Here is a 55,681-nt window from a genome sequence, read left to right on the forward strand (position 1 = left end):
GCTCTCGCACGCGCCGCTCCAGCACGTCGCCCTGGTCACCGGTCTCAAGCACTACCTCGGCCCGTTCGAGGCGTACGGGCAGGGCGCGATGCCCGACACCCCGTTCCACGAGGAGGAGGCGCGGCTCGACGCCCCGAACTTCTACTACGCGCAGGAGGACGAGCTCTTCGCCGCCGCCGAGCGCGACTCGTTCACCTGGTCGGTCCACCGCTCGCACACCGTGATCGGCCACGCCGTCGGCAACGCGATGAACATGGGACTCACCCTCGCCGTCGCCGCGTCGATCCACCGTGCGCAGGGCACGCCCTTCGTGTTCCCCGGCTCGCTCACGCAGTGGAACGGCCTCACCGACATGACCGACTCGACGGTCCTCGCCGAGCAGATGCTCTGGGCGGCGACCACGGAGGCGGGCCGCGACCAGGCCTTCAACGTCGTCAACGGCGACGTGTTCCGCTGGCGCTGGATGTGGTCGCGGATCGCCGAGCACTTCGGAGTCGAGCCCGTCGGGCCCGGCGAGGAGCCGCAGCCGCTGGAGCAGCAGATGAGCGGCGCCGGCGAGACCTGGCAGCGGCTCGTCCGCGAGCACGACCTCGTCGAGCCCGACCTCGAGCGCGTCGCCTCGTGGTGGCACACCGACGCCGACCTCGGCCGGAAGATCGAGGTCGTCACCGACATCAGCAAGTCGCGCCTCGCCGGCTTCACGCTGCACCACCGCACGGTCGACTCGTTCACGGCGCTCTTCGACCGCTACCGGGCGGAGCGACTGATCCCGTAGCCCCGGCCGGTCGCCCGCCCGACGCCCGCCGGACACCCGGGCGACACCCTGCGTCTCCCCGCTCTCCCTAGCGTCACGGCATGGCGGAGGCGGTGAGCACCAGGTGATCGAGCGGGTGGACCCGTTCCTCGGCACCGAGGCGACCCTCCTGCCCGAGCCGATCGGGCTCGCGGCGACCTGGTGGTCGCCCAAGCCGCAGATCGGCAACACGCATCCGGGCGCGACGTACCCGCTCGGCATGGTCTCGGCGTGCTCCTACTCCGGCGCCTACCCCACCGGCTACGGCCGCTACGACCTGGCGCTCGAGGGAGTGCCGCCGACGGTCCACGACGGGCTCGTCGCCTCCGGGTTCACGCACTTCCAGCAGTCGGGCACCGGCGCGATCCGCAAGTACTACAACTACCTGCGGGTCACGCCGATGCTCGAGCCGCTCGACGAGCTCGGCCGCAGCTGGGAGCTCGAGGACGAGGTCGCCGAGCCGGGCTACTACGCCGCGACGCTCTCCTCCGGCATCCGCGCCGAGCTGACCGTCGGCCCCGCCTCGGTCGTGCACCGCTACACGTTCCCCGAGCACCGCAGCGCCCGCGTGGTCGTCGACCTCTCGCTCGGCGGGCTCGCGATCCCCTCCGGCGCGACGGTCCCCCTCCGCTCGCACCTGCACTCGATCTCGCCCGGCGTCGCCGCGGGCGAGGTCGTGATGGAGGGCGCGCCGCTCGCCGTGCACCTCGAGTGCGACGCGCAGCGCTGGCGGCAGATGCTCTGGTACGACCGCCGGCTGATGCCCGGCGGCACGCGGCTCGACTTCGACCACATCCGCCCCACGACCCTCCGCCCGTTCGGGCTGATGTGGGCGGGCCCCAGCGCGGCCGGCCAGACCGTCGAGCTGCGGATGGGGTTCTCCCTCCGCGGGACCGACCGCGCCCGCGAGAACCTGCACCGCGACGTGCCGCCCGCAGGCACCGGCTTCGACCAGCGCCGCGACCGCACCCGCAAGACGTGGCGCAAGCGCCTCCGCTCGATCGCCGTCGACACTCCCTCGAGCGAGCGCGAGACCGTGTTCGCGACGGCGCTCTACCACTCGCTGATCAAGCCGTGCCTGGCCCCCGATGAGAGCCCGTTCTGGCCGAGCGACGGCCCGTTCGTCTTCGACATCAGCACGATGTGGGACATCTACCGCACCCAGCTCCCGCTGCTCACGGCGCTCGTGCCCGAGCGCGCGGTCGAGATCGGAGCGGCGCTGCTGACCATCTGCGAGGAGGAGGGCAACTTCCCGATCGGCTACCGGATGGCCAAGGGCAGCGATCGCTTCTCGCGCCAGGGCAGCGCGCTCGCGCACACCTTCCTCGCCGATCTCTGCCGCCTCGGCCTCCCCGGCATCGACTGGGAGGCGGCGCTCGTGCACCTCAGCGAGGACCTCAAGCGCACCTACGGCGAGGAGTTCCTCGCCGCGGGCGAGGCGCATCCGATCAGCCACACCCTCGACCTCGCGCACGGCTACTGGTGCACCGCGGTCGTCGCACGCCACGTCGGCGACCGCCTGCTCGCCGAGCAGCTCGAGGAGAAGGCGGCGCAGTGGGTGAACGCCTACGACCTGCGCTCGGGGCTGCTGAAGGACTCGACCTACTACGAGGGCACCCGGTACAACTACTCCTTCCGGCTGCTGCACGACATGGCCGGCCGCATCGCCCTGAGCGGAGGCGACGACGCGTTCGTCGCCCAGCTCGACGAGTTCTTCGGCTACGGCGCCGAGCCGGTCGTGCAGCCGGGCCTGCGCCCGGACCGGGCCGAGATGCTCGCCGGGTCGGCCCTCGGCCGCTTCGAGGGTCTGAACAACGAGCCCGACATGGAGGCGCCCTGGGCGTACCACTACGCGGGCCGCCCCGACCGCACGGCCGAGATCGTGCACGGAGTCGTCCATCAGCGCTTCGGCACCGGCCGCGGCGGGCTGCCGGGCAACGACGACTCCGGGGGTCTCAGCTCCTGGTACGTCTGGGCGAGCCTCGGGCTCTTCCCGGTCGCGGGCCAGGGTCTGCTGCTGGTCAACGCCCCGGCCTTCGCGCGGGCGTCGATCGCGGTCGGCAGCGGCGACTTCGAGATCCGCACCACCGGATTCGTCGAGCCCGTGCCCGGCGGACCCGTGCAGTACGTCCAGTCGGCCGAGCTGAACGGCGAGCCCCTGGAGGCGAGCGTCATCAGCGCCGCCGTGCTGCACCGCGGCGGCGAGCTGACGCTCCACCTCGGGGCGGAGCCCGTCGGCTGGGGGAGCGCCCCCGGCCACCGGCCGCCGTCGTTCCCCTCGCGCTGAGCCTCGCCGTCCTCCGACCGCGATCATCGACCGCACCGACCATCGACCGCACCGACCACCGACCGCACCGACCATCGACCGCACCGACCACCGACCGCCCTGAAGGAGACCCATGGACCAGAGCACGCACGACCACACCGTGCAGAACCGACTCGTCATCGTGGTCCGCGCCGATCCGGTGATCTGCGGGCACTCGGTCGAGGCCCGCAACCTCGCCGAGACGGCGCGCGAGCGCGGCTTCGACGAGGTGCGCATCGTGACCTGGCCGATCGACCGGCTGCAGGCGGCCGGACTCCCCCTCAAGCCGCTCGACGCGGTCCTCCCGTACAGCGACGGCATCATCGTCGAGCGCCCCGAGCCGGTCGGCGACTACAAGGTGCCGGACGGGCGATTCCTCGCCGGCATGGTCGGCCGCCTGGTCGAGCTGTTCACCGACGGCGTCCCCACGGTCTGCCTCTCGCTCTACCTCAGCCCGCACACGATCGCGGTGTCGGATGCGCTGCGCGCCGCCTGGAGCACGGGCCTGCCGGTCGACGTCACCACGGTCGCCGAGGCGGTCGGCTCCGACGTCACCAACGTCGTCCGCCGCGCGGTGGAGGAGGGTCGTCTCGGCGCCGCCGCGCACATCTTCGCGTCGTACCTCTCGCAGGACCACTGCGTCGCCGTCTCGGAGTACACCCGCGATCTGATCGTGGAGGAGGCGGAGCGGATCGACGCCGCGCACGGCACGCGCTTCGCCGAGCAGTGCCGCGCCCGCATCGAGATCTCGTACCCGGCGATCGACTCCGACGCCTACACGCACCTCGACCCCGCCGTGATCGACGAGGTCGTCCGCGCCCGCGGCCTCTGCACCGACGGCTACGTCCTCTTCCTCTCGCGCCTCACCGAGGCGAAGGGCGTCGAGGATCTCATCCAGGGCTTCGAGCGGAGCGGCGTGCACGCCGACCACGAGCTCGTCATCGCGGGGCGCGGACCCCAGGAGGCGGAGCTGCGCCGGATCGCGGCCGCGTCGCCGCTCGCGCACCGCATCCGGTTCCTCGACGACGTCGGCGACGCCGAGAAGCCGTACCTGATGGCCGGCTGCTCCGCGTTCGTCCTCCCGAGCAAGCCGCGACCCGAGTTCGTCGAGACCTTCGGCATCGCCCTCGCCGAGAAGATGCTCGCGGGAGGCGGTCCCGTCATCACCACGCTGACCGGAGGGATCGGGGAGGCGGTCGGCGAGCACGCGTTCATCACGCCCGTCGACGATCCCGGCACGATCGCCGCGCTGCTCGACCACGTGATCCTCGACCTCTCGGCCGAGGAGCGCGCGCACCGAGCGCTCGCGGCGCGCGACTACGCGCTGCAGTTCGATCGCCGCACCGTCTTCGACCGTCTCTTCGCGCGCGTCCCGCGTCCGGTGCGCGCGGAGCACGCGCTCTAGACGGAGTCGTCAGGCGAGCGGCGCGTCCGGCACCGCCTGGGCCAGCAGCCACAGGCGGTGCCGGACGAAGCGGAGGGTGAAGCTGCGGCGCTCGCCTCCGCCGACCCGCTCCGCGAGGACGCGGATGCCGAGGACCGCGACGACCCGCCAGTGCTCGAAGCCGTCGGAGACGACGGCGGTGAAGACGTCGCCGGGGCGGACGTCGTGCTCGGCCTCGCTGCCGGCCGCCTCGCGGGGCTCGGGGTCGGTCTGCGGTTCGCTGGACATCTCGATGGTCATCGCGCCGACTCCTGACGGTGGCGGACCTCGCGGTGGTGCTCCGGGTGGGGGTCGTGCCCGACCGCCGGATGCGCGAGGGGGGAGGTCGGCATCCGGCGGTCGGTCATGGGTGCGACTCGAGGGGGACGAGCCCGCCGAAACGTCCCTGCGTCGCCCTCGAAGTGTAGGGCTGCCGGATCGGGGCTGGCGCAAAATGTCAAGCTCTTGCGAGCGGTCTCTCATGTGTCCGGTTGCCGTGAATCCACCCGCCGGACGCAGAGAAGCCCGTCTCCGGTGGGAGACGGGCTTCGGGAGGGGCCGGCTGCTCGATCGGGAGCCGCCCGGCTCCGGAGTGTCAGGCGGCGTCGGCCCGTCGCATCGGCACGGCGGAGGCGCTCGCCGGCTCCGCGACGATCCGCAGGCCCGCGCCGCTGTTCGCGCGCTCCATGAGCGCCTCGACCCACTCGGGGTTGATCGTGGGCTGGCGGCTGCCCTTGAACTCGAACTGGATCGGGATGGTCGGGTGCATCCACACGCCGCGGCGGCCGGTACCGGCGTGGGGGCTCGCGTCGAGGGTGAGCAGGAAGCGCTCGTCGCGGCGGAACTTGTTGATGATGACGATCTGGAGGTGGGCGAGCGCCCGGTCCTCGACCTCGATGGCGGCGGGAGGCGTTCCGTACAGGATGTTGCCCATGGTCTTCTCCGATCAGACGAGTGGGTGGTGCGGGACCACCTTATCGCTAGACAGACTTTCTACTAGTCAAGCTAGCTAGCTCGGATCGGGGATTGACGACGAGGTCGTCGCGCCGCTAGCGCGCAGGAGTGCGCACCCCGGCCGGAACGTCGGTGCCGAAGCGGTTCAGGCGCGGCGGCGCTGGAACTCGAGGTCGATGAGGTCGAGCTCGGAGTCGTCCACGACGCTCTCCGACGAGTCGACTCCGGCGGCCTGCGCCGGCTTCTCGACGATCTCGCGCATCGTCTCGAGGAAGCGGATCACGGTCGCGGCCTCGGCGCCGGTGAGCTGCTCGGCCGCATCGAGCATCCGGCGGTGCATCTCGTCCAGCGTCTCGCGCACCTCGCGGTGCGAGGTCGGCGTCGCGACGATCCGGATCGCGCGGCGGTCGCTCGGGTGCGGCTGGCGCTCGACGTGACCGCTCTTGACCAGGCGGTCGATCAGGACCGTGGTGGAGGCGGAGGAGATGCCGAGGTACGCGGCGAGGTCCTTCGGGCTGACGTGCTGCCCCGACTGCTGCCGGCGCATCAGGAACTGGACGGCGAGCAGGTCGTTCTCGCCCATGCCCATCGATCCGCGGGTGCGGCGGCGCATCGCGGACTCGGCCGTGCGGAAAGCGCGCATCGCGGCCAGGACCTCGACGGCACCGGGCTCGCGAGACGCCCCGGGGTACCAGAAGGACCCGGATCGATTCGTCGCGGCCTCGTCCATGCGGATCAGTCTAGACAGACACGTAGCAAGAACGTCTAGTTATGTATAACCCCACCTCGATGCTTGCCTCGGGGCTGTCGACAGGGTACAAAGCAATTAGCTAGTTAGACAAGCTAGCGATTCGCTCCCTGTCGAGAAGAGGTCCGACATGCTCGCCGCCGCAGACGTCGTCGACCACCTGCTCGGTGCGACCCTCGCCGACCGCTACCTCCTGCTCGAGCGCATCGGGGAGGGCGGCAGTGCCGTCGTCTACCGCGCCCGCGACCTCCGGCTCGCCCGCCCCGTGGCCGTCAAGGTCCACCGCACTCCTGCCGAGACCCCGAACGAGCGCGCCCGCCGCGAGCGCGAGACGCGCCTCCTGGTCGACTCCCGCCACCCCTCGATCGTCGGCGTGCTCGACCAGGGTGAGGTGGGGGAGTCCTCGTTCCTCGTCCTCGAGTACTTCGCCGCCGCCGATCCGGCCGCCGCGTGGTTCACCTCGGCCGACGAGCGGGCCGTCGCCGAGGTCGGCGCCCAGATCGCCGACGCGCTGGCGCACCTGCACCTGCGGGGAGTGGTGCACCGCGATGTGAAGCCTGAGAACGTGCTCGTCCGCTCCCGCCCCGTCTCCCTCGGCACCGTGCTGCACGAGGCGAAGCTCAGCGACTTCGGCATCGCGCGCTCGCTCGACGATGCGCGGTTGACCCGCTCCGACATCCTCGTGGGCACGGCGGCCTACCTCAGCCCCGAGAGCCTCGGCTCCGGAGAGGTCGGGCCGGCGTCCGACGTCTACTCCCTCGGTCTCGTGCTCCTCGAGGCGCTCTCGGGGGTCCGCGCCTACAGCGGTACGACGCTCGAGATCTCGCTGCAGCGGATGCACCACGCGCCCGTGATGCCGGCGTCGGTCCCGCAGCGCTGGCGGTCGCTCCTCGCGGCGATGACCGCTCTGGATCCGGCCGAGCGCCCCTCCGCCCACGAGGTGGCCCGCCGACTGTGGGCCGAGGTGCACGGCGTTCCCGCCCTCCAGGCGGAGCCGGCGCGGATGCGGCTGCACGGCGCTCTCGCGACGACCGCGGCGCTGGCCGTCGGGGCGCTGTCGGCGCTCGCCCTGGTGGGCTGGCCGGCCTGAGCCGCTCTCGCTGTCCCTCCGCTCGCGGCGGCGCCTCGCAGGAGTCGTCGAGGCGGGCTCGGTACTCTCACGGGCGTCCCTCGACCGACCCCGACGGTCCGCTCGCACCGGGCCTCGAACGGAGCCGATCCCATGAGCCCGCGCCGACTCTTCCGCATCCTGTCGATCGTCGAGGCGGTGACCTGGACGCTCCTGATCGCGGGCATGCTGCTCAAGTACGTCGCGCGGGTCGGCGACTGGCCGGTGAGCGTCGCGGGGCCGGTCCACGGATTCGCGTTCCTGGCGTACGGAGCCGCCGCCCTCGTGCTCGCCGTGAATCAGCGCTGGTCGGTCGGCGCGACGCTCCTCGCGGTGGCCAGTGCCGTCGTCCCGTACGCGACGGTCCCGCTCGAGCGCGGCTTCGAGCGCCGCGGACTGCTCGAGGGCCCGTGGCGGCGCGAGGCGGGATCCGATCCGCGCGATCGGGGTCTCCTGAGCAGGCTGCTGCGCTGGGCCCTCGGCCGGCCCGTCCTCGCGGGCGCTCTCGTGCTCGCCGCGGTGGCCGTGGTGTTCGCCGCGCTGCTGGTCGTCGGCCCGCCCGGGGGCGGCGAGGCCTGAGCTACAGCGCCCGTACGCGGTTGTTGCGGGCGGCGTGCTCGAGCTCGACGAGCCCGAGATGCTCGAGGAGCGGAGGCAGGTAGACGCCGAAGCGCCCGCGGTAGCCGCGGCGCAGGCCGTACCAGCCGCCGACCGGATTCGCCTCGTCGCGTCCGAACGCCTCGACGCTCCCGGCGGGTGCCTGCTTGCTCTCGTCCGCGCCGCCGAGCGGGATCCAGTCGCCCTGCTCGAGCAGCCACGCGTGCAGATCGGTCACCGCGCGCAGCTGATAGGTCAGCGTCGTCGAGCCGACCGTGCAGACCAGTGTCTCGCCGTCGCGATGCATCGTGTACGCGGAGGTGCCGGGTGCGGTGGTGAGCGCGATCGGGGCCTCGGCGCCGCCGATGATCGCCGTGATGTCGGACATGCCCGTGAGCGTACGCACATGCGCCGTCGCGTGGCGGGGGCGGCCGTACCCGGTCAGAAGGGCGGCGGTGCTTCGTCGAATCGCGGGCGGGACGGTGGCAGGGGTGGGCCTCCGGGAAGAACGGGTGGCCGGGTGGTGATGCGGCGACCTGTGGGGGTGGTCCAGTCGGTGGTGCCGTCGGGGTGGAGGCGGTAGGTCCAGCGGTCGCCGTGGCGGACGTGGTGGTGGGCGGTGCAGAGGCTCAGGAGGTTCGCGAGGGCGGTGTCGCCGCCGTTGCGCCATTCGATCGTGTGGTCGGCCTCGCTGGTGGAGGCCGGGCGGGTGCAGCCGGGGAAGCGGCAGGTCTGGTCGCGCAGCTGGAGGTGCAGGCGCATGCGGTGCGGTGGGACGCGGTGGGTGCGGCCGACGGAGGTGATCGTTCCGGTGTCCGGGTCGGTGAGGATCCGGGTGAAGGAGGCGCCGACGCCGACGAGTTCGCGGGCGGTGTCGGCGGGGATGAGTCCGTATCCGTCGAGCTGCGCGGGGGCGTCGTCGGCTCCGGAGGCGGTGCTCGCGGCGAGCGTGAGGCGCACCTCGGCGCGCACTCCGGGGATGAACGTGGGCGGGGCTGTCGGGCCGTCGTCGGCGGGGGTGGTGCCGGCGATGTCGCCGTCGCAGAGCAGGTCCGCGAACGCGTCGGCTCGCAGCTGGGCGAGCGTGCGCTCGTCGCCGGAGTGTTCGTTGCCGTTGCTGTCGCTGTCGCCGTCGCGGAGGGTGCGGGCAATGCGGTCGATGCGGTTGTACGCGCCCATCGCCACAGGTGCGGGCAGCAGCGCGCACAGCGTCGCCATGCCGTCGATCTCCGGCGAGACCCACACGCCCCGGTCTCGCCGGGCACGCACGTGCCGCACGGCGAGGGGCTCGTCGTGCAGTTCGTCCCTCATCCGGGCGACGGCCCGGCGCAGCTGGGTGAGGTTCTTCGTCAGCGCCACGTCCACGGCGCGCTCGTCCAGCGCTCCTCGGGCCGTGACGGGCAGGGTGGCGGCGGCGTCGCAGATCGCCTCGATCGCCTCCCACAGCAGTCGACCCTCCGAGAGGGCAGCGCGGGTGAGGGGCAGGTCCTCGAACAGCAGCTGCGCCAGCTCGAGGTTGCGTGTCACCATCCGCTCGGTCATGCCCTGCCGGGTCGCGAGGTCGGCGCGGATGGACCGCTCCACGAGGTCGTGCGACTCGCTCCGCGACAGCCGGCCGCCACGGGCGAACGCCTCCGGGATCTCCCACGCCACCCGACGCGCGAGGTGCAGGGCCGTGGCGCGGGTGAACTGCAGCTGCGCCGCGGAGAACCCGGCCCGCGCGGCGAGCTCGGCCAGCTCGTCGACCGCGCCGAGCCGCGCCGCGACTGCCGCTGAGGTCTCACCCGTTCCATCCATACGAGTATTGAATCAGCGACCACCGACACTGCCGTGTCACCGCCTCCTGCCCGCCGATCGAGTAGCTCGCGGAGCGGGCGGGCGGGAGGCTCGCTGACGGGAGGCTCGACGGTCTCACCTCCTGCGCCGCCTCCTGCCTGCTGATCGAGTAGCCCGCGGAGCGGGCGTATCGAGATCCCGCGTCGCCGGACCTGCTGACGCCGGTGGGTCTCGATACGCCCCGTCGGGGCTACTCGACCAGCGGGCGGGCGGGCGGGCGGGCGGGCGTGAGGCTCGCTGACGGCGGGCTCGACGGTGTCACCACCTCCTGCACCGCCTCCCGCCTGCTGATCGAGTAGCCCGCGGAGCGGGCGTATCGAGATCCCGCGTCGCCGGACCTGCTGACGCCGGTGGGTCTCGATACGCCCCTGCGGGGCTACTCGACCAGCGGGCGGACGGGCGGGAGGCTCGCTGACGGCGGGCTCGACGGTGTCACCACCTCCTGCGCCGCCTCCTGCCTGCTGATCGAGTAGCCCGCGGAGCGGGCGTATCGAGATCGACCGTCGTCAGGACGCGAGGCCTCCACCTCCGGAAGCCCTCCCGCGCTACCTCGTCTCGACGTCGATCAGCACCTCGGCCGCGCGGCGGGCGTGCAGCGCCGACTCGGGGGTGCCGGCGATCGCGGCGGTGGTCTGCGCGCCCTCGGCGAGGATCGCGAGCTGGGCGGCGAGCTCGGCGCCTCCGCCCGCCTCCTCGGCGAGGGTGGCGAGGAACTGCTGGAACGACTCCTTGTGCTCGCGGGCGAGCCGGGCGACGGCGGGGTTCGAGGAGCCGAGCTCGCCGAAGGCGTTGATGAAGCCGCAGCCGCGGAAGGAGTCCTCCGAGAACCAGTCGAAGAGGAAGTCGTAGATGGCGAGGAGCTTCTCGCGGGCGCCCGTGGCCGAGTCGACGCGGGCGACGACGCCCTCGGTCCAGTGCTCGTGGCGGCCGTGCAGCACTGCGACGACCACCGCCTCCTTGCTCGGGAACTCGGTGTAGAGGCGCTTGAGCGAGACGCCGGCGGCGCTGCGCAGCTCGTCCATCCCGACCGACTGGATGCCGCGCTCGTAGTAGAGCCGATCGGCGGCGGCGAGGATCGCCTCGCGGGGCGAGCTCTCGAGGGTGGAGGACATGCCCCCATGGTAGGCGCTCCGGGAACGGGCGTTCTCGGCGAGTGGCGGGCGGCCCGACTCGATGTCGGAGGCCGCTGCTAGCGTCGGCGGCACCAGCGGAGAGGCGGAGCAGATGGTCCTGGCGATGCAGGCGGACGATTTCGGAGGGCCCTCGGCGCTCCATCCGGTCGAGGTCGATCCCGGCGAGCCGGGCCCGGGCAGGGTGCGGCTGCGGGTGCGCGCGGCGGGCGTGAATCCGTCCGACGCGAAGCTGCTCTCCGGAGTCTTCGGTCGAGGACGCACGCCGGTGCGGCCCGGCAGCGAGGTCTCGGGCGTGGTCACGGCCGTGGGCGCCGACGCGATCGGTCCGCTCGGGCCGCTCGCCGTCGGCGACGAGGTCGTCGGCTTCCGGGTCTCGGGCGGCTTCGCCGAGGAGGTCGTGGTGCCCGCGACCTCTGTGCTGCCCAAGCCGGCGGGGCTCGGCTGGGAGGCGGCGGCGGGGCTCCTGCTCACCGGCACGACGGCCGTGCACCTGCTCGAGGCGACCCGCGTCGCCGCGGGCGACACGGTGCTCGTGCACGGGGCGAGCGGATCCGTCGGGTCGCTCGTGGTGCAGCTGGCCCGAGCTCGCGGGGCGCGCGTGATCGGCACGGCGAGCGAGCGCGGCGCGGCGGTCGTGCAGCGCTTCGGCGGTGAGCCGGTCGGCTACGGGGAGGGCCTCGAGGAGCGCGTCCGAGACCTCGCTCCCGGCGGCATCGACGTCGCCCTCGACACGGTCGGCACCGAGGAGGCGCTCGACGCGTCGGTCGCGCTCGTCGCCGACCGCTCGCGCATCGCCACGATCGCCGGCTTCGAGCACGCCGCGCGCCTCGGCGGCATCCTCCTGCTCGGCGGCGGCGACGGAGCCGATCCCGGCACCGCGATCCGCCAGGCCGCGCGGGCACCGCTGCTCGAGAGCGCCGGCCGCGGCGAGCTCGTCGTCGCCCTCGGCCGCTCCTTCCCCCTGAGCGAGGCGGCGGAGGCCCTCGCACTCGTCGCCTCCGGACGAGCCGGCGGCAAGGTGGTGCTTCTCCCCTGATCACCCCTGCGCAGACCGTCCTCGACCTGGAGGCGAACGGCCCGTTCGACCGCGCGGGCGCCGCGAACCTCCTCCGCGCGCACTCGCTGCCGGGCGTCGACCGGGTCGCGAGCGACGGCGGCCGGCTCGAGCGCCTCCTCACCGTCGACGGCGCCCCGCACCCGATCGCGCTCGAGCTCACCGAGACGGGCGTCCGCCTCGAGACCGCCGCGGCGGTCGCACCGGCGGCGGCCCGGCTGGTGCGCGACTGGTTCGATCTCGACTCCGACCTCGCCGCGATCGGACGCGTGCTCTCCCGCGACCCGGTCCTGGCCCCGGTGATCGCCGCCCGGCCGGGACTGCGCGCGACGCAGTACCCCGAGGCGTTCGAGGCCGCGGTGATGGCCGTGCTCGGCCAGCAGGTCTCCGTCGCGGCCGCCCGCACCTTCGGCGCTCGCGCGGCGGCTGCGTTCGGGTCCGCGGGCGTCGACGGGCTCGGCACGTTCCCGGGTCCGGAGGCGCTCCTCGCGCCCGATCCGGAAGTGCTGCGCTCGGCGATCGGGATCACGAACGCGCGGGCGAGGACCGTCCGCGCCGTCGCCACGGCGTTCGCCGGCGGCCTCGTGCTCGAGCGCGGCGGCGACCTCGCCGAGCAGCGCCGCCTCCTGCTCGCGATCCCCGGGATCGGGCCGTGGACCGCCGACTACCTGCGGCTGCGGCTCCTGGGCGATCCCGACGCGTTCCCGGCCGGCGATCTCGTGCTGCGCCGAGCGCTCGGCGGCGTCACGACCGCGGGCGCCGAGACGGCGTCGCAGGCGTGGCGGCCGCACCGGGCGCACGCCGCCTTCTGGCTGTGGGCGTCGACCGGGGCGGTCTAGGGCGTGTAGAACAAGAGATCGCCGTCGCGAGCCCTAGCTCAGGTACTCGACGTCGTCGTACAGCAGCGTCGCGTCCTCGACCTCGGGATCCTCGACCGGGATCTCCTCGTGCTCGAGGATCACCGCGACACCGGGCGACACCAGGACGCAGATCTCGTGATCGCCGGCGACCGGGAAGGTCACCAGATCGCCGTGCGCGCGCACCGCCTCGACCAGCTGCTTCTCGAGCACCTCGGTGTCGAAGTCGATCGGGAGCAGGAACCGGCGGCCGTCGATGCTGATCGTCGTGCGCTTCACGGTCGGCTGCGGCTCGGGCGTCTCGCCGCGTCCTCCGCGCCCCGGGGTGACCGCCTTGACGCGCAGAGAGGACGCGTGCATGCGGATGACGGCGTTCACCGCTCGCTCGGACGGGACTCGTGATGGCGGCGACCGCTCGTGCGGCGGTCCTCCTTCATCTCGGACTCGAAGAGGTGGCGGCGCCCCTCGGCGAGGGCGTCGCGGGCGGCCTGCTCGTGCACGCTGAAGGCGCGGTAGTAGTTGTCGTCGTAGTCCTCAACGATCTGGAACGTCCAGCGCCCCTCGATGACGTTGCGGCCGACGAGGTCGGTCTCGAGAGAGTCGGCGATCGCGTCGTGGCCCGCGGCGCGGAGGGCGTCGACCGCCTCGCCGAGGGCGAGGTCCGCGGCACCGGTCAGCCGGTGGAAGCCGTACAGGAGCCCGCGGGCGTGCTCGACGGTCTCGAGCGCCTCCGACAGCTTGCCCAGTGCCGCCACCGTGGCGCTGTCGAGACCGTCCGGACGCAGGTGCGCGGAATCGGGTCTGTCCGGTGAGCGAGTCATCTCCGTGAGCTTAGGCCGACCTCATTTCTCTGTGACCCCCTTGCGCCGGGGGCCCGAAGGGGTCGTCTGTCGCGCGAGAAGACCCTCAGGTGCCGATCGCCCGGCGCGCTGGCAGGCGGACGAGCCGCACGTCGCCGAGCGCTCCCGCGTCGGCCGTCGCGGTCAGATAGGTGCAGGCGGGCTGGCGCCGGCGGTCGGTCGGCGAGCCCGGGTTCAGCAGTCGCATGCCGCGGGGCGACACCGAGTCCCACGGGATGTGGCTGTGGCCGAAGACCAGGAGATCCGTGTCGGGGTGCGCCGCATCGGCCCGCGCCTCGCGGCCCGCGGCGGCGCCCGTCTCGTGCACGACGCCGACGCGGAGCCCGCCGACGACCGCGTGCGCCACCTCCGGCAGCCGCGCGCGGAGCCCCGCGGGATCGTTGTTGCCCCACACCGCCAGGAGGCGCCGCGAGCGCGCCTCGAGAGCGTCGAGGGTCGCCTCGTCGACCCAGTCGCCCGCGTGCACGACGAGATCCGCCTCGTCGACGGCATGCCAGACCTCCTCCGGGAGCGCCTTCGCCCGCTTGGGGAGGTGCGTGTCGGCGAGCAGGAGCAGTCGCACCGGCCCCGCGAGCTCGAGCATCAGTGCGCGGGGCCGGGGGTCGGCTCCACGCCGCCGTCGGCTCCGGGCTCCTCCGCGGTCGCCGAGCCGCGGAGGCGCTCGTCGAGCGCGTCGAGAGCGGGCGCGAACCAGAGGTGGTCGCCCCGGTTCGACTCGACGACGAAGTCGTACAGCGCGCTCGAGGCCGACACCTGCTCGCTGATGTCGCCGAGGATCACGAGGCGCTTGCGGTAGTTCACGAGCTTCTGCACGAACTCGCCGGCGATGCCGGAGCGGAGCCGGAAGAACTCGGGATCGAGTCGGCCGACCGGCACGACGATCGTCTCGACGTCGCCGCCATAGGTCTCGGCCACGAGCGCGAGCGCGTCCTCGGAGGTGGACAGCGCGGCGCCCTCGTCGTCGACGAGGAGGAGGGGGACGCCCTGGCGGGTCTCGGTTCGCATCCCCTCAGCCAACCACGTCGCTCCGGCTCGCGCTCGGTCGGTCAGCGGCCCGCGCGGAACGAGCGCAGGCGGAGGCTGTTCAGCACGACGAACACGCTCGAGAACGCCATCGCGGCACCGGCGACCAGCGGGCCGAGCAGTCCGGCCATCGCCAGGGGGATCGCGGCGACGTTGTAGGCGAAGGCCCAGAAGAGGTTGCCGCGGATGACGCCCAGCGTCCGGCGGCCGAGCCGCAGTGCGTCGGGCACGCGGGAGAGCTCGTCGCCCACGAGGGTGATGTCGCTCGCCTCGATCGCCGCGTCCGAGCCGGCGCCCATCGCGATCCCGACGTCGGCCGCGGCGAGGGCCGCCGCGTCGTTGACGCCGTCGCCGACGAGGGCGACGCTGCGCCCCTCGGCCCGCAGCCGCTCGATCACGGCGAGCTTGCCCTCGGGCAGGACCTCGGCGATCACCTCGTCGATGCCGACCATCGCCGCGACCGAGGCGGCGGCACGGGCGTTGTCGCCGGTCAGGACGAGCACGCGCAGGCCGCGCTCCCGCAGCGACGCCACCGCACGGGCGGCGTCGGCGCGAGGCTGGTCGCGGAGCACGACGATGCCGCGCAGCTCGCCCTCCCAGCCGACTCCGACGACGGTGCCGCCCGACCCGGCCGCGCGCGCCGCCTCCTCCGCCAGGGCGTCGGAGGAGTAGCCCCACTGCTCCTCGAGCCAGCCCGGCCGGCCGGCGACGACCAGCCGCTCGCCGACCCGGGCGCGCACGCCGAAGCCGGCGCTCGAGCGGAAGCCGGTCGCCTCCGGGATGTCGAGCCCCCTGGCCTCCGCGCCCCGCACGATCGCGGCGGCGAGCGGATGCTCCGACCCGCGCTCGACAGCGGCGAGCATCCGCAGCGCCTCGTCGTCGGCGGTCGAGACCAGCTCGAAGTCGCCCGTGGTGAGGGTGCCCGTCTTGTCGAAGACGACGGTGTCGATGCGGCGGCTGCTCTCGAGGACCTCGGGCCCCCGGATCAGGATGCCCAGCTGCGAGCCCCGTCCCGTGCCGACCAGCACCGCCGTCGGAGTCGCGAGGCCGAGCGCGCACGGGCACGCCACCACCAGCACGGCCACGGCGGGGGAGACGGCCGCCGCGAGATCGGCGCCCGAGAGGAGCCAGCCCACGAGCGTCGCGAGCGCGAGCACCACCACGACGGGGACGAAGACGGACGAGACGCGGTCGGCGAGGCGCTGCACGCGGGCCTTGCCGGCCTGGGCCTCGGAGACGAGGCGGCCCATCCGGGCGAGCGTGGTCTCGGATCCGACGCGGTCGACGCGCACGGTGAGGACGCCGTGGGCGTTGAGCACGCCGCCGGTGACGGAGGAGCCGGGCCCCACCTCGACCGGCACGCTCTCGCCCGTGAGCAGGCTCGCGTCGACCGCGCTCGACCCGTCGATCACGGTGCCGTCGGCCGCGACGATCTCACCGGGCCGCACCAGGAGGCGGTCGCCGACAGCGAGGTCGGCGGCGGGCACGCGCTCCTCGACGCCGTCGGCCGTGAGACGCGCCGCGTCCTTCGCGCCGAGGCGGAGGAGCGCCCGCAGCGCCGCGCCCGCGTCGCGCTTGGACCGGGCCTCGAGGTAGCGGCCGGCCAGCACGAGCACCGGAACCGCCGCCGCGACCTCGAGGTAGATCTCGTCGTGACCCGAGCGAGAGCCCAGCAGCTCGAACGGCATGCTCATGCCCGGCCGGCCCGCGTCGCCGAGGAAGAGGGCGTACACCGACCAGAGGAACGCGGCGCTGACGCCGAGGCTGATCAGGGTGTCCATCGTGGTCGAGCCGTGCCGGGCGGCCCGCCAGGCGTTCCGGTGGAACGGCCAGGCGCCCCAGACCGCGACCGGCGCGGCGAGGGTGAGGACGAGCCACTGCCAGTTCTCGAACTGCAGCGGAGGGATCATCGAGAGCAGCACGACCGGGGCGGCGAGCAGGGCCGAGATCAGGAGCCGGGTGCGGAGGGCACCGCGCTCGCGGTCCTCCGGCTGGTCCTCACCGGCGGGAGCCGTCGCACCGGACCCGGCCGCTCCGGGCACCGTCGCTCCGGGCTCCGTCGCTCCGGGCACCGTCGCCGTGTAGCCCGCGGCCTCGACCGCGGCGATGGCGTCGGCCGCGGTCGTGCCCTCGGGCAGGGTGAGCGTCGCGCGCTCGAGGGCCAGGTTGACGCTGGACGTCACTCCGGGGAGCGCGTCGAGCCTCCGCTCGACCCGCGCCACGCAGGAGGCGCAGGTCATGCCGCCGATCTCGAGCTCGAGCGTCGTGCCCGCCATCAGGCCAGGGGCGCGAGCCGGTAGCCGGCGTCGGCGATCGCGCCGGCGATCTCCTCGCGGCCCAGCGGGCGGGCGGAGCCGACGGTGACGCGCGAGACGCCGTCGGGCGCGAGCGAGATGTCGACGCTCTCGACCTCGGGGTAGGCGGCGAGCTCCTCCGTGACGCTCCGGACGCAGTGCTCGCAGGTCATGCCCGCGACGCCGAAGCTGACGGAGGAGGCGCTCGCGGCGGTGGCCGCCCCGTGGGAGGCGCCGTGGCCGCCGCACGCGCAGTCGCCGCCCGAGCCGCAGCCGCCGGCGGAGTCCTTGGCGGTGAGTCCGAGATCGAGGCGAGCGATGCTCATGTGCTTCTCCTTGCGTGCGTTCCGGTGGGGCTGATACCCCCGGGGGGTACTCCCATCCTAGGTCGGAGCGGCTCTCCCGGCAAGGCGGGAGGCGGAGGGACGAGAATCGGAGGCGATCGTGCGATCGACAGGAGGACAGGTCATGACACAGGCCTCGCCGCCGCCGCCGTGGGGTGCGCCGACGGCGCCCACCGGTCCGCGGGTCCCGCTCCCGCCCCGCGCGCGGTTCGAGCCGACCGCGCTCCTGACCTCGCCGGTGACCGCCCGGCGGCTGCGCACGGCGGTCGGCGCGCAGCTGCGCCAGGCCGCTCCCGAGCGGCAGCGCCGTCTCACCGAGCTCGCCGAGATCGGCGAGGGAGTCGTGGTGCTGCGCGCCCGCGAGTTCGACCGCGCCCTCGACCGCCTCGCCTCGCCCGCCGCCTCCGCCACGAGCCGGGGAGCCGTGGTCGTCACCCTCGGCGAGGGCGGGCCGGCGCTCGCCGCCGAGCGCGCCGACTCCCTCCCGATCGCGCTCTGGAGCGACGTCTCCGCCGTCGAGGTCGGCACCGTCGCCCACGGGCCGCACCGCGTCCGGGCCGCCGTGCTCTCGGTGCTCGTCCCGCACGCGGCTCCCGCCGAGGGCTTCCGCGGGCTGGCGCGCGCCTCGCTCGCTGCGCGCCGCCGCCGCACCGTGCTCGTGCCGCTCGTCATCGCCTCCCCGGGACCGCTCGGCTGGAACGTCGCCGACGACCGTGCCTTCCTGTTCGCGCTCGACCGGCTGAGAACCGCGCTCGAGGGAGCCGCGCAGTGAGGGCGCGGCTGCCCTTCGTGCTCGCCGCACTCGGTGCCCTGGGGCTCGGGCTCGCCCTGCGCTTCCTGCTGACCGGCCTGCTCGCCGACATCGCCGGCAGCGTCCTCTACGTCGTGCTCGTCGCGGTGCTGGTCTGCGTCGTGCTGCCGCGGGCACCGGCCGTCACCGCCGCAGGCATCGCGCTGGCGTGGTCGATCGCGATGGAGCAGCTGCAGGCGATCGGGGCCGCGGCGCGCCTCGTCGAGCTGTGGCCGCCGCTGCGCCTGGTCGTCGGCAGCACCTTCTCGTGGCTCGACATCGCGGCCTACGTGCTCGGCGCGGTCGTGGCGGCGGCGGTGCTCATCGCCGTGGCGCCGCGCGGCGAGGCGGCGGAGCCTCCGGTCGCCGGGCGCTAGGAGCACCGGAACGCCCGCGTCGCGCCCGTAGTGTGGCTCCATGGACGAGGCACCCGGTTCGAAGACCCGCGCCGACGCGGCAGGCGGCGACACCGGAGGCGTGCCGACGCTGCGCCGCGAGGCCCTCCGCCGCCCGCGCGACCGACGGCGCGACCGCCGCGTCCCCGAGCCCGTCGACCGCTTCTCGACCGGCGAGGAGTTCCCCGAGTACCGGGTCGACCTCGAGCGCATCCGCTTCTCGCCGTACTTCGCCCGGCTCTCGGCCGTCACGCAGGTCATCTCGCCGAGCGGCGTCGGCCAGGTCGTCCACAACCGCCTCACCCACTCGATCAAGGTCACCGCGGTCGCCCGCGCGATCGCGATGCAGCTCACCACCACCGACCGCGCTCAGCGCGAGCTCGTCGAGCGGCTCGGGGGCTGCGACCCGGTGGTCGTGCAGGCCGCGGCCAGCGCGCACGATCTGGGGCACCCGCCGTTCGGCCACCTCGGCGAACAGGCGCTCGACCGCCTCGCCCGCGAGAAGCTCGGGCTCGAGGAGGGCTTCGAGGGCAACGCGCAGTCGTTCCGCATCCTCTCGGAACTCGACGTCTGCGAGACGGTGGAGGCGGGCCTCAACCTCACCGCCGCGTCCCGTGCCGCGGTGCTCAAGTACCCGTGGGGCCGCGTCGTCTGCCGCCCGGGCATCGACTCCACCGACCCGACCGAGCTGCCCCGCGGCTCGACCGCCAGCCGCTGGGAGACCGCGCCGCCGAAGTTCTCGGCCTACACCCTCGACCTCGACGACCTGCTCGACGCCCGCGCCGGCTTCGAGGCGATCGCGCCGTGGCAGCAGACGCTCGAGTGCTCGGTGATGGACGTCGCCGACGACATCGCCTACTCGCTGCACGACCTCGACGACTTCTACCGGGCGGGGGTGCTCCAGCAGGCGGCCGTCGCGGTCGAGTTCCGGGCCTTCCTCCGCGAGCAGAACGCACTCGCGGCACTCGACGGCGGCGAGCTGTGGGCCAGGGCGCCGGGGCACTCCCTCGAGATGCTGCGGCGGAGGCTGGTGGCCCGCGACCCGTGGATCGCCGGCGACGAGCTGTTCCGCGCCTCCGTCGAGCGCGTGTCGACCGAGCTCGTCGAGGGGCTGCTCGCCGTGCCGTTCGACGGTTCGACCCGCACGGAGCGGGCGATCGAGTCGTTCGTCTCGTCGTGGATCGGGCGGCTCCAGCGCTCGGTGCTGGTCCTCGCCGACCCGAACGTGCGCTCCGGGCACGTGTCGCTCCTCCCGGACGCGTGGCACGACGTCGCGGTGCTGAAGTTCGTGCACACGCGCTTCGTGATCGACCGCCCCGACTTCGCGACCTACCAGCGCGGGCAGTCGCAGGTGCTCGAGACCCTCGTCACGCACCTCGACGACTGGCTCGCCGACCCGCGCGACAACGCCCGCGCGCCGCAGAAGCTGCTCGATCTGATCGAGCTCGCGACCGACGGCTACTTCCGCCTCCGCGCCGACCGGCCGGAGTGGCTGCCCGCGGGGGAGCGCGGCCGTCCGCGCGCCGACCCGCAGTCACTCGAGCGCCTCGGCCGCGCCCGCGGGATCGTCGACTACGTCGCCACCCTCACCGACGAGCAGGCGATGGCGCTCGCCGCGCGCCTCCGCGGCGACCGCGAGCCCTGGGCGATGGGGACCTGACGGCTCCGGGTCAGCGCGGCAGGTGCTCCTCGACCAGCGCCGCGAACTCCGGAGTCGCCGGCGACTCGCGGGGGCGCACCCGCGCCACGACCCGCCCGTCGCGCACCAGGAACTTCTCGAAGTTCCACTGCACGTCCCCGGCCTCGCCCGCCGCATCGGCGGCCTCGGTCAGCACGGAGTAGAGGGGGTGGCGCCCGGCACCGTTCACCTCGGTCTTCGCCAGCACCGGGAAGTCGACGCCGTACGTGGCCGAGCAGAACGCCTGGATCTCCTCGTTCGTCCCCGGCTCCTGCCCCTTGAACTGGTTGCAGGGGAAGCCCACGATCGAGAGCCCCTCGTAGCGCGTCGAGAGCTCCTGCAGCTCGCCGTACTGGGGGGTCAGTCCGCAGCGGCTCGCGACGTTCACGATCAGGAGGAGGTCGTCGCGGTACTCGCTCAGGGTCGTCAGGGTTCCGTCCGCCGTCTCGACGGGCACGTCGTAGATGTCCACCGTCCGAGCCTAGGCGTCGGGCAGGGGGTGGTTGACAGGGCGGGAGGCGTGTGGCCGCGGCTGAGCGGCCCCGCGAACTCGGGGGCCGGGGGGTCGACGGAGGCGTCCTGCCCGCATCCAGCATCCGTTCAGGGAGCATTGGGTGAACGACAGCGTAAAATCACCGGGGCACTTGCCAGGATCGACAACTCGACAGGGAGTTCCGTTGGACGGAAACGCAACGACCACGCACCGCAACGTCGCACTGCTGTCCGTCGCGACCACGATGGCCCCGCGCGTGACCACGTCGGACGAGATCGATGCGCGTCTCGCGCCCGCGCTCAAGCGCCTGCGCCTGCCCACCGGGCTCCTCCAGCGCGTCGCCGGAGTGTACGAGCGGCGCAACTGGGACTCCGAGCAGGACTTCGACGGCGCCGCGATCGAGGCGGGCAAGCGCGCCCTCGCCGAGGCCGGCATCCGCCCCGACCAGATCGGGCTGATCATCAACACCTCGGTCACCCGCAAGCACCTCGAGCCGTCCGTCGCCGTCCGCCTGCACCACGGCCTCGGCCTGCCCTCCTCGGCCATCAACTTCGACATCGCGAACGCGTGCCTCGGCTTCGTCAACGGCATGACGCTCGCCGCCCAGCTGATCGACGCCGGCCAGATCCAGTACGCGATGATCATCGACGGCGAGGACGCCGACGAGATCCAGGTCAACACGATCGAGCGCCTGAGCCGCGAGGGCATGAGTCGCACGAACTTCATGAGCGAGTTCGCCAGCCTGACCCTCGGCTCCGGTGCGGCCGCGGCGATCCTCGGCCCGGCGGACGCGCACCCGCAGGGGCACCGTCTCCTGGGCGGCATCACCCGCGCGGCCACGCAGTTCAACGAGCTCTGCGTCGGCAGCGTCGACGGCATGTTCACCGACGCGAAGGCGCTGCTCAAGGGCGGCATGGAGCTCGTCGTCTCCGCCTGGAAGGAGGCGAAGCGCGACTGGAACTGGAGCAAGATGGACCGCTACATCACGCACCAGGTCTCCTCCGTGCACACGAACGGCCTCGTCAAGGCGGTCGGCCTCGACAAGACCCGCGTCCCCACGACCTTCGGCACCCTCGGCAACGTCGGGCCCGCATCCATCCCGATCACGCTCGCGCAGGAGGCGGCGACCCTCAAGCAGGGCGACCGCGTGCTGCTGATGGGCGTCGGATCCGGCATCAACACCGCGATGCTCGAGATCGCCTGGTGAGCACCGGCGCGCACCCGGCGTCGAGGATCCGCGCCGCACTCGGCTCGAGCTCCCCGGCCCAGGTGCCGCCCGCCGGGCTCGACGGGCTCGACCCCGCGTGGTCGCGTCTCGTGGACGCGCCCGACGCCCACGGCACGAGCCGGCGCTGGCACCTGCTCGACACGGGCGAGGCGCTCGGCATCGAGCCCGTCGGCACGATCCTCTGCGTGCACGGCAACCCCACCTGGTCCTACCTCTGGCGCGATCTCGCCCGCGCGTCGCTCGACGCCGCCCGCCGCGGCGAGCAGGCCTGGCGCGTCGTCGCGGTCGACCAGCTCGAGATGGGCTTCTCGGAGCGCACCGGAGCGCTGCACACGCTCGCCGACCGCGTCCGCGAGCTCTCGAACCTCACCGAGGTCCTCGGGCTCACCGACGTCGTCACCCTCGGCCACGACTGGGGCGGAGTCGTCTCGCTCGGCTGGGCCGTCGACCACCCCGCCGAGCTGCGCGGCGCCGCGGTCCTCAACACCGCCGTGCACCAGAGCGCCGACGCGCCGATCCCCGCGCCGCTCCGGCTCGCCCTCGCCTCCGGGGTGCTCGGCGCCTCGACCGTCGGCACCCCGGCCTTCCTCGAGACCACGCTCGCGCTCGGGCACCCCGCGCTGCCGGCCGCGGTGAAGGACGGCTACCGCGCCCCCTACCTCGGCGCCTCCCGGCGCGGCGGGATCGGCGGCTTCGTCGCCGACATCCCCGTCGACTCCGCGCACCCGAGCCACCACGAGCTCGTCCGCATCGCCGAGGGCGTGCGCGAGCTGGTCGTCCCCGCGCTGATGCTGTGGGGCCCGCTCGACCCGATCTTCTCGGACCGCTACCTCGACGACCTCGCCGACCGCCTCCCGCACGCGCAGATCCACCGCTTCGAGGGCACCGGCCACCTGCTGGCCGAGGACGTCGACTACGCCTCCGCCGTGCTCACCTGGCTCGGCGACGCGACCTCCGAGCGCGGCGCGGCCCCCGACGTCCGCCGGCCGACCGTGCCGGTCGAGTCGCTGTGGCGGCACCTCGACGCCAACTCCGACGACGACGGCGTCGCCCTGGTCGAGATGGCGCCCCCCGGAGGCGGCGGGCCGCGGACCGTGTCGTGGCGCCTGCTCTCGCGGCGGGTCCGCGAGCTCGCCGCCGGCCTGCGCGCCTCGGGCGTGCAGCGCGGCGACCGCGTCTCGCTGCTCGTGCCGCCCGGAGCCGACCTCACCGCACTGCTCTACGCGTGCCTGCGCATCGGCGCGGTCGTGGTCGTGGCCGACGCGGGCCTGGGACTGCGCGGACTCACCCGCGCGGTCCGCGGCACGTGGCCCGACCTCGTCGTCGGCGCGCTGCCGGGGCTGACCGTCGCCCGAGCCCTCGGCTGGCCCGGCGGCCGCATCTCGACGCAGACCCTGCCGCGCGCCTCCGCCAGAGCTCTCGGGGTCGACACCTCGCTCGGCCAGCTGATCGAGCTGGGCCGCGCCGAGCTCGCCGCGAACGCCTGGGCTCTGGGCGAGCCGCCCGCCCCCGACGCCGTCGCCGCGATCCTCTTCACCTCGGGCTCGACCGGCCCCGCCAAGGGAGTCGTCTACACGCACCGCCAGCTCGCCGGCGTCCGCGACACCCTGGCTCGCCAGTACGGGGTCGGCGAGGGGACGGGCCTCGTCGCCGGCTTCGCGCCGTTCGCGCTGCTCGGGCCCGCCCTCGGAGCGCGCTCCGTGACTCCCGACATGGACGTCACCGCCCCCCGCACACTGACCGCGAAGGCCGTGGCCGCGGCGGCGGCGCAGGTGGAGGCGACCGTCCTCTTCCTCTCGCCCGCGGCACTCGCGAACGTGGTCGCCACCTCCGACGCCCTCGACGCCGACGACCACCGCGCGCTCGCCGGCGTCCGAACCTTCCTCTCGGCCGGCGCTCCCGTCCCCGAGGCGCTGCTCGCCGAGGCCCAGGCGCTGATGCCGCACTCGTCGGCCCACACGCCGTACGGCATGACCGAGGCGCTGCTCCTGACCGACGCGTCGCTCGAGGACATCCGCGAGGCGGCGCTCGACGACGACCCGCGCGGAGGCGTCTGCGTCGGCACCCCCGCGGCCGGCGTCCGCCTGCGCCTCGCGCCGCTCGACGCCGACGGGATCCCCGCCGTGCAGCCGGTCGAGGTCGTCGGGGTCACGGGCGAGATCGTGGTCTCGGCCGGCCACGTCGAGGACCACTACGAGCGGCTCTGGCTCACCGACCGCGCCGCCCGCGTCGGCGCGGTGCCGGGGGAGCGCTGGCACCGCACGGGCGACGTCGGGCGGCTCGACTCCGAGGGCCGGCTGTGGGTCGAGGGGCGGCTGCCGCACGTGATCGTGACTCCGGAGGGGGTCGTCACGCCCGTCGGCCCGGAGCAGCGGATCGAGGCGCGGGTCGCGAGCGTCGCTCGAGCGGCGATCGTCGGCGTCGGACCCCGCGGAGTGTCGCAGCTCGTCGCGGTCGTCGAGACCCGTCGCGCCGTCCACCGCACCGCGCTCGCCCCCGCCGGTCTCGCCGCCGAGATCCGCGCCGCGGTCGGAGCCCCGGTCGCCGCGGTCCTCGTCGTGCCGGCGCTGCCGACCGACATCCGGCACAACTCCAAGATCGACCGCGCAGCGCTCTCCCGCTGGGCCGAGGGGATCCTCGCGGGCGAACGGATGGTCGCGCCGTGAAGGTCCTGGTCACCGGTGCGAGCGGCCTGCTCGGCGGTGCGGTCGCCGCCGGTCTCGTCGCCGAGGGCCACGAGGTCCGCACCTTCCAGCGGCGCGCCTCGGGAGTGTCCGGCGCGACCGATGCCCGCGGCTCGCTGACCGACCCGCGCGCGGTGGAGGAGGCGGTCGCCGGCTCCGACGCCGTGGTCCACCTCGCCGCCAAGGTCTCGCTCGCGGGCGACCCCGGCGACTTCGACCGCGTGAACGTCGACGGCACCCGACGGCTGCTGGCGGCCGCGTCGCGCGCCGGCGTCACGCGCTTCGTGCAGGTCTCGTCGCCGTCGGTCGCGCACGCCGGATCCTCCCTCGCCGGCGCGGACGCCGAGCCGGCCGATCCTGATCGCGCCCGCGGCGACTACGCGAGGACGAAGGCGCGGGCCGAGCTGCTCGCGCTCGCCGCCGACGCCCCCGGTTTCGCAGTGACCGCGGTGCGCCCGCACCTGGTCTGGGGCCCCGGAGACACGCAGCTCATCGCACGGATCGTCGAGCGGGCCCGCGCAGGCCGCCTCCCGCTGCTCGGCGACGGGCAGGCGCTGATCGACTCGACCTACCTCGACAACGCGGCGTCGGCGATCGTCGCCGCACTCGGCCGGGCCGAGGACGTGCACGGGCGGGCCTACGTCGTGACGAACGGCGAGCCGCGGCCGGTGGCCGAGCTGCTCGCCGGGATCTGCCGCGCCGCGGGAGTGGAGCCGCCGCGCTGGTCGGTGCCCGCCTCCGTCGCCCGCGCCGCCGGCTCGGTCGTCGAGCGCGTCTGGGCCGTGCGCCCGGGCGAGGACGAGCCGCCGATGACGCGGTTCCTCGCCGAGCAGCTCTCGACCGCGCACTGGTTCGATCAGCGCCGCACCCGCGCCGACCTGCAGTGGAGCCCCTCGGTCACGCTCGACGAGGGCCTGGCGCGCCTCGCCGCCTCGTACCGCGGCTGACCGAAGCGCAACATCAGCTGAGACGGGGGTCCCTCGCCCGACAGGGGAGGCCACCCCTTCTCAGCTGATGTCGTGCGGTGTGATCACGCCGACCGTGCTCAGTCGGCGAGGATCAGGTACAGCGCGCGGCGCGTCTCGTCGAGCTTCGCGGAGGCGGCGGCCCGCTGCTCCGGGGTCGCCCCGCGGAACTGGTGCACGGCCGCCATCAGCTTGCCGACGTTCTCCATGAACGCGCGGTCGGCGTCGCTGGCTCCGGGAGTCGCCTCCCAGGCGGCGGCGAGCTCGTCGGCGTGCTCGCGGACGTAGGTGCCGCCGGCGTCGGTCAGCTGGTACTCGGTGCCGCGGCCCTCGCCGACGGCCGTGATCAGGCCCTCGTCGACGAGCTGCTGGAGGGTGGGGTAGACCGAGCCGGGGCTGGGGCGCCACGAGCCGTTGGTCTTCTCGGCGATGGCCTTGATCAGGCCGTAGCCGTTCGAGGAGGTCTCGGCGAGGAGGGAGAGGAGGGCGGCGCGGACGTCGCCGCGGCGGGCGCGTCCTCCGCCGCGGCCGAAGCCGGGGCCGCCGAAGCCGGGACCGCCGCCGAAGCCCGGACCGAAGCCGAAGCCCGGGCCGAAGCCGCGTCCGTGGCCGCCGGGGCCGCGGCGCTCGCGCTGGCCGGGGTGGTCGTGACCGTGGCCGTCGTGTCCTCGGCGGGGGGAGCGGGCGTCCTGGGTGGAGAAGAAGTCGTGGGAGTTCATGGGGTTCTCGTTCCTGTCGTTGGAGGATCCCTTTCGATCGGATCCGGTCGCCCGTCTCGAGCGAATGCTCTCGATCTGTCGGCGATGCACTAACGATATATCGGTAATGTTCACCGAGTCAAGAGGAAACCGAAGATCGCTACGCTGACCCCGCCACCGACCCGAGAGGCCCGCATGCCCCCGCTCACTCCCGACGCGCTCGCCACCGTCCTCGACGAGACGCTCCTCACCGGCGACGTCCTCACCGACCGCGTCAGCAACCTCGGCAACCTGCGCCGTCTCGCGGCGCGCGAGCCGGCGCACCTCTACGGGGTCGACGTCGACGAGCACTGGGACGTCGGAAGCCTCCTCGCGCTGATGGGGGAGCGGGTCGGCATCAGCACCGACCCCGCCTTCGAGAGCGGCCAGGACCGCATCGACGCCCGGCTCGCCGTCGCCGGCCTGGACGCCTACCGCCTCCGGTTCGCCGCGGCGGTCCGCGACGGCGGCCTCCTCCTCTTCGCGACGGCCCACCCGGCGACGCTGATGGACGTCTACCGCCGGTTCGCGGCCGCGGCGGAGGAGGCGGGCGCCCGCGTCCTCGACGTCAACGCGCTGCCCTTCGCGAGCCCCGACGGCACGCGCATCGCGGTGGCCGACGAGCACCTCCGGCTGTGGTCGACCGGAGGCGTCACCTGCGCCTACCGCGGCGGCAGCCTCGTGCACACCCACGCCCCCGAGCCGATGAACGCGCTCCTCGACGAGCTCGAGGCCCTCGGACTCCGCCCCGACCTCGTGATCGCCGACCACGGCTGGGCCGGAGCCGCGGGCCGCCGCGGCTACCCGACGATCGCGATCGCCGACTGCAACGACCCCGCCGTCTTCGTCGCCGAGGCGCAGGGCTCGATCGAGGTCGTCGTCCCGCTCGACGACGGACTCGCCGTGCACCTCTACGACCCCGTGATCGACTACGTCCTGGACGCGCTCGCTGTCCACTCCGAGCGGGGGAGCGGTTCCGGCTCGTAGAATCGCATACGGCTCGTCAGGATCCGCGGATCCGGCGAGCCGTACGCGTTCCCGCGAGCCCGAGGTCCTCCCTCGCCACCCCCTCCCAGACGGAGCATCCGTGACTCAGCCCCAGGACGGCCTCCTCCCGCGCTTCGCCGTCGGCGTCGACATCGGCGGGACCTCGATCAAGGCCTCCCTGGTCGACGTCACGACCGGCGAGCGCGCCGCCCGCCGCTTCGCCGTGGCGAACCCGCTCGGCAAGGAGCCCGAGGACTTCGCGGCCGCCATCGCCGGCATCGTCCGCGACGTGTCGCCCATCGCGGGCACGCCCGTCGGGGTCGGGTTCCCCGGCATCGTCCGCGGCGGCGTCGTGCGCCAGACCACGCACGTCTCGCAGCGCTGGGTCGACCTCGACGCGCAGGCGCTGCTCTCGGAGGCGACCGGGGTCGACGTCGTCGTCGTCAACGACGCCGATGCGGCCGGAGTCGCCGAGCGCGAGTTCGGTGCCATGCGCGGCCGCGACGGCCTGTGCCTCCTGACGACCCTCGGCACCGGCATCGGCACCGCGATCGTCTACGACGGAGTCGTCCTCCCCAACTCCGAGCTCGGCCACGTGCACATCGACGGCCCCGACTTCGAGCCGCGGGTCGGCTTCTCCGCCGTGCGCCGCGAGGGCATCACGCTCGAGGAGTGGGCCGGCCGCCTGAGCGTGTACTACCGCCACCTCGAGATGCTGCTCTCGCCGCAGCTGTTCGTGATCGGAGGCGCCGCGGCGCACGTCTTCGACGAGTTCGCGCGGTTCCTCGACATCGGCACCGAGATCGTCCCGGCCCGCTTCGGCAACGACGCGGGCTTCACCGGCGCCGCGATGGTCGCCGTCTCGCCCGACCGCCTCGCCCCCTGGTACCGCTCGACCAGCGGCGCCCGGCTCGACCCGGGCGCGCCCGCCATCGCCGACTGAGCGTCAGCGCGCGAGCAGCCGCCGGTACACCGCGTCCAGCCGCGCCGCCGTCGACGCCCACGAGTGCTCCGCCGCCCACTCGACGCCGCCGAGACCCAGTCGCGCGCGCTCGGCGTCGTCGGCGAGCAGCCGCCGGATCTCCGCCGCCCAGTCGCCGGGGTCGTCGGAGTCGATCAGCACCCCGCTGCGCCCGCCGCTCACGGCGTCGACGAGGCCGGTGGTCCGTCGCGCGAGCACCGGAGTGCCGCTCGCCGCGGCCTCGAGCGCGATCAGCCCGAAGGTCTCCGCGGCCGACGGCACCAGGGCGAGGCGGGCACGGCGCAGGCGCAGCGCGGTCGCGTCGCGGTCGCCGACTCCGTCGAAGCGCACCCAACCGGCCACGCCGAGCGTCCGCGCGGCCTCCTCGACCGCGGCGAGGTAGCCCTCGCGACCCGGCGCCGGCCCGCCGACGAGCCGCAGCACCGGCCGCTCGCCGGGCGGGATCCGCGCGAGCGCATGCACGGCGAGCAGCTGCCCCTTGAGCGGCTGCACCCGCCCGACCAGCACGATCTCGAACGGGCGCTCCTCGGTTCCCGGACGGAACCGCGACTCCACGCCCGGAGGCGCGATCGTCACCTTCCGGGCGTCGACACCGTAGCCGCGCACGACGTCGTCGTACTCCGCCGTCCCCGCCACCACGACGGCGTCGGCGGAGGCGAGCACCTCGTGCTCCGAGCGGGTCCGCTCCTCGGGCTCGCGGGCGTCCCCGGGCACCAGCCGCACGTTCTTGGCCAGCGAGTTCGAGTGCATCGAGTGCACGTGCGGCGACCCGGTCAGCATCCCGGCCAGCCCCGACACCCAGTAGTGCGAGTGCACCACGTCGGCGCCGGCGGCCGCGCGGGCGAAGGCGGGCGCGGCGGCGGCGAGCGCGTACTTGTCGCCCGCGGGCACCGGCACCCCGACCACCTCGACCCCGTCCGCGAGCCGCTCGGTGCCCTCGCCCCGGGTCAGCACGCGGACCTCCCAGCCGAGCGCGGCGAGCTCGGGCAGCACCGCCGCGAGGTACACGTTCATGCCGCCCGCGTCGCCGGTCGAGGGCTGCTCGAGCGGCGAGGTGTGCGCCGAGACGACGGACAGGCGGGGCATCCCTCCATCGTACGGAGGGGAGGGGCTGTCCCCGGATCCTGGCCGTCGGCTCGAACAGAGCTCGGAATCGGGTTGAATGGACGGATGCGTTCCGTTCGGGGCGCGGAGAGCAGAGGTCCATGGCCCGCCAGAGCGCCCCCGCCGAGGTGCCGGCGTCGGCCGCGCCCGGGGGCACCGAGCCGTTCTCCGAGCAGGACATCCGCGCCCTGGTCGGCTCCGCCGCCTTCGAGAAGGGCACCGCCTACGCCGACGCGCGCCGCGTCGGCGAGCTGCAGTGGTTCGGAGGCCGCACCCGCCTGTTCGGGCAGGTCCAGGGCTCCGGCCGCTCGCCCTACGCCGTGAGCGTGCAGCTCCGCGACGAGGGCGACCGCTCGGTGCTGCTCGGCGGCGCCTGCAGCTGCCCCGTCAAGCACGAGTGCAAGCACGTCGCGGCGGTGCTCGTCGAGGCGCTCCGCCGCGAGCGCGAGGGCGGCCTGGCCGGCCCTCCCGCGGGCGTCGACGCGGTTCCGGAGTGGCGCAGCGCCCTCGCCCCGCTGCTCGCGGGTGCCGAGCGCTCGCACGCGGGCATCCCGCTCGGCCTCCAGTTCGAGCTCCTCCCCGGCGAGCCCGTCCGCCGCCCGCCGGGCCGCTACAACAGCTACCGTCCGCCGCCCGAGCCGCGCCCCCGCCTCGGCATCCGCCCCGTGCGGATGGGCGACCGCGACCGCTGGGTGCGCACCGGCACCAGCTGGCGCGACCTCGGCTACCTGCACTACAGCCACGACTACGACGAGCGCCAGATCGACGTCGTCCGCGAGCTGCAGGGCATCCTCTCGGGCCACAGCGCGTCGAGCTACTACTCGCCCGACACCTGGCTCTACCTCGACCAGTGCCGGAGCGAGGCCATCTGGGCGGCGCTGCACGGCGCGGTCCGCGCGGGCATCGGCCTGGTCATGGGCGACCGTGACCAGACTCCGCTGCGGATCCTCGACACCACGGCCACCGCCTCCATCGACGTCACCCGCACCTCGAACGGTCTCGAGCTGCGCTCCCTGGTCGCGATCGGCGACCACCCCGCGCCCGAGGAGTTCGGCTTCATCGGCGACCCCGCCGTCGGCCTCTACACCTGGGAGCCCGGCGACGAGCTGCGCGCCCGCCCCGTGACGCTGGTGCCGTTCGCAGCGCCGCTGGTCTCCTCCGCCCGCACCTTCCTCTGGAGCCGCGAGGCGATCCGGATCCCCGAGCAGGAGGAGTCGGCGTTCCTCACCGAGCACTACCAGCGCCTGCACCGCCTGTTCGCGATCGTCTCGCGCGACGGCTCCTTCGAGGCGCCCCCGGTGCCCGAGCCGCGCCTCGGGCTCACCCTCGAGCACACCGACGGCGCCGGACTCCACGGCACCTGGTGGTGGCGCTACGGCGTCGAGGGCGCGCGCGGTGCCGAGGCCGAGCGCCTCCCGCTCCGGCTCGAGGACGATCCCGGCTACCGGGACGCCGAGGCCGAGCAGCGCATCCTCGACTCGCTGACCGGCGCCGGCATCGACCCCGAGTCGACGCCCGCCCTGGTCTCGCGCTCGAGCCGGCGGCTGCGCCCCGCGTTCGACCTGCGGGGCATGCAGACCGTCGGGTTCCTCACCGGCGAGGTCGAGCGCCTCCGCGAGCTCGGCACCGTCGAGATCGAGGAGATCGGCGAGCGCGTCGAGTACCGCGAGGCCGAGACGGCGCCGATCGTCGCCGTGCAGACGGTCGCCCAGCCCGACAGCCGCGACTGGTTCAACCTCGAGATCTCGGTCACCGTCAACGACGAGGCGGTCCCGCTCGCCGAGATCTTCCTCGCTCTCGCCCGGGGCGACGAGTACATGGTGCTGCCGAGCGGCGTCTACTTCGCGCTCGACGACGAGCGCTTCGGCCGCCTCCGCGAGCTGATCGCCGAGGCGCGCGAGCTGTCCGACGACCAGGGCGAGACGCTGCGCATCAGCCGATTCCAGTCGTCCCTCTGGGACGAGCTCGTCGAGCTCGGCGTCGTCGAGGCGCAGGCCGCCGCGTGGCGCCGTGCGGTCGAGGGGCTCTCCGGGTTCACGGCCACGGGAGCACTCGAGTCGCGCCCGCTTCCCGACGGCTTCTCGGTCGAGCTGCGCCCCTACCAGCAGCTCGGCTACGACTGGCTCTCGTTCCTCTACGACAACCAGCTCGGCGGAGTCCTCGCCGACGACATGGGCCTCGGCAAGACCGTGCAGTCGCTCGCGCTCATCGCCCGCGCGATGCAGGAGCAGCGCGCCGCGATCGGGGACGCCGGCACCTCCCCGCGCCCCTTCCTCGTCGTCGCGCCCACGAGCGTCGTCCCCAACTGGGTCGGCGAGGCCAAGCGCTTCGCGCCGGGCCTGGAGGTCGTCGGCATCGACGAGACGTCGAAGAAGAAGCGCCGCGCGCTGTCGGCGGTCATCGGCGAGGCCGAGCTGATCGTCACCTCCTACGCCCTCTTCCGTCTCGACTACGAGTCGTACGCCGGCATCCGCTGGGCGGGTCTGATGCTCGACGAGGCGCAGTTCGTCAAGAACCGCCAGTCGGCCACGCACCAGCTCGCTCGCCGGCTCGACGTGCCGTTCAAGCTCGCGATCACGGGAACCCCGATGGAGAACAACGTGATGGAGCTGTGGTCGCTCCTCTCGATCGTCGCGCCCGGGCTGTTCCCGTCGCCCGTCGGCTTCGCCGAGTTCTACCAGAAGCCGATCGAGCGCGACGCCGACACCGAGAAGCTCAGCCAGCTGCGCCGCCGCATCCGCCCGCTGATGCTGCGCCGCACGAAGGAGCTCGTCGCCACGGAGCTGCCGCCCAAGCAGGAGCAGACCCTCCAGGTCGAGCTCGGCCCGCGCCAGCGCAAGGTCTACGACACCTACCTCGCCCGCGAGCGGCAGCGCGTGCTCGGTCTCATCGGCGACTTCGAGAAGAACCGCTTCGCCATCTTCCGCGCCCTCACGGTGCTGCGGCAGGTCGCGCTCGACGCGGCGCTCGTCGACGAGGCGCACGCGACCGTCCCCTCGACCAAGCTCGACCTGCTCGACGAGCTCCTCGCCGATGCGCTCGCCGAGGGGCATCGCGTTCTGGTGTTCAGCCAGTTCACGCGCTTCCTCGGCCGCGTGCGCGGTCGCCTCGACGCGGCGGGAGTCGAGTATGCGTACCTCGACGGCGCGACCAAGAAGCGCGACGAGGTGATCGAGCGCTTCCGCTCGGGTGACGCGGGCGTGTTCCTGATCTCGCTGAAGGCGGGCGGCTTCGGCCTCAACCTCACCGAGGCCGACTACTGCATCCTGCTCGACCCGTGGTGGAACCCCGCGACCGAGTCGCAGGCCGTCGACCGCGCGCACCGCATCGGGCAGACCCGCTCGGTGATGGTCTACCGCCTCGTCGCGAAGGACACGATCGAGGAGAAGGTCATGGCCCTCAAGGAGGCGAAGGCCGCCCTGTTCGCGGCCGTCATGTCCGACGACGGCGCGGCGGCCACGGGCGGCATCACCGCGGAGGACGTCCGCGAGCTGCTGGGCTGAGCGAGCTGCTGAACGTTGCTCTGCGGGGCGCTCAGCACTCCTGCTCGAGGAGCACCTTCGCGAACGCGCCGGTCTGGTACGCGTACTCGTAGGCCCAGTCGCCGAGGGTCGTCGGCTCTCCGGAGGAGACCATCAGCACCTCTCCGCTCCAGCAGCGCTCCATCAGGATGCGGGCCCGCGTGAGGTGAGGCGTCTGCGTGATGACGACGACGGAGTCCCAACCGCCCGCCTCCGCGTAGTCGCGGAGGGCCCGCGCCTCGCCGCGGGTGGTCCCCGGCTCGGCGGTGAAGCACACCACGAGCATGTCCGGCTCGTCGCAGGCGACCACGTCGCTCTCGTCCGGGGCCGCCGCGAGCTCCGACGGCCACACCGAGATCAGGAGCCTGTCGGCCACGCCCTCCTCGATCAGCTCGCGGCCGAGCTCGGTGCGCGCCCTCGTCGGCGGCCCGAGCACGAGCACGGCGTCGGCGTGCGCCGGCACCGCGTCCGTCGCCGGGAGCACGTAGACGGGGATCCCGACGGCCGCCAGCACGACGAGCGCGACCAGCGCGCCCACCGCGATGCGGCGCACCGAGCGCAGCGCTCTCCGCATGCCGCCTCCGATCCCCGGCGGTCACGGTACCGCAGCCGTGTGACAGCGGTGTGTCGCCGGGAGCGCGGACCGCCTCAGCCCAGCAGCCCCCGCACGCCCGCCTCGACATCGGCTCCGAGTCGCCCCGCCCGCCACGCGAGCCGCACCGCGACCGGTCGGTGCGGCTGCAGCAGCCGCCGCGCCGCCGTGCAGGGCAGGGCGAACGCGCCCGTCACCCCGGCGTCGATCCCCTCGAGGCCGCCGTCGTCGCGACCGTGCACGAGCGAGCGCCCCTCGTGCGCCAACGGCTCCGGCAGAGTCTCCTCGCCGATCGGCAGTCGCAGGACCGCGAGGAGGGTCGCCGCCGCGATCCGGCGGGCGAGCGGCCGGCCGATCGCGTCGGCCGCGAGCTCGCCGAAGAAGTCCGCCTGCCGCTCCAGGATCGCGATCGCCGCCTCCGCCACCCGCTCCATCTCGGGGTGCAGCGACAGCCGCGCCAGCCGGCGGTAGGCGTGGATCGCGATGTGCGCGTCGACCGCCAGGACGAGCGCCAGCGGGCCGGCGACGAGACCCGCCGCCCTGTCGCGCAGCGCCCGCGGGACCGCGGCCTGCTCGGGCGGCCGGGTGTCGACTCCCCGGATCTGCGGCGACGCCGCGAGCACCTCGCCCAGCGCGTCGGCGATGCGGTGGCGCTCGGCCGCCCACGCCGGAGCGAACGCCCGCACCCGGGGGTCGGGGTGCACGCGGGCGATCGGCAGCACGCGGGCGATCACCGCGTGCTCGACGGCGCGGAGGTACGCGGTCGCGACGATCGCCTCCCGGTCCAGCGGCGTGTCCTCGAACTCCCGCAGCGAGAAGCGGTCGCGGAGGCTCCCGTGGGCGCTCCGCGTGTAGCTCTCGACGTCGAACGGCTCCGCGATGCCCATGCCTGACCGCCCTTCGCCTCGACCGTACCGCTCCTCGCGCGCTCCGGGGCGCCTCCGGGGCAACTCCACGCCCTGGCACACTGGGAGCCGTGCGCCGCGCGGCGCTGCGAGAGGGCGGTATGGCGACGCGGGGCTCGGCGATCGGAGCGGTGGTGCTCGCCGCCGTCTGCTTCGGCACCACGGGCACGGCGCAGTCCCTCGGGGCCGCGGGCGTCGATCCGCTGGTGCTCGGGGCAGCCCGCATCGTGCTCGGCGGCGCACTGCTCGCCGCCCTCCTCGGGCTGGAGGCGGCGCGCGGCACCCGGCGCGCCGCACGGCGCCCGCGAGGGTCGAGCGTCCTCCTCGTCCTGCTCGGCGCGGTCGGCGTCGTCGCCTACCAGCCGACGTTCTTCACCGGCACCGCCGAGAACGGAGTCGCGGTCGGCACGATCGTCGCGCTCGGCTCGGCGCCCGCGTTCACCGGCCTGCTCGAGTGGCTGGTGCTGCGCACCGTCCCGTCCGCCCGCTGGTTCGCCTCCACGGCCCTCGCGGCCGGGGGAGTCGTGCTGCTCGCCGGCCTCCTCACGGGCGGCGCGGGCGACGGCGTCTCCCTCCTCGGTCTCGCGGGCTCGGCCGGCGCCGGCGCCTCCTACGCGGTCTACGCCGTGTGCGGCAAGCTGCTGCTCGAGCGCGGATTCACTCCGGCGGCCACGATGGGCGCGCAGTTCGGAGTCGCGGCCGTCATCGCCCTGCCCCTCCTCCTCGCGGGCTCCCCGCAGCAGCTCGCCGGCTCCCTGCCCGCCGTGCTCTGGCTCGGTGTGGTCACCGTCGCTCTCGCCTACACCTTCTTCGCCCGCGGCCTGCGGAGCCTCCCGGCCGCGACCGTCTCGACCCTCACGCTCGTCGAGCCCGCCACCGCGACCCTCCTGGGCGTCGCCGTCCTCGGCGAGCGGCTGACTCTGGAGGCGCTGGCGGGCGTCGCAGTGCTCGCCGCCGCGGTCCTCCTCCTCGCCGTCCCCTCGAAGCGCACCGATCGGCAGCCGGCGTCGAGACTCGCGGAGTAGCCTCGCTCGTGCCGCGGCGCCCTGGCGCCCGACCGATCGACGACGAGGGGCGGAGCGCATGACCAACCCCTGGCTGGCCCGTCCCGGGAGCGGTCGCCGGCGCCCGCTCGTCGAGGCCTCGTGGGAGCGTGCGCGAGGCCGCCGGCTCGACCCGGACCGCCTCACCGCGCCGCTCACCTTCTCGAGCGCCGATCTGCGCGAGTACCGGATGGGGCACCCGCTCGCCTCCGTCCTCCCCGTGATCCGGCGGCTGCTCGTGCGCGACGCCGACGAGGACAGCGGTGTGCTCGTCGCCGTCGGCGACGCCCTGGGGCGCCTGCTCTGGATCGACGGCGACCAGCGCCTCAAGGGGCTCGCCGAGGGCATGTCCTTCGTCGAGGGCGCGGCGTGGGCCGAGCCGGACGTCGGCACGTCCGCCCCGGGCACCGCGCTGGTCCTCGATCACGGCGTGCAGATCCACGGGGCCGAGCACTTCGCCTCGCTCGTGCACCCGTGGAGCTGCACGGCCGTGCCGATCCACGACCCCGAGACGCACGAGATCCTCGGAGTCATCGACATCACCGGGGGAGCGGAGGTCGTCGCCCCGCAGACCCTGCCCCTGATGGAGGCGACCGCGGCGGCCGTCGAGAGCGAGCTGCTCATCCAGCGGCTCCGCCGGCCCCGGCATCCGCGGCGTCCACGGCAGGCGGCCGCCCGGGCGCCGAGCCTGCGCGTCCTCGGGCGCGGGACCGGGCTCGTCACCGCCGACGAAGTCGTCCTCGAGCTGAGCGCGCGCCACGCCGAGATCCTCACGCTGCTCGCCTGGCACCGCGCGGGGCTCTCGGCCGAGCAGCTCGCCCTGCACCTGCACGGTCGCGAGGAGGCGGTGGTGACGGTGCGCGCCGAGATGGTGCGCCTGCGCAAGATCCTCGAGCCGTCGCTGCCGCGGCTGGTGCCGCTCTCGCGCCCCTACCGCCTCGGGACCCCGGTCGACCTCGACGCGAGGCAGGTGCTCGGGCTCCTCGACCGCGGCTCGCACCGCCTCGCGCTCGACGCGTACGCCGGGCCGCCGCTCCCCGGCTCCGAGGCGCCCGGCATCCGCGCGATCGCCGACGAGCTGCGGGCGCGGGTCCGCGAGAGCATTCTGACCAGTGCCGCCGCCCCGACCCTGCTCGCCTACGCCAACGGCCCCCACGGAGGCGACGACGCCGAGGTCTGGACCGAGCTGCTGCACCTGCTCCCCCTCCGCTCGCCGCGCCGGGCCGGCGTCGTCGCCCGTCTCGAGGCCCTCGAGCGCGACTGACGGTCGGCGCAACGTCGTGCAACCTCCCGCGACGTAGCGTCGGACCGGGTGCTCACCCCGCGCCCACCCGACAACGATGTCGATGGAGGTCCCCATGACGCTGTACGCCGACCCGGTAGCCGAGCAGGCACCGAAGGAGCCGGAACCCACGGTCTACGCCGATCCGGGCACGGAGGGATCCGTCGCCTCGTTCCGCTCGCGCTACGACCACTTCATCGGAGGCGAGTACGTCGCCCCCGCGACGGGTCAGTACTTCGAGAACATCACCCCGGTCACGGGCAAGCCGTTCTGCGAGATCGCCCGCGGCACCGCGGCCGACGTCGACCGGGCGGTCGAGGCGGGCTGGAAGGCGTTCGCGAGCTGGGGGAAGACCAGCCCGGCCGAGCGCTCGAACATGCTGCTGAAGATCGCCGACCGGATGGAGGCGAACCTGGAGCTCCTCGCGGTCGCCGAGACCTGGGAGAACGGCAAGCCGGTGCGCGAGACCCTCGCCGCCGACATCCCGCTCGCGATCGACCACTTCCGCTACTTCGCCGGAGCGATCCGCGCGCAGGAGGGCGGAGTCTCCGAGATCGACCACGACACCATCGCCTACCACTTCCACGAACCGCTCGGCGTGGTCGGGCAGATCATCCCCTGGAACTTCCCGATCCTCATGGCGGTGTGGAAGCTCGCTCCCGCGCTCGCCGCGGGCAACTGCGTCGTGCTCAAGCCGGCCGAGCAGACACCCGCCTCCATCCACGTGCTGCTCGACCTGATCTCGGATCTCATCCCGGCGGGCGTGCTCAACGTGGTCAACGGCTTCGGCATCGAGGCCGGCGCGCCCCTCGCCTCGCACCCGCGCATCCGCAAGATCGCCTTCACCGGAGAGACGACCACCGGCCGCCTGATCATGCAGTACGCGAGCGAGAACCTCATCCCGGTGACGCTCGAGCTCGGCGGCAAGAGCCCCAACGTCTTCTTCGCCGACGTGGCCGCCGAACGCGACTCGTTCTACGACAAGGCGCTCGAGGGCTTCTCGTTCTTCGCCCTCAACCAGGGCGAGGTCTGCACCTGCCCCTCGCGCGCTCTCGTGCAGAAGTCGATCTACGACGATTTCGTCGGAGACGGCCTCGAGCGGGTCCGCCGCATCAAGCAGGGCAACCCGCTCGACGTCTCGACGATGATCGGCGCGCAGGCCTCGAACGACCAGCTCGAGAAGATCCTGTCGTACATGGACATCGGCAGGCAGGAGGGCGCGAAGCTCCTCATCGGCGGCGACCGCGCCGACCTCGGCGGCGACCTCAGCGGCGGCTACTACGTCAACCCGACGGTCTTCGAGGGGCGCAACTCGATGCGCATCTTCCAGGAGGAGATCTTCGGACCGGTGCTCGCCCTCACCTCGTTCGACGACTTCGACGACGCCATCGGGATCGCGAACGACACGCTCTACGGCCTCGGCGCCGGCGTCTGGAGCCGCAACGGCGCCCAGCTCTACCGCGCCGGCCGCGCGATCGAAGCGGGCCGCGTCTGGTCGAACACCTACCACCAGTACCCCGCGCACGCGGCGTTCGGCGGCTACAAGCAGTCGGGCATCGGACGCGAGAACCACAAGATGATGCTCGACCACTACCAGCAGACGAAGAACCTCCTGGTGTCCTACGCGGAGGGACCGATGGGCTTCTTCTGAGTTGTCGTGCGAGGGCTCCTCGTTCCTCGTCGCCCTCGCCGCGGTCGGCCTTTCGAGGTGGTTGCGGGGGGAGGAGCGGGGAGCGGCCGCGCCTAGGTCGATTCGCTGGGACGCGAATCGGCCGTTCGGCGCTCGACCGTGCGCGGGGCTTTCACGGTGCGCGGCGCTTGCAGCGCCTCGGCACGGGCGGTCGGTTCGCTGAGGAGGAGCCACGGGATCCACCTCGTCAGCCGACCAGCCCTCCACCACTCCGCCGAGCCGATCCGTCACGGGAGGCTCCCTCAGGGCGGTCGACACGACCTCCCGTGACGAGTCGCACCACCGAAGGAAGGACAGCGCCATGACCAGCACGCGAGTCGACGTGACACCGGAGGCGGCGGACATGCTGCGGAGGATGGCGGCGCTGCACGGACCGCTGATGTTCCACCAGTCCGGAGGCTGCTGCGACGGCAGCTCGCCGATGTGCTTCCCGGTCGGCATGTTCCGCACCGGAGCCTCCGATGTGCTGCTCGAGACCCTCCACGTGGACGGCCTCGAGCCGATCGAGTTCTTCATGTCGCGCTCGCAGTTCGAGTACTGGAAGCACACCCACCTCACCGTCGACGTCGTCGACGGCCGGGGCAGCGGCTTCAGCGTCGAGGCTCCCGAGGGCAAGCGCTTCCTGATCCGCAGCCGCCTCCTGACCGACGAGGAGCTGGTCGAGTACGGTCTCCTCCCCGCGGCCGCCGTCCAGCCCTGACGGAGTCCCGGGTCAGACGGCGGGAGGCGCCGGTGCGGGAGCCGGGGCCGGTGCCGGCGCGGTGCCGGTGCTCAGCTGGACGGCGATCGGCGAGCCCTTGTCGGCCTTCGAGCCCGCGGCGGGCACGGTGGCGGCCACGGTCCCCAGCGGCTGCGTCGAGTCGACCTGACTGGTGGCCCCGACCGAGAACCCGGCGGCCAGCAGCGCCTGGGTCGCGCTGTCGACGCTCCGGCCCGTGACGTCGGGCACCGTGACCTGCGGCGCGGCGATCATCGCCGGATCGGCCGCCGAGAAGTCGGAGCCGCCGTAACGCGAGTCGATCGCCGTCATCAGCGGCTTCCAGATCCGGTGCCGCGCGCTCGGGGCCCAGCCGCTGTCGAAGTCGATCGTGTCGAGGTTCACCCGGCCGCCGTCGGCCTGGGCCGAGATGCTGCCGACCCACACGACGAGCGACGTCGTGCTCGAGGCGCCGAGCGCCCAGGTGTCCGCCGAATCGTCGGTGGTGCCCGTCTTGGTGATGTGCTCGATGCCGTCCTTCGGATCGGCGGGCGTGCCCGTCCCCTCCGCCGTCACCTTGAGCATCGCGTACTGCATCGCGTGGGCGACGTCGGCGGAGACGGCCCGGTGGCACTCCGACTCGGCGGGCGGGATCTCGACGCCGTCCGGACCGATGATGGTGGAGATCGCCACGGGCGTGCAGGTCGTGCCGTCGTCGGCGATGCCGGCGTAGGCGACGGCCATCGTCAGCGGCGCGATCTCGTTGGTTCCCAGCACCGAGGCGGCGCTCTGCACCAGGTCGTCGCCGTCGGCGCGGTGGACGCCGAACGCCTCCGCGGTCTTGCGGATCTCGCAGAGATCGAGCAGGTGCGACATCCCCGTGAAGCCCGTGTTGAGCGAGTAGACGGTCGAGTCGAGGGCCGTCCCGGTGTCGGCGTAGCCGCCGTCGCCGGCGTTCTTGGGGTTGTACCCGCTGTAGTTCTGGGTGCCGTTGCAGCTGTCCGTGAAGCTGGTCCAGTTCTTCCGCTTCGTGTCGAACTGCTCGAGCAGCGTGTGGCCGCTGTCGAGCCACTCGGCGAGCGTGAACACCTTGTAGGCGGATCCGGTCTGGAATCCGTCGCCCCCGCCGACGGACGCGTCGACGTTGAGGTTGATCGCCGAGTACTCGGGGCCGCTCGCGATCACCTCGGGATCCTGGCTGTAGCGCTTGTTCTGCACCATCGTGAGGATCCTGCCGGTGCCCGCCTGCACGGCCACCGCCGTGGCCCCCACGTCGAAGCGGGGGTCGGAGGCGGGGATCTGCTCGTCCATCAGCTCCTGTGCCGTCTGCTGGAGGTCGAGGTCGATCGTCGTGTAGACCTTCAGCCCCCCGCGCTTGACCGCGGCGTAGCGCTCCTCGTCGGTCGCGCCGAGCGCGGGGTCGTTCCGCAGCACGTGCGAGACGTAGTCGCAGAAGTAGGCGGCGCTGCCGGCCGTCTGGCACCCGGTGGAGGGCGGCGTGATGTCCGGGACGAGGGCCTCGGCGGTCGCGGCGTCGTGGGTGGCGGCGTCGATCTTCCCGTACTCGAGCATCCGGTCGAGGATGTAGTCACGGCGCGCGGTCGTCAGGGCGTAGCCGGTCGCCGCGCCGTTGTCGGGGTCGTCGGGCCGATCGAAGCGGAACTTCTCGGGGTTGTTGACGATCGCGAGCAGCGCCGCCGACTGCGACACCGAGAGCTCGGCCGCGGTGGTGCCGAAGTAGTACTCGGCGGCGGCCTCGATGCCGTAGACGGTGCCTCCGAAGAGGGCGATGTTGAGGTAGCCGAGGAGGATGTCGTCCTTCGACGACTCCTTCTCGAGGCCGATCGCGAGGCGCATCTCCTTGAGCTTGCGCTCCGGGGTCGTCGCCGTCGCCTCCTTGTACGCCGCGTCGCGCTCGGCCTCGTCGGTGATCGACTCGGCCTTCTGCACGAGCACGTTCTTCACGTACTGCTGGGTGATGGACGAGCCGCCCTGGGTGTCGCTGTCGAGGATGTACGTGCTCGCGATGGCCCGGAGGGTGCCCTGCAGGTCGATGCCCCCGTGGTCGTAGAACCGCGGGTCCTCGCTCGCGACGAGCGCGTCCTTCACCGAGTCGGCGATCTGGTCGCCGGACACCTCGATGCGGTTCTGGTCGTAGAAGGAGGCGAGGAGCGTCGGGTCGTCGGGGTCGCCCGCGTAGACGTCGGTCTTCTGCATCAGCTCGCCGACCTCGAGGTAGCTCGGGAGGGACTCGAACGCCGAGATCGTGCCCGAGGTGGCCGCCGTGGTGAGGGCGACGGCCGGAGCCACCACCACCGTCGCCAGCAGCCCGGCGATGACGCTCACGATCACGAATCCGAACAGCGCACCGAGAGCTCCGTGGACGGTTCGACGGGGCTGGAAGACGGGGACGTTCGGTCGCTTCAGGATGGATCCTCTCGCTGCATCAGCACCTTAGGCGCGGCCTCCGACATGACCGGCGAGGCGCGCCAGCCTCGCGCCTGTCCGGTCGCCGGGAGTGCGGCAGGACGGGCGCTCCGGCCGCTTCAGTTCAGCAGCGTGCCGTTGATGTCGGCGATGTCGCCCGAGTTGGCCGGGACCTTGCCGGTGCTGACCTGGAGCGGGACGACCGCTCCACGGAGCACGGTCTCGCCCGCGCTCGGGGTCGTCGAGACCACGGCGCCCTCGGCGACGGTCGAGGAGTCGACGGGCTCCGTGATGCCGATGGTGAACCCTGCCGCGGTGAGGGTCGCGGTGGCGTCGGCGACGGTCCGGCCCGTCACATCGGGGACCTCGGTCGTGGTCGAGCTGCGCGGGGAGGACGCGAGCATGGAGGACGGCGGATCGGTGAAGTCCTCGCCGCCGTACTTCTGGTCGAGCGCGGACATGATCGGCTTGAAGATCGCGTGACGGGTCTGGGCGGCCTGGGTCGGGATGCCCGCGGTGCCGGTGAGCCGGACGTTGCGGAGATTGGTCTTCGTGCCGTCGTCGAAGTAGTTGATGCTGCCCACCCAGACCGCGAGGGCGGCCGACTTGCTGGCTCCCGCGGTCCAGACGTCGGCGGCGTCGTCGGTGGTGCCGGTCTTGCCGATGTGCTCGATGCCGTCCCTCGGGTCGGAGGCGTAGCCGGTGCCCGAGGTCATCACGCGCTGCATCGCGTACTGCATGCCGTGCGCGACGTCGGCGGTGACCGAGGTGGTGCAGGTCGAGGCGGGCGCGGCGACGGCCGCTCCTGAGGCGTCGGTGATCCGGTCGATCACGATCGCGGAGCAGGTGGTGCCGTCGTTGGCGATGCCCGCGTAGGCCGTCGCGATGGTCAGCGGCGCGATCTCGTTCGTGCCGAGGACGGAGGCGGGACCGCTCTGGAGCTCGTTGCCGTCGGCGCGGTGCACGCCGAACGACTCGGCGGTGGTGCGCACGTCGCAGACGTCGAGCTCGTGGGCCATGCCCATGAACCCGGTGTTGATCGAGTTCGTGGTGGCCTGCAGCGCCGTCATCGAGCCCGCGTCCTCGGAGGAGGAGTCGTTCTTGGGGGTGAAACGCCCGCCGTCGTAGTAGCCGTCGCCGTCGAGGTTGCACTTCTGCGAGTAGGTGCTGAAGCCGGACGTCGGCGACGCGAACGACTCGTTGATCGTGTGGCCGGACATCAGCCAGCGCGCCAGGGTGAAGACCTTGTACGTGGAGCCGGTCTGGACGCCGGACCCGCCGCCCATGGTGAGGTCGACGTTGAGGTTGATCGCCGTGTAGCCGGCGTTCGCGGCGAGGAACGCCTCGTCCTGGCTGTAGTTCGTGTTCTGCACCATCGACAGCACGCGACCCGTGCCGGGCTGCACCGTGGCGGCGGTCGCGCCGAGCTCGAAGCGCGAGTCGGTGGCGGGGATGTAGGCGCTCAGGGCCGACTGCGACGAGCCCTGGATGTCGAGGTCGAGCGTCGTCACCACGTCGAACCCGCCCTGGCGGATGCGCTGGTAGCGCTCGTCGTCGGTCTCGCCGAAGACGGTGTCGTTGCGCAGCACGTTGAGCACGTAGTCGCAGAAGTACGCGGCGTTCCCGGCGGTCGCGCAGCCGGTGGAGGGCTGGGTGATGGTCGGCGTGATCGGCTCGGCCACGGCGGCGTCGTACTGCTCCTGGCTGATCTTGGCGTACTTGAGCTCCTCCGAGAGGATGTAGTCGCGGCGCTCCTTGGTCAGGGCGTAGCCGTTGGCCGCGCCGTTCGCCTCGTCGGCCGGGTCGTCGAAGCGGAACTTCTCGGGGTTGTTCACGATCGCGATGAGCGAGGCGGCCTGCGAGGTCGAGAGCTGGCTCGCGGGGATCCCGTAGTAGTAGTTGGCGGCGGCCTCGATGCCGTAGACGGTGCCTCCGAAGAGGGCGATGTTGAGGTAGCCGAGGAGGATGTCGTCCTTCGAGGACTCCTTCTCGAGGCCGATCGCGAGGCGCATCTCCTTGAGCTTGCGCTCGGGAGTCGGGTCGATCGCCTCCTTGTAGGCCGCGTCGCGCTCGGCCTCGTCGGTGATCGACTCGGCCTTCTGCACGAGCACGTTCTTCACGTACTGCTGGGTGATCGAGGACCCGCCGCCCGAGTCGTTGCCGAGGAGGTAGGTCTGGGAGACGGCGCGGAGGGTGCCCTGGAGGTCGATGCCGCCGTGCTCGTAGAAGCGCGGGTCCTCGCCCGCGACCGCCGCGTCCTTCGCGGTCTGAGAGACGTCGTCCCAGCCGACCTCGACGCGGTTCTGGTCGTAGACCGACGCCAGGAGCGTGGTGCCGTCGCCCGCGTAGATGTTGGTGCGCTGCATCAGCTGGCCGACGTCGAGGTAGCCCGGCAGGTTCTGGAAGAGCCCGATGGTGTTGCTCGTCGCGAGCCCGGTCAGGGCGAGCGCGGGAGTCACGCCGACCGTGATCAGGACGCCCGCCACCACGCTCATCCCGATGAACCCCACGATCGCCCGCAGCGACATCCCGAGCGGCTTGTCGGAGCGGCGGGATGCGGTGGGAAGTGCCATGGAGCGGTCGTCCTTTCGGCACGGCGGAGCCGTGGCAGTGCAGGAGGGGAGAGGGGCGAGAGCCTCGCGTTCGAACGTGCGTCCCCCTCGAGAATCGTACGTGACGCACCCCCGAGGGGCGCGTCCCTCCGCAGAACGACATGCCCGTGGCGGGGGGATGCACAGCCGGGTTCTCAGGCGCCCAGCCCGGTCCGCGGGACGCCCCTGTGCGAAGGCCGTAACAGGTGCCCGCCGAGGTCGATGCATCCGTATCGTGGGATCAGCGTCCCTCGCGCAGGACGCGGTACCGCACCCCGCACCACGCGCCGGTCCCGGGGCCCCGGGACGGTCGGATCCGGCAGAAAGCACACCACCATGGCACGCATCTACGACGACGTGACGCAGCTCGTCGGCAACACCCCTCTCGTCCGCATCAACCGCCTCGAGGGCGCCGGGAGTGCGACCGTGCTCGCCAAGCTCGAGTTCTACAACCCGGCGAACAGCGTGAAGGACCGCATCGGCGTCGCCATCGTCGACGCGGCGGAGGCGTCGGGCGAGCTCCCGCCGGGCGGCACCATCGTGGAGGGGACCAGCGGCAACACCGGCATCGCGCTCGCTCTCGTCGGGGCGGCCCGCGGCTACAAGGTCGTGCTGACCATGCCCGAGACGATGTCCGTCGAGCGCCGCGTGCTGCTGCGCGCCTACGGGGCCGAGATCGTGCTGACCCCGGGCTCCGAGGGCATGCGCGGGGCGGTCGAGAAGGCGCGGTCCATCGTCGACGAGACGCCCGGCGCGATCCTCGCGCGCCAGTTCGAGAACGCGGCCAACCCCGAGGTGCACCGCCGCACCACCGCCGAGGAGATCTGGAACGACACCGACGGCGAGGTCGACGTCTTCGTGGCCGGCATCGGCACGGGCGGCACGATCACCGGAGTCGGCCAGGTCCTCAAGGAGCGCAAGCCCGGCGTGCAGATCATCGGCGTCGAGCCCATCGACTCGCCGCTGCTGACCCAGGGCACGGCCGGTCCGCACAAGATCCAGGGGATCGGCGCCAACTTCGTGCCCGCGATCCTCGACCGCGAGGTCTACGACGAGATCATCGACGTCTCGCTCGCCGACTCGGTGCGGGTGGCCCGCGACCTCGCGGCGCAGGAGGGGATCCTCGGCGGCATCTCCTCCGGCTCGATCATGTGGGCCGCCCTCGAGGTCGCGAAGCGCCCCGAGAACGCGGGCAAGACGATCGTCGCGATCGTCTGCGACTTCGGCGAGCGCTACATCTCGACCGTCCTCTACGAGGACCTCCGCAGCTGAGCGCCGCGACCTCCCGCGCGACGCCGCGGCTCGGCGTGCTCCGGCGCCTGCGCGAGGACGTCCGGGCGGCGCGCGAGCGCGATCCCGCGGCCCGCAGCGCCGCCGAGGTCGTCCTCGCGTACCCGGGACTCCACGCGGTCTGGGTGCACCGCGTCGCCCACGCCTGGTGGCGGCGCGGCCTCCGCCTGCCCGCTCGCCTGCTCGCGCAGGCCGCCCGCGCCGCGACCGGGGTCGAGATCCACCCGGGCGCCGTCATCGGCCGGCGCCTCTTCATCGACCACGGCATGGGAGTCGTGATCGGTGAGACCGCGCGGATCGGCGACGACTGCATGCTGTACCACGGCGTCACGCTGGGCGGGAAGTCGGCGCGGCGCGAGCGCCGTCACCCGAGCATCGGCGACCGCGTCGTGCTCGGAGCCGGCGCCGTCGTGCTCGGCCCGATCACGCTCGGCTCCGGCGTGAGCGTCGGCGCCAACGCCGTCGTCGTGAAGGACGCTCCCGACGGAGCGGTCCTCGTCGGCATCCCCGCGCGCGACCTGCGGGCGATGGGCCGTGCCGACGACGCTCTCGCCGACTCCGGCTTCTTCGTCGACCCGGCGATCTACATCTAGCGCTCCGAGCCCTGCGCGATCCTCCGCGGGGCGCTCTTGATCGTCGCGAACGCGTCGAGCGCGTGCGCCCGGGTCTCCTTCAGGTCGAGGATCGGCTCCGGGTAGTCCGCGCCGTCCTGCGTGAGGGTGTCGCCGAGAGTCCACGGCTCGTGCACCGCCGAGCCGCTCACCGAGGCGAGCTCCGGCACGTTCTCGCGGATGTAGTCGCCGTCGGGGTCGAACTTCTTCGACTGCGTCACCGGGTTGAACACCCGGAAGTAGGGCGACGCGTCCGCGCCCGACCCCGCGACCCACTGCCAGTTCGCCGCATTGCTGGCCGGATCGGCGTCGACGAGGGTGTCCCAGAACCAGCTCTCGCCCACGCGCCAGTCGACGAGCATGTTCTTGATCAGGAACGACGCCGTGACCATCCGCACGCGGTTGTGCATGTAGCCCGTGTCCCACAGCTCGCGCATCCCGGCGTCGACCAGCGGGTAGCCGGTGCGCCCGCGGTGCCACGCCTCGATCTCGGCCTCGTGCGGCTCGCCCCAGGGGAACGAGTCGAAGCGCGTGTCGAAGTTCGCCGTCGCGAGGTCGGGCCAGTGGAAGAGCAGGTGGTAGCAGAACTCGCGCCAGAGCACCTCGGAGGCGAAGCGCTCGCCGCCCTGCCCGCGGTGCGTGCCGTCGCGGTGCGCCTCCTCGACCGCGTGCCACACCTGGAACGGGCTGATCTCGCCCCAGCGCAGGTGCGCCGAGAGGTTCGAGGTCGCGTCCTGCGCCGGCCTGTCCCTCCCGTCGGCGTACTCGTCGAGCTGCTCGGCGATGAACGCGCGGAGGCGCTTCGCCGCGGCCTTCTCGCCCGGCTCCCAGCGCTCCCGCAGCCCTCCCGCCCAGTCCGGGCGCGTCGGCAGCAGCTCCCAGTCGGCGAGAGCATCGGAGTCGACCCGCCCGCTGAACCCGTCGATCGAGCGCGGCCGGGCGAGCGGTGCGCGAGGCGTGTCGCGATTGCGGCAGGCCCGGGCGAAGGGGGTGTAGACGGAGTAGGGTCCGCCGCTGCCGGTCTGCACCGTCCACGGCTCGAACAGCAGCGAGCCCTGGTGGCTCTCGGCCTCGATCCCGCGCGAGCGCAAACCCTCCTTGACCTGGGTGTCGACGGCGCGCTCCGCGCCTCCGTACCGGCGGTTCCAGTGCACGGCGCCCGCGCCGATCTCCTCGGCGAGCTGGAGCACGACGGCCTCCGCGGGTCCGCGTCGCAGCACGAGGGACGCGCCGTGCTCGCCGAGATCGGCCGCCAGAGCGGTGAGGCTCCCGTGCAGCCACCACCGTGCGGCGCCGCCCAGCGGGCGGATGCCCGGCGACTCGTCGTCGAGCACGTAGAGGACGACGACGGGGCAGTCGCGATCGACCGCCCGGCGCAGGGCGGGGTTGTCGGCGAGACGCAGGTCGTCGCGGAGCCAGACGAGGGTCGGGGAGGAGGAGCTCATGGTCAGACCATGATCGGCGAGCCCGGCGCCCGGGCGAAGACCTGGCCGCGACCGGCCGTGCGTGCTAGCGGAGGCTCGTCACGCCGAGTCGACACCCTCGCGCAGCTTGTCGCACAGGGCGGTCAGCTGGGCCAGCTCGTCGTCGTCGAGAGCCGAGCCGACCTGGTCCGAGATGGTCTCCATGTGGGTCAGAGCGACGCGGCGGAAGAGGTCGTAGCCCTCGTCGGTGATCGCGATGACGGTGCCGCGGGCGTCGGAGGGGTCCTCGCTCTTGGTGACGTACCCCCGGCTCACGAGCCTGTCGATCAGGCGGCTCACGCTCGGCTGCGTGAGGAGCACGTGCCGGTTCAGATCCCGCAGGCGCGCGCGGCGCTCGGGCTGGCGCGTGAGGTTGAAGAGGACGTCGTACTCGTTGAGCGAGATCTCCTTCGAGGGGAACTCCGTGCTCAGGGTCCGCATCACGTGGACCTGGGCTCGGAAGAGCGACTCCCAGGCCGCCACAGCGCGTCTCGATGCCACGCGGCCTCCCTCTGTCGCGTTCAGGATACGGCGTCCCGACGCTCAGGAGACCCGCCGCGCGCAGGGGGTTGCGGTCCCTCGGCGGACGTCTCCGGGAACGACAGAAGGCCGGCCGCTGAGGCGAGCGGCCGGCCTTCATTCCCTTGCACCAAGAGTGTCCTGCAATCACTTCTGCGCTTCGCCGCCACAGCAAACGACTAACGCTCTTGAACTATATAACGGATGGATAACGCCACAAGTCCCGATTTCCTGAGACCTCGCTGGGTGCCTCCGACGCCCGCCTCTAGGGTCGACGTGTGACCCGCACCGACCGTCTCTACGCCCTCGTGGAAGAGCTGCGGGCCGTCGCCCCGCGACCCCGGAGCGCCCGGTGGCTCGCCGAGAGGTTCGAGGTCAGCTCCCGGACCATCGAGCGCGACGTCTCGGCGCTGCAGCAGAGCGGAGTCCCGATCTGGGCGGAGACCGGGCGCAGCGGAGGCTACTGCCTCGATCCGCGGCACACGCTGGCCCCGCTGAACCTCACCGTCGACGAGGCGCTCGCGGTGATGATCTCCCTGAGCGCCCTGGTCACCAGCCCGTTCCGCGATGCCGCGGCGTCGGCGCTGCGGAAGGTCGTCGCCGTCACCGGCGACCGCAGCCTGGCGGAGTCGGCCGATCTCGCGACCCGCATCCACCTGCTCGGCGAGCACCGGGCGCACGAGGCGCCCCGGGAGGTGGCCGACGCCCTGCGGACGGGGCGGCTCCTCCGGATCGCCTACACCGACAGTGCGGGGGCCGGCACGGTGCGGGAGGTCGAGCCACTGGGCTTCGTCGGCAAGGGCGGCGACTGGTACCTCGTGGCGTGGTGCCGACTGCGCGACGGGCTGCGGGCGTTCCGCGGCGATCGGATCGCCGAGGCCGAGCTCCTGGACGAGCGACCGCCGCGACGCCCGCTCCGGGTGGAGGACCTCGGCGTCGTCGAGGGGCAGCTGCGGAGGGTCGGCCCGGGCGGGAACGCGTCGTGAACACCGACAGGACGGTGTCGCCGGTGCGCCCCAGAGTGGACCCGTCGGGCCGGACGGCTCGACGGGAAGGAACACCATGGACCTCGTCTCGATCCGCATCATCACCCTCGACGTCGATCGGCTCGCCCGCTTCTACGAGACCGTGACGGGGGTGGTCGCCGCGCGGCCCTCGCCCGTCTTCGCCGAACTGCGCACGGCCGCCGGGACCCTCGCGATCGCGAGCCCGGCGACCGTCGCGATGCTCGGCGACCGGGCCCCGTCACCGGGCCGCAACGACTCGATCATCGTCGAGTTCCTCGTCGCGGACGTCGACGCGGAGTTCGCCCGGTTGCGGGACGAGCTCGAGGACGTCGTGCTCGAGCCGACGACGATGCCGTGGGGCAACCGGTCGACCCTGTTCCGCGACCCCGACGGCACCCTCGTGAACCTCTTCTCCCGCGCGCCGCTCTGACCACCCCGCCGCCCGGGGGGACTCCGAGTCGGTTCCCTCGGTGCAGCGGGGTCTCGATACGCCCCTGCGGGGCTACTCGACCAGCAGGTGGGCGGCAGCAGGCGGGGGTGGCGGGGCAGCGCGCAGCAGACGGCGGCTCGGCCCTCTGTGCACCCGCTTCGGCCTCCCTCGCGTCCTGACGGTGCCGGCGCAGCCGCACAGCCCCCGAAGGCGAGTGCGACGACCAGCCGCTCCCTGAAAGGCGTCCGGTGGAGAACGCGTGCGAGCGTTCTCCACGAGCCGTGCGCAACACGCCCTGCGGGAAGCGACCACCCCTGGGAGCCGACCGCGGCGGAGCGAGCGCTACGCGCTCGCGCAGCAATCCCACTCAGAACAGGTCGGGCGACGGCGTCGACGCGTAGCGGATGGCGACGTCGGCGTGGCGGTCGAAGCGGTAGCCGACTCCGCGGACGGTGCGGACGATGTCCTCGTAGCGGCCGAGCTTGGCGCGGAGGCGGCGGACGTGGACGTCGATGGTGCGCTCGTTGGGGGCGTCGTCGTCGGCCGCGCCCCAGAGCGAGGCGATCAGCTCGGCGCGGTCGATCGTGCGGCCCTCGCGCAGGACGAGGTACTGCAGCAGCTCGAACTCCTTGTAGGTGAGCGCGGTCGTCTCGTCGTCGAGGATGACGCGCTTGCGGGAGATGTCGATGACGACTCCTCCGGGGGCGCGGTCGAGGTCGGGCTCGGCGTCGGCGCGGCGGCGGGCGACGGCGGCCGGGTCCTGCAGGGCGAGGCGGACGACGTCGACGTCGCGCCCGCCGGCACCCTGCGGGGCGAGGGCGACGGAGGCGTAGGTCTCGGCGTCGGGGGCGAGCTGGGCGGTGACGCGCTTGAGCTCCTCGACGAGGCGGCCGAGGTCGACTCCGGCGGCGCGGGCCTTGGCCTCGTCGATGCCGACGTAGAGGGCGAAGCCGCGGGCCTCGGTGCCCTGGGGCACGGCGCGCAGGCGCGGGGGAGTGGGGACGCTCTCGGGAGCGGCCTGGAGGCGGGGGGTCTCGACGGCGGGGGCGGCGATGCGGGCGTGGAGGAGGGTCATGACGAATCCTTGGGGGTGTTCGGATCCGGGACGGGTGTCCGGGGAGCGGATCCGGGTGTGCGCGTGAGCGCCGTCCGCGCGAGGCGGCCGGCAGGGACGGATGGCGGGCATCCGAGGGATCCCTCGCGCCTGCGACGCCGGCCGATCGAGGAGATCGGCCCGATCAGGAGGATCGGTGGGCGGAGGCTGTGCGGGGATCCGGCGAGGTCAGTGCCTCAAGCACACATTCGACAACACATGACGAGGCCCCCGGCCATCATCATGTCGGCATTCCCGGAGGCCTCGAAGGAGGTCAGGGCGTGCGCGTTGTCAGTCATGACGAGAAGTAAAGCGGACGATGACGCCGTGCGTCAACAGATTTCCGCGGGTCGAGGACAATGCGCGGGCGGGCGGCCCCGGGAGTGGGGGCACCCGCCCGCACCGGTCAGCCGGCCAGGCCGTAGAGGCGGTCGCCCGCGTCGCCGAGCCCGGGGACGATGTAGCCCAGCTCGTTGAGGCGCTCGTCGAGCGCGCCGAGGACGATGGTCACGTCGCGGTCGCCGAAGGCCTTCTCGACGGCGGCGAGCCCCTCGGGGGCGGCCAGGAGGCACACGGCGGTGACGTCGACGGCGCCGCGGTCGAAGAGGAACTGGATGGCCGCGATGAGCGAGCCTCCGGTCGCCAGCATCGGGTCGAGCACGAAGCACTGGCGGTTCGAGAGGTCCTCGGGGAGGCGCTCGGCGTACGTGGTCGGCTCGAGGGTCTCCTCGTTGCGGGCCATGCCGAGGAAGCCGACCTCGGCGGTCGGGATCAGCTTCACCATGCCCTCGAGCATCCCCAGCCCCGCGCGGAGGATGGGGACCACCAGCGGCTGCGGGTCGCTCAGCGCGAGGCCCGTGGTCGTCGTGACCGGCGTCTCGATGGTGACCGTGCGGGTGCGGACGCCGCGGGTCGCCTCGTAGGCGAGCAGGGTCATCAGCTCCTCGGCCAGCTGCCGGAAGGTGGGGGAGGGGGTGCGCTTGTCGCGCAGCACGGTGAGCTTGTGCGTGATCAGCGGGTGGTCGGCTACGTGGACGCGCATAAGCTCAATCTACTTGGCGGCCGTGGGCCGCCGGAGCCGGGAGGAGTGGCGCGATGCGCGAGAGCGACCTGCGCCCGCCCGCCGGCTCGGACGTCTGGATGGCGCTGGCACTCGAGGAGGCGCGGCGCGCCTCCGGGTGGGGCGACGTGCCGGTCGGCGCGGTGGTGGTCGACGCCGACGGGGTCGTGATCGGACGCGGGCGCAACGAGAAGGAGCTGCGGACGGACCCGACCGCGCACGCCGAGGTCGTCGCCCTCCGCGAGGCCGCGGCCGCCCGCCGCGACTGGCAGCTGGCCGGCTGCACGCTCGTCGTCACGCTCGAGCCGTGCGCGATGTGCGCGGGCGCGATCCTCGCCTCCCGGATCGAGCGCGTCGTCTTCGGGGCGTGGGACGAGAAGGCCGGGGCGGCGGGATCGCTGCACGACCTCCTCCGCGACCGCCGGCACAACCACGTGGTCGAGGTGTACCCGGGGGTGCGCGCCGCCGAGAGCACGCGGCTGCTCGTCGACTTCTTCGCGGCCCGGCGCTGAGCGGTCAGCTCCCGGTGGCCAGCCATTCGGCGAGCGCGAGCCCGGTCGCCTCGCGCATCGCGGCGAAGCGCCCGGCCTGCACGTCGTCGTCGAGGGTGTCCGCCCGGTAGCCGGCCTCGGCGGCGTAGTCGGCGTCGCCCTCGAGCCAGCGGCCGGCCATCGCCCCCGTGAGCTCGGGATGGAACTGCACGCCGAGCAGCCAGTCGTCGATGCCGAAGGCCTCGACCGCGTACGCGTCGGAGGTGGCGAGCAGGGTCGCGCCCCGCGGCAGGTCGAAGGTGTCGCCGTGCCACTGCATCACCGGCACGCCCGCGAAGTGGCGCAGCGGCGATCGCAGGCCCGCCTCCGTCGGCTCGATCGTGCGGAAGCCGACCTCGCGGGTCGGTCCCGCGTAGACGCGCTCGCCGCGCGCCGCGGCGATCAGCTGAGCGCCGAAGCAGACCCCGAGGGTGGGCAGTCGGAGGTGCAGCCGGTCCTGCAGCAGGGCGATCTCGGGGGTGATGAAGGGGTGGTGCACGGTCTCGTAGACGCCGGCGCTCGAGCCGAGCGTGACGACGAGGTCGGGGTCGACGATGTCGACGGAGCCGAGATCCGTGCCGGCCACCGCCTCCACCTCGAAGCCCAGCTCCCGGAGGATCGAGTCGAGGACGCCGAGACCGGCGCCCCGCTCGTTGACGATCGCGAGTGCGCGCCGCACGTCAGCCGGCGCTCTCGGACTCGGGGCGGACGGCGTGGTCGACGTCGGGTTCGAGGTAGATGACGCGAGCGGCGGGCACGGCGTCGCGGATCCGCTGCTCGGTCGCATCGATGCCCGCGGCGAGCTCCCCGACGGTCTCGGCGGCCGGGAAGGCGAGCTTCGCCGCGACGAGGATCTCGTCGGGGCCGAGGTAGAGGGTCTTCATGTGGATGATGCGCTCGACGTCGTCGCCCGCCTCGATCGCCGAGCGGATCGACGCCGTGTCGCCCGGGGTGGCGCCCTCGCCGACCAGGAGGCTCTTGGTCTCGACGCCGAGGACGATCGCGACGACGATCAGGAGCGTGCCGATCATGATCGTGCCGATCGCGTCGAAGACCGAGTCGCCCGTGATCACCGACAGGACGACTCCGAGGAACGCGAAGGTCAGGCCGGTCAGCGCCGCGACGTCCTCGAGCAGCACGACGGGCAGCTCCGGCGCCTTCGCCCGGCGGATGAACTGCGGCCACGACTGCGCGCCCCGCGCGGGGTTCGACTCCTTCACCGCGGTGCGCAGCGAGTAGCTCTCGAGCCCGATCGAGACCAGGAGCACCACGATCGGCAGCCAGACGTTCTCGAGCTCGTGCGGGTTCGTGATCTTGTCGATGCCCTCGTAGAGCGAGAAGACGCCTCCGACCGAGAACAGGATGATCGCGACGACGAAGGCGTAGACGTACCTCTCGCGGCCGTAGCCGAAGGGGTGCTCCTCGTCGGCCGATCTGCGCGACTTGCGGCCGCCGAGCAGCAGGAGCAGCTGGTTGCCGGAGTCGGCGAGCGAGTGCACGCCCTCGGCGAGCATCGAGGCCGACCCCGAGAAGAACCAGGCGACGAGCTTCGTCAGCGCGATGCCGAGATTCGCGGACAGCGCCGCGATGATGGCCCTGCTTCCTCCGGATGCGCTCACGTGGTCTCCTCGAGGATCCGAATGCGGGTGGGGCGGTCGGGCCATCCTAGGGAGTCCGGTGTCACGAGGCCGACCCTCTTGCGCCCGGTTCGTAGGATGAGCGGATGACCGACGCTCCCGTCCAGCTCCCGTCCATCGCCGTCCTGGGCCTCGGCTCGATGGGGGGTGCGATCCTCTCGGGGCTCCTCGCGCCGGGTGTGCAGGTCGAGGGCGGCGTGCGCGTGACCAACCGCGAGCCGGCGAAGGCGGCCCTCTGGCACGACCACCCGATCGTCACGGCGTTCGCGACCGCCGACGATCCGGAGGCGAACCGCCGCGCGGTCGAGGGCGCCGCGGTCGTGCTCGTGGCCGTGAAGCCGCACATGGTGCCGGCCCTGCTCGACGAGATCGCCGGGGCTCTCGCTCCGGGCGCCGTCGTGGTGAGCGTGGCCGCCGGAGTGACCGTCGAGACGTTCGAGCGGCACCTGCCGGAGCAGGTCGCCGTGCTGCGGTCGATGCCCAACACCCCGGCCGTCGTCGGCCGCGCCGTCACCGGTCTCAGCGCGGGCACCCGCTCGAGCGGGGAGGACCTCGCGCTGGTCCGCCGCCTCTTCGAGACGGTGGGCGAGGTGGTCGAGGTGCCGGAGTCGCAGCTCGACGCGCTCTCGACGATCTCGGGCTCGGGGCCCGCCTACGTGTTCCTGCTGATCGAGCAGCTGACGCGGGCCGCGATCGCCAAGGGCTTCACGCCCGAGCAGGCGGCGACCATGGTGAACGGCACGTTCCTCGGAGCCGCCGAGCTGCTCGTCGACTCGGGGGAGGACCCCGCCGAGCTGCGCCGCCGCGTGACGAGCCCGAACGGCACCACCGAGCGCGCGATCGCCGTGCTGCAGGAGGCGGAGCTCGACTCCCTCTTCACCCGCGCGACCGACGCGGCGCTGGCCCGCGCCCGCGAGCTCGCCGCCTCCTGACGCCGCGACTCAGGAGCCGAGGGCCGCGAAGCGCTCGATGTCGCTGGGGGTGCCGCTGACCACGATCAGGTCGTGGTTCGAGACCACGGTCTGCTCGGTGGCGTAGGTGAACGGCTTGCCGGGGCTCTTCACGCCGACGACGGTGACCCGGTGCTTGCGGCGCACCCCCGACTCGGTGAGGGTGAGGCCGCGGATCGGCTTCGGCGGGTACATCTTGGCGAGCACGAAGTCGTCGTCGAACTCGATGAAGTCGAGCATGCGGCCCGAGACGAGGTGCGCGACGCGCTCGCCGGCCTCGGCCTCGGGGTAGATGACGTGGTTCGCGCCGATCCGCTCGAGGATCTTGCCGTGCGAGCGCGAGATCGCCTTGGCCCAGATCTGCGGGATCTTGAGGTCGACGAGGTTCGCGGTGATGAGCACCGACGCCTCGATCGAGGAGCCGACCGCGACCACGGCGACCTGGAAGTCCTGCGCGCCGATCTGCGCGAGGGCGTCGAGCGAGCGGGCATCGGCCTGGACGGCGTGGGTGACCCGCTCCGACCACTTCTGCACGAGGCCCGCGTCGGCGTCGACGGCGAGCACCTCGCGATCGAGCCGGTCGAGCTGGCCGGCGGTGGCGGCGCCGAAGCGCCCCAGGCCGATGACCAGGACCGGAGCGTCGTACCTGATGCGGTCAACCAACGATGGGCCTCTCTTCGGGTCGTCTGAACAGCTGGCGGCGCTGGCTGGCGGCGAGCGCGGCGGCGAGTGTCACGGTACCAACGCGGCCCATGAACATCGTCAGGGCCAGCACGTAGACGCCGGAGGGGGGCAGCTCGGCGGTGAGGCCCGTCGACAGCCCGGAGGTGGCGAACGCCGAGATCACGTCGAACAGCACGTGGTCGAGGGAGGCCTTCGTGATCTGCAGGATGATCACCGACGAGACCGCGACGGTCGTCGCCCCCCACAGCACGACCGAGACGCCCAGGCGCAGCACGTCGTTCGGGATC

The 55,681-nt window shown here is 73.1% G+C and carries 53 protein-coding genes (2 of these 53 running past the window's edge); 26 read left to right on the plus strand and 27 right to left on the minus strand.

What is annotated here, in order from left to right; translation table 11 throughout:
• The 3 genes from GSU68_RS03625 to GSU68_RS03635 all read left to right on the plus strand — a co-directional run.
• On the plus strand, positions 1-775 hold the 3' portion of the coding sequence (locus tag GSU68_RS03625) for an SDR family oxidoreductase (protein ID WP_159905743.1). The gene continues 317 nt to the left of window position 1, outside the view; 775 of the gene's 1,092 nt are visible here — the last part of the coding sequence; its start codon lies off the left edge, out of view; it ends in the stop codon at positions 773-775.
• Positions 776-878: 103 nt separating this feature from the next.
• Positions 879-3,080: a glycoside hydrolase domain-containing protein gene (locus GSU68_RS03630; RefSeq protein WP_159905744.1), complete on the plus strand. Its 2,202-nt coding sequence runs from the start codon at positions 879-881 to the stop codon at positions 3,078-3,080.
• Between the two features lie 112 nt (positions 3,081-3,192).
• Positions 3,193-4,503 carry a glycosyltransferase family 4 protein gene (locus GSU68_RS03635; protein WP_159905745.1) on the plus strand — a complete coding sequence of 437 codons (1,311 nt, stop codon included), beginning with the start codon at positions 3,193-3,195 and terminating at the stop codon, positions 4,501-4,503.
• 9 nt (positions 4,504-4,512) lie between these two features.
• Here the strand turns inward: GSU68_RS03635 and GSU68_RS03640 are convergent, their stop codons facing one another.
• From GSU68_RS03640 to GSU68_RS03650, 3 genes are all read right to left on the minus strand, one after another.
• Positions 4,513-4,782 carry a hypothetical protein gene (locus GSU68_RS03640; protein WP_159905746.1) on the minus strand — a complete coding sequence of 90 codons (270 nt, stop codon included), beginning with the start codon at positions 4,780-4,782 and terminating at the stop codon, positions 4,513-4,515.
• A gap of 334 nt (positions 4,783-5,116) precedes the next feature.
• Positions 5,117-5,455, minus strand: a complete 339-nt coding sequence (locus GSU68_RS03645) for an ATP-dependent DNA ligase (RefSeq protein ID WP_159905747.1) — start codon at positions 5,453-5,455, stop codon at positions 5,117-5,119.
• Positions 5,456-5,620: 165 nt separating this feature from the next.
• A complete protein-coding gene (locus GSU68_RS03650) occupies positions 5,621-6,205 on the minus strand; it encodes a MarR family transcriptional regulator (RefSeq protein ID WP_159905748.1) in 585 nt (194 codons plus the stop codon).
• 148 nt (positions 6,206-6,353) lie between these two features.
• On the opposite strand from GSU68_RS03650, the gene GSU68_RS03655 reads away from it, so the two are divergent.
• Both GSU68_RS03655 and GSU68_RS03660 read left to right on the plus strand, forming a co-directional pair.
• Entirely contained in the window at positions 6,354-7,313 is a 960-nt protein-coding gene (locus GSU68_RS03655) for a serine/threonine-protein kinase (protein ID WP_159905749.1), read from the plus strand.
• A gap of 132 nt (positions 7,314-7,445) precedes the next feature.
• Positions 7,446-7,910 carry a DUF3817 domain-containing protein gene (locus tag GSU68_RS03660; protein ID WP_159905750.1) on the plus strand — a complete coding sequence of 155 codons (465 nt, stop codon included), beginning with the start codon at positions 7,446-7,448 and terminating at the stop codon, positions 7,908-7,910.
• 1 nt (position 7,911) lies between these two features.
• Here the strand turns inward: GSU68_RS03660 and GSU68_RS03665 are convergent, their stop codons facing one another.
• The 3 genes from GSU68_RS03665 to GSU68_RS03675 all read right to left on the minus strand — a co-directional run bounded on the left by GSU68_RS03665 (position 7,912) and on the right by GSU68_RS03675 (position 10,876).
• Positions 7,912-8,316, minus strand: a complete 405-nt coding sequence (locus GSU68_RS03665; protein ID WP_159905751.1) for a DUF6855 family protein — start codon at positions 8,314-8,316, stop codon at positions 7,912-7,914.
• Positions 8,317-8,369: 53 nt separating this feature from the next.
• On the minus strand, positions 8,370-9,725 hold the full coding sequence (locus GSU68_RS03670) for an HNH endonuclease signature motif containing protein (RefSeq protein ID WP_159905752.1): 1,356 nt from the start codon (positions 9,723-9,725) through the stop codon (positions 8,370-8,372).
• A 584-nt stretch (positions 9,726-10,309) separates the two neighbouring features.
• On the minus strand, positions 10,310-10,876 hold the full coding sequence (locus GSU68_RS03675) for a TetR/AcrR family transcriptional regulator (RefSeq protein ID WP_159905753.1): 567 nt from the start codon (positions 10,874-10,876) through the stop codon (positions 10,310-10,312).
• A gap of 124 nt (positions 10,877-11,000) precedes the next feature.
• Between GSU68_RS03675 and GSU68_RS03680 the strand changes: the two genes are divergently transcribed.
• Together GSU68_RS03680 and GSU68_RS03685 are read left to right on the plus strand one after the other, a co-directional pair.
• Complete coding sequence (locus GSU68_RS03680) at positions 11,001-11,933, plus strand: NADP-dependent oxidoreductase (RefSeq protein ID WP_159905754.1); 933 nt, start codon at positions 11,001-11,003, stop codon at positions 11,931-11,933.
• A gap of 26 nt (positions 11,934-11,959) precedes the next feature.
• The gene (locus tag GSU68_RS03685) at positions 11,960-12,790 is read left to right on the plus strand and encodes an AlkA N-terminal domain-containing protein (RefSeq protein ID WP_244259450.1); all 831 of its coding nucleotides are present in this window, start codon (positions 11,960-11,962) and stop codon (positions 12,788-12,790) included.
• A 33-nt stretch (positions 12,791-12,823) separates the two neighbouring features.
• Here GSU68_RS03685 and GSU68_RS03690 read toward each other — a convergent pair whose 3' ends face one another.
• From GSU68_RS03690 to GSU68_RS03715, 6 genes are all read right to left on the minus strand, one after another.
• On the minus strand, positions 12,824-13,186 hold the full coding sequence (locus GSU68_RS03690) for a hypothetical protein (RefSeq protein ID WP_159905756.1): 363 nt from the start codon (positions 13,184-13,186) through the stop codon (positions 12,824-12,826).
• Complete coding sequence (locus GSU68_RS03695; protein ID WP_159905757.1) at positions 13,183-13,629, minus strand: hypothetical protein; 447 nt, start codon at positions 13,627-13,629, stop codon at positions 13,183-13,185. Before GSU68_RS03695 ends, GSU68_RS03690 begins: the two co-directional genes overlap by 4 nt.
• Positions 13,630-13,714: 85 nt before the next feature.
• Positions 13,715-14,251 carry a YfcE family phosphodiesterase gene (locus GSU68_RS03700; RefSeq protein WP_208544643.1) on the minus strand — a complete coding sequence of 179 codons (537 nt, stop codon included), beginning with the start codon at positions 14,249-14,251 and terminating at the stop codon, positions 13,715-13,717.
• Positions 14,251-14,673 (minus strand): DUF4180 domain-containing protein, encoded by a 423-nt coding sequence (locus GSU68_RS03705; protein WP_159905758.1) that lies wholly within the window; start codon positions 14,671-14,673, stop codon positions 14,251-14,253. The genes GSU68_RS03700 and GSU68_RS03705 overlap by 1 nt, the downstream gene beginning before the upstream one ends.
• A 41-nt stretch (positions 14,674-14,714) precedes the next feature.
• The gene (locus tag GSU68_RS03710; RefSeq protein WP_159905759.1) at positions 14,715-16,967 is read right to left on the minus strand and encodes a heavy metal translocating P-type ATPase; all 2,253 of its coding nucleotides are present in this window, start codon (positions 16,965-16,967) and stop codon (positions 14,715-14,717) included.
• Entirely contained in the window at positions 16,967-17,311 is a 345-nt protein-coding gene (locus tag GSU68_RS03715; RefSeq protein ID WP_159905760.1) for a heavy-metal-associated domain-containing protein, read from the minus strand. Before GSU68_RS03715 ends, GSU68_RS03710 begins: the two co-directional genes overlap by 1 nt.
• A gap of 142 nt (positions 17,312-17,453) precedes the next feature.
• Between GSU68_RS03715 and GSU68_RS03720 the strand changes: the two genes are divergently transcribed.
• The 3 genes from GSU68_RS03720 to dgt are packed head-to-tail and all read left to right on the plus strand — an operon-like array spanning position 17,454 to position 20,174.
• A complete protein-coding gene (locus GSU68_RS03720) occupies positions 17,454-18,101 on the plus strand; it encodes a hypothetical protein (RefSeq protein WP_159905761.1) in 648 nt (215 codons plus the stop codon).
• Positions 18,098-18,496: a DUF2809 domain-containing protein gene (locus tag GSU68_RS03725; RefSeq protein WP_159905762.1), complete on the plus strand. Its 399-nt coding sequence runs from the start codon at positions 18,098-18,100 to the stop codon at positions 18,494-18,496. Before GSU68_RS03720 ends, GSU68_RS03725 begins: the two co-directional genes overlap by 4 nt.
• A 40-nt stretch (positions 18,497-18,536) precedes the next feature.
• Entirely contained in the window at positions 18,537-20,174 is a 1,638-nt protein-coding gene (gene dgt, locus GSU68_RS03730; protein ID WP_159905763.1) for a dGTP triphosphohydrolase, read from the plus strand.
• 10 nt (positions 20,175-20,184) lie between these two features.
• Here the strand turns inward: dgt and GSU68_RS03735 are convergent, their stop codons facing one another.
• On the minus strand, positions 20,185-20,664 hold the full coding sequence (locus GSU68_RS03735) for a glutathione peroxidase (protein ID WP_159905764.1): 480 nt from the start codon (positions 20,662-20,664) through the stop codon (positions 20,185-20,187).
• Between the two features lie 205 nt (positions 20,665-20,869).
• Here GSU68_RS03735 and GSU68_RS03740 point away from each other — a divergent pair, with 205 nt between their 5' ends.
• Genes GSU68_RS03740 through GSU68_RS03750 form a run of 3 tightly spaced genes read left to right on the plus strand, consistent with a single transcriptional unit; the run spans position 20,870 to position 25,544 of the window.
• Complete coding sequence (locus tag GSU68_RS03740) at positions 20,870-21,892, plus strand: 3-oxoacyl-ACP synthase III (RefSeq protein ID WP_159905765.1); 1,023 nt, start codon at positions 20,870-20,872, stop codon at positions 21,890-21,892.
• Positions 21,889-24,579, plus strand: coding sequence for an alpha/beta fold hydrolase (locus tag GSU68_RS03745; protein ID WP_244259378.1), 2,691 nt, complete (start codon positions 21,889-21,891; stop codon positions 24,577-24,579). Before GSU68_RS03740 ends, GSU68_RS03745 begins: the two co-directional genes overlap by 4 nt.
• Positions 24,576-25,544, plus strand: a complete 969-nt coding sequence (locus tag GSU68_RS03750) for an NAD-dependent epimerase/dehydratase family protein (protein ID WP_159905766.1) — start codon at positions 24,576-24,578, stop codon at positions 25,542-25,544. Before GSU68_RS03745 ends, GSU68_RS03750 begins: the two co-directional genes overlap by 4 nt.
• 98 nt (positions 25,545-25,642) lie before the next feature.
• Here GSU68_RS03750 and GSU68_RS03755 read toward each other — a convergent pair whose 3' ends face one another.
• Complete coding sequence (locus GSU68_RS03755; protein WP_159905767.1) at positions 25,643-26,281, minus strand: PadR family transcriptional regulator; 639 nt, start codon at positions 26,279-26,281, stop codon at positions 25,643-25,645.
• 174 nt (positions 26,282-26,455) lie between these two features.
• Here GSU68_RS03755 and GSU68_RS03760 point away from each other — a divergent pair, with 174 nt between their 5' ends.
• Both GSU68_RS03760 and GSU68_RS03765 read left to right on the plus strand, forming a co-directional pair.
• Positions 26,456-27,286 (plus strand): phosphatase, encoded by an 831-nt coding sequence (locus GSU68_RS03760; RefSeq protein WP_159905768.1) that lies wholly within the window; start codon positions 26,456-26,458, stop codon positions 27,284-27,286.
• A 100-nt stretch (positions 27,287-27,386) separates the two neighbouring features.
• Positions 27,387-28,229 carry an ROK family protein gene (locus tag GSU68_RS03765; RefSeq protein ID WP_244259379.1) on the plus strand — a complete coding sequence of 281 codons (843 nt, stop codon included), beginning with the start codon at positions 27,387-27,389 and terminating at the stop codon, positions 28,227-28,229.
• 3 nt (positions 28,230-28,232) lie between these two features.
• Here GSU68_RS03765 and GSU68_RS03770 read toward each other — a convergent pair whose 3' ends face one another.
• Positions 28,233-29,354 (minus strand): glycosyltransferase, encoded by a 1,122-nt coding sequence (locus GSU68_RS03770; RefSeq protein WP_159905769.1) that lies wholly within the window; start codon positions 29,352-29,354, stop codon positions 28,233-28,235.
• A gap of 119 nt (positions 29,355-29,473) precedes the next feature.
• On the opposite strand from GSU68_RS03770, the gene GSU68_RS03775 reads away from it, so the two are divergent.
• A complete protein-coding gene (locus GSU68_RS03775; protein WP_159905770.1) occupies positions 29,474-32,875 on the plus strand; it encodes a DEAD/DEAH box helicase in 3,402 nt (1,133 codons plus the stop codon).
• A gap of 31 nt (positions 32,876-32,906) precedes the next feature.
• Here the strand turns inward: GSU68_RS03775 and GSU68_RS03780 are convergent, their stop codons facing one another.
• Positions 32,907-33,467 (minus strand): ElyC/SanA/YdcF family protein, encoded by a 561-nt coding sequence (locus tag GSU68_RS03780; RefSeq protein ID WP_159905771.1) that lies wholly within the window; start codon positions 33,465-33,467, stop codon positions 32,907-32,909.
• Between the two features lie 74 nt (positions 33,468-33,541).
• Entirely contained in the window at positions 33,542-34,372 is an 831-nt protein-coding gene (locus tag GSU68_RS03785) for a hypothetical protein (protein ID WP_159905772.1), read from the minus strand.
• A 119-nt stretch (positions 34,373-34,491) separates the two neighbouring features.
• Between GSU68_RS03785 and GSU68_RS03790 the strand changes: the two genes are divergently transcribed.
• From GSU68_RS03790 to GSU68_RS03805, 4 genes are all read left to right on the plus strand, one after another.
• Positions 34,492-35,415, plus strand: coding sequence for an EamA family transporter (locus GSU68_RS03790; protein WP_159905773.1), 924 nt, complete (start codon positions 34,492-34,494; stop codon positions 35,413-35,415).
• Between the two features lie 58 nt (positions 35,416-35,473).
• A complete protein-coding gene (locus GSU68_RS03795; protein WP_159905774.1) occupies positions 35,474-36,697 on the plus strand; it encodes a helix-turn-helix domain-containing protein in 1,224 nt (407 codons plus the stop codon).
• Between the two features lie 94 nt (positions 36,698-36,791).
• Complete coding sequence (locus tag GSU68_RS03800) at positions 36,792-38,366, plus strand: aldehyde dehydrogenase family protein (RefSeq protein WP_159905775.1); 1,575 nt, start codon at positions 36,792-36,794, stop codon at positions 38,364-38,366.
• Positions 38,367-38,706: 340 nt separating this feature from the next.
• Complete coding sequence (locus GSU68_RS03805; protein WP_159905776.1) at positions 38,707-39,105, plus strand: DUF779 domain-containing protein; 399 nt, start codon at positions 38,707-38,709, stop codon at positions 39,103-39,105.
• Between the two features lie 12 nt (positions 39,106-39,117).
• On the opposite strand, the gene GSU68_RS03810 is transcribed toward GSU68_RS03805, so the two are convergent.
• Positions 39,118-41,448 (minus strand): transglycosylase domain-containing protein, encoded by a 2,331-nt coding sequence (locus tag GSU68_RS03810; protein ID WP_159905777.1) that lies wholly within the window; start codon positions 41,446-41,448, stop codon positions 39,118-39,120.
• A 200-nt stretch (positions 41,449-41,648) separates the two neighbouring features.
• Positions 41,649-44,102, minus strand: coding sequence for a transglycosylase domain-containing protein (locus GSU68_RS03815; RefSeq protein ID WP_159905778.1), 2,454 nt, complete (start codon positions 44,100-44,102; stop codon positions 41,649-41,651).
• Between the two features lie 354 nt (positions 44,103-44,456).
• On the opposite strand from GSU68_RS03815, the gene cysK reads away from it, so the two are divergent.
• Positions 44,457-45,392, plus strand: coding sequence for a cysteine synthase A (gene cysK / locus GSU68_RS03820; RefSeq protein ID WP_159905779.1), 936 nt, complete (start codon positions 44,457-44,459; stop codon positions 45,390-45,392).
• Positions 45,393-45,427: 35 nt separating this feature from the next.
• Positions 45,428-46,003 carry a serine O-acetyltransferase EpsC gene (epsC, locus tag GSU68_RS03825; RefSeq protein WP_244259380.1) on the plus strand — a complete coding sequence of 192 codons (576 nt, stop codon included), beginning with the start codon at positions 45,428-45,430 and terminating at the stop codon, positions 46,001-46,003.
• Here the strand turns inward: epsC and GSU68_RS03830 are convergent.
• Both GSU68_RS03830 and GSU68_RS03835 read right to left on the minus strand, forming a co-directional pair.
• Positions 46,000-47,466, minus strand: a complete 1,467-nt coding sequence (locus GSU68_RS03830) for a deoxyribodipyrimidine photo-lyase (RefSeq protein WP_159905780.1) — start codon at positions 47,464-47,466, stop codon at positions 46,000-46,002. The genes epsC and GSU68_RS03830 overlap by 4 nt on opposite strands.
• A gap of 78 nt (positions 47,467-47,544) precedes the next feature.
• Positions 47,545-47,925: a MarR family winged helix-turn-helix transcriptional regulator gene (locus GSU68_RS03835; RefSeq protein WP_159910111.1), complete on the minus strand. Its 381-nt coding sequence runs from the start codon at positions 47,923-47,925 to the stop codon at positions 47,545-47,547.
• A gap of 356 nt (positions 47,926-48,281) precedes the next feature.
• Between GSU68_RS03835 and GSU68_RS03840 the strand changes: the two genes are divergently transcribed.
• Together GSU68_RS03840 and GSU68_RS03845 are read left to right on the plus strand one after the other, a co-directional pair.
• Positions 48,282-48,989 carry a WYL domain-containing protein gene (locus GSU68_RS03840; protein ID WP_159905781.1) on the plus strand — a complete coding sequence of 236 codons (708 nt, stop codon included), beginning with the start codon at positions 48,282-48,284 and terminating at the stop codon, positions 48,987-48,989.
• Between the two features lie 76 nt (positions 48,990-49,065).
• Entirely contained in the window at positions 49,066-49,440 is a 375-nt protein-coding gene (locus GSU68_RS03845) for a VOC family protein (RefSeq protein WP_159905782.1), read from the plus strand.
• 367 nt (positions 49,441-49,807) lie between these two features.
• Here GSU68_RS03845 and GSU68_RS03850 read toward each other — a convergent pair whose 3' ends face one another.
• Positions 49,808-50,515, minus strand: coding sequence for a winged helix-turn-helix domain-containing protein (locus GSU68_RS03850; protein WP_159905783.1), 708 nt, complete (start codon positions 50,513-50,515; stop codon positions 49,808-49,810).
• Positions 50,516-50,939: 424 nt separating this feature from the next.
• A complete protein-coding gene (gene upp / locus GSU68_RS03855) occupies positions 50,940-51,575 on the minus strand; it encodes a uracil phosphoribosyltransferase (protein WP_159905784.1) in 636 nt (211 codons plus the stop codon).
• 53 nt (positions 51,576-51,628) lie between these two features.
• On the opposite strand from upp, the gene tadA reads away from it, so the two are divergent.
• On the plus strand, positions 51,629-52,105 hold the full coding sequence (gene tadA / locus GSU68_RS03860; protein WP_244259381.1) for a tRNA adenosine(34) deaminase TadA: 477 nt from the start codon (positions 51,629-51,631) through the stop codon (positions 52,103-52,105).
• Positions 52,106-52,109: 4 nt separating this feature from the next.
• Here tadA and GSU68_RS03865 read toward each other — a convergent pair whose 3' ends face one another.
• Together GSU68_RS03865 and GSU68_RS03870 are read right to left on the minus strand one after the other, a co-directional pair.
• Positions 52,110-52,802 carry a gamma-glutamyl-gamma-aminobutyrate hydrolase family protein gene (locus tag GSU68_RS03865; RefSeq protein ID WP_159905785.1) on the minus strand — a complete coding sequence of 231 codons (693 nt, stop codon included), beginning with the start codon at positions 52,800-52,802 and terminating at the stop codon, positions 52,110-52,112.
• Position 52,803: 1 nt separating this feature from the next.
• Positions 52,804-53,742, minus strand: a complete 939-nt coding sequence (locus GSU68_RS03870; protein WP_159905786.1) for a cation diffusion facilitator family transporter — start codon at positions 53,740-53,742, stop codon at positions 52,804-52,806.
• 104 nt (positions 53,743-53,846) lie between these two features.
• Here GSU68_RS03870 and proC point away from each other — a divergent pair, with 104 nt between their 5' ends.
• Positions 53,847-54,692, plus strand: a complete 846-nt coding sequence (proC, locus tag GSU68_RS03875; RefSeq protein WP_159905787.1) for a pyrroline-5-carboxylate reductase — start codon at positions 53,847-53,849, stop codon at positions 54,690-54,692.
• Between the two features lie 9 nt (positions 54,693-54,701).
• Here proC and GSU68_RS03880 read toward each other — a convergent pair whose 3' ends face one another.
• Both GSU68_RS03880 and GSU68_RS03885 read right to left on the minus strand, forming a co-directional pair.
• Entirely contained in the window at positions 54,702-55,373 is a 672-nt protein-coding gene (locus tag GSU68_RS03880) for a TrkA family potassium uptake protein (protein WP_055790397.1), read from the minus strand.
• Positions 55,366-55,681, minus strand: partial view of a potassium transporter TrkG gene (locus GSU68_RS03885; protein WP_244259451.1) — the 3' portion only. 1,058 nt of this gene lie beyond the right edge of the window; only the last 316 of its 1,374 coding nucleotides appear in the window; its start codon lies beyond the right edge, outside the window — the gene reads right to left on this strand; the stop codon is at positions 55,366-55,368. Before GSU68_RS03885 ends, GSU68_RS03880 begins: the two co-directional genes overlap by 8 nt.

It is taken from the genome of Rathayibacter sp. VKM Ac-2759, from assembly GCF_009834225.1.
Lineage (GTDB): Bacteria > Actinomycetota > Actinomycetes > Actinomycetales > Microbacteriaceae > Rathayibacter.

Coding starts and splice junctions, on each gene's coding strand:
- GSU68_RS03655 (WP_159905749.1), top strand. CDS start 6,354: ATGCTCGCCGCCGCAGACGTCGTCGACCACCTGCTCGGTGCGACCCTC.
- GSU68_RS03650 (WP_159905748.1), bottom strand. CDS start 6,205: ATGGACGAGGCCGCGACGAATCGATCCGGGTCCTTCTGGTACCCCGGG.
- dgt (WP_159905763.1), top strand. CDS start 18,537: ATGGACGAGGCACCCGGTTCGAAGACCCGCGCCGACGCGGCAGGCGGC.
- upp (WP_159905784.1), bottom strand. CDS start 51,575: ATGCGCGTCCACGTAGCCGACCACCCGCTGATCACGCACAAGCTCACC.
- GSU68_RS03795 (WP_159905774.1), top strand. CDS start 35,474: ATGACCAACCCCTGGCTGGCCCGTCCCGGGAGCGGTCGCCGGCGCCCG.
- GSU68_RS03830 (WP_159905780.1), bottom strand. CDS start 47,466: ATGAGCTCCTCCTCCCCGACCCTCGTCTGGCTCCGCGACGACCTGCGT.
- GSU68_RS03815 (WP_159905778.1), bottom strand. CDS start 44,102: ATGGCACTTCCCACCGCATCCCGCCGCTCCGACAAGCCGCTCGGGATG.
- GSU68_RS03785 (WP_159905772.1), bottom strand. CDS start 34,372: ATGGGCATCGCGGAGCCGTTCGACGTCGAGAGCTACACGCGGAGCGCC.
- GSU68_RS03715 (WP_159905760.1), bottom strand. CDS start 17,311: ATGAGCATCGCTCGCCTCGATCTCGGACTCACCGCCAAGGACTCCGCC.
- GSU68_RS03770 (WP_159905769.1), bottom strand. CDS start 29,354: ATGCCCCGCCTGTCCGTCGTCTCGGCGCACACCTCGCCGCTCGAGCAG.
- GSU68_RS03660 (WP_159905750.1), top strand. CDS start 7,446: ATGAGCCCGCGCCGACTCTTCCGCATCCTGTCGATCGTCGAGGCGGTG.
- GSU68_RS03645 (WP_159905747.1), bottom strand. CDS start 5,455: ATGGGCAACATCCTGTACGGAACGCCTCCCGCCGCCATCGAGGTCGAG.
- GSU68_RS03760 (WP_159905768.1), top strand. CDS start 26,456: ATGCCCCCGCTCACTCCCGACGCGCTCGCCACCGTCCTCGACGAGACG.
- GSU68_RS03835 (WP_159910111.1), bottom strand. CDS start 47,925: ATGCGGACCCTGAGCACGGAGTTCCCCTCGAAGGAGATCTCGCTCAAC.
- GSU68_RS03670 (WP_159905752.1), bottom strand. CDS start 9,725: ATGGATGGAACGGGTGAGACCTCAGCGGCAGTCGCGGCGCGGCTCGGC.
- GSU68_RS03800 (WP_159905775.1), top strand. CDS start 36,792: ATGACGCTGTACGCCGACCCGGTAGCCGAGCAGGCACCGAAGGAGCCG.
- GSU68_RS03695 (WP_159905757.1), bottom strand. CDS start 13,629: ATGACTCGCTCACCGGACAGACCCGATTCCGCGCACCTGCGTCCGGAC.
- GSU68_RS03675 (WP_159905753.1), bottom strand. CDS start 10,876: ATGTCCTCCACCCTCGAGAGCTCGCCCCGCGAGGCGATCCTCGCCGCC.
- GSU68_RS03720 (WP_159905761.1), top strand. CDS start 17,454: ATGACACAGGCCTCGCCGCCGCCGCCGTGGGGTGCGCCGACGGCGCCC.
- GSU68_RS03635 (WP_159905745.1), top strand. CDS start 3,193: ATGGACCAGAGCACGCACGACCACACCGTGCAGAACCGACTCGTCATC.
- GSU68_RS03680 (WP_159905754.1), top strand. CDS start 11,001: ATGCAGGCGGACGATTTCGGAGGGCCCTCGGCGCTCCATCCGGTCGAG.
- GSU68_RS03705 (WP_159905758.1), bottom strand. CDS start 14,673: ATGCGAACCGAGACCCGCCAGGGCGTCCCCCTCCTCCTCGTCGACGAC.
- GSU68_RS03710 (WP_159905759.1), bottom strand. CDS start 16,967: ATGGCGGGCACGACGCTCGAGCTCGAGATCGGCGGCATGACCTGCGCC.
- tadA (WP_244259381.1), top strand. CDS start 51,629: ATGCGCGAGAGCGACCTGCGCCCGCCCGCCGGCTCGGACGTCTGGATG.
- GSU68_RS03665 (WP_159905751.1), bottom strand. CDS start 8,316: ATGTCCGACATCACGGCGATCATCGGCGGCGCCGAGGCCCCGATCGCG.
- proC (WP_159905787.1), top strand. CDS start 53,847: ATGACCGACGCTCCCGTCCAGCTCCCGTCCATCGCCGTCCTGGGCCTC.
- GSU68_RS03640 (WP_159905746.1), bottom strand. CDS start 4,782: ATGACCATCGAGATGTCCAGCGAACCGCAGACCGACCCCGAGCCCCGC.
- GSU68_RS03790 (WP_159905773.1), top strand. CDS start 34,492: ATGGCGACGCGGGGCTCGGCGATCGGAGCGGTGGTGCTCGCCGCCGTC.
- GSU68_RS03700 (WP_208544643.1), bottom strand. CDS start 14,251: ATGCTCGAGCTCGCGGGGCCGGTGCGACTGCTCCTGCTCGCCGACACG.
- GSU68_RS03845 (WP_159905782.1), top strand. CDS start 49,066: ATGGACCTCGTCTCGATCCGCATCATCACCCTCGACGTCGATCGGCTC.
- GSU68_RS03805 (WP_159905776.1), top strand. CDS start 38,707: ATGACCAGCACGCGAGTCGACGTGACACCGGAGGCGGCGGACATGCTG.
- cysK (WP_159905779.1), top strand. CDS start 44,457: ATGGCACGCATCTACGACGACGTGACGCAGCTCGTCGGCAACACCCCT.
- GSU68_RS03755 (WP_159905767.1), bottom strand. CDS start 26,281: ATGAACTCCCACGACTTCTTCTCCACCCAGGACGCCCGCTCCCCCCGC.
- GSU68_RS03775 (WP_159905770.1), top strand. CDS start 29,474: ATGGCCCGCCAGAGCGCCCCCGCCGAGGTGCCGGCGTCGGCCGCGCCC.
- GSU68_RS03850 (WP_159905783.1), bottom strand. CDS start 50,515: ATGACCCTCCTCCACGCCCGCATCGCCGCCCCCGCCGTCGAGACCCCC.
- GSU68_RS03780 (WP_159905771.1), bottom strand. CDS start 33,467: ATGCGGAGAGCGCTGCGCTCGGTGCGCCGCATCGCGGTGGGCGCGCTG.